The organism is Streptomyces sp. NPDC000941, from assembly GCF_053599555.1.
In genome coordinates this window covers 1-56382 of record NZ_JBSFMM010000033.1, presented here as the reverse complement: position 1 = coordinate 56382, position 56382 = coordinate 1, and the positions used below count along the sequence as shown (strand labels likewise).

Sequence of the window (56382 nt, the reverse complement as noted above, 5' to 3'; positions counted from 1 at the left end):
CGACGTACACCTTCTCGCGGCCGGGGAGCGAGACCCGGCCGCGCAGCACGGCGTCCGGGTCGCGGGCGATGCGCTCCAGGAGCCTGCGGTAGATGCCGGCCATGGCGGCCACGCAGGCGCCGCTGCGGCGGTCCAGCATCGGCAGCAGCTTGTAGCCCTCGGCGAACAGGGCCCTGGCCCGCCGGACCTCGAACTGCACCAGTCCGGTGAAGTCGGCGTCCGGCGGGGCGATCGAGGCGTGGATGCCCGTCGGGCAGCCGAACTTGGCGAGGTCGTCGGCGGGCAGATAGGTGCGGCCGCCGGAGGCGTCCTCACGGATGTCCCGAAGGATGTTGGTGAGCTGCAGGGCCAGGCCGAGCGTATCGGCGTACTCGGGGGCGCGCTCGATCTCGCGCGCGCTCATCCCGGGGGCGCGCACGGTCCCGAAGACGCCGAGGGAGAGCCGCCCGATGGCGCCCGCGACACAGCGGCAGTAGCCCCTGAGGTCGTCCCAGGTCTCATACGTCTGACCGGCCACATCCATCAGCACGCCGTCGATCAGCTCGTCGAGCCCGCCCAGCGGGATCGGGAAGCGGCGCGCGGCATGCGCGAGCGCGACGGCGACCGGGTCGGTGTCGTCCTCCTCGACCCCGCGGTCCCTGATGCGGTCGAGCACGGCGCGGGTCTCGGCCAGCCGCGCCCGCTTGGCGTCGGCGTCCAGGCGGCCGTCCCCGATGTCGTCGACACGGCGCGAGAAGGCGTAGAGCGCGGACATCGCCCGGCGCTTCTCGGTGGGCAGCAGCCTGATGCCGTACGCGAAGTTACGCGCCTGCTGTCCGGTCACGGCCTCGCAGTACCGGTACGCCGCGAGCACTGGTGCGGACGCGTGCGGAGCTCCGGTCACGGTCCGGCTCACCCCTCTCTTCGCAGTGTCGCCCCCACCTCGCGCAGCAGGCTGAGCTTGGTGGGTCTGGGCGGTCCAGGCAGTACGTCGTATCCCGCGGCCGCGACCGCCCTCAGAGCGGCCCGTCCCCCCGCCACGAACCCGGCGAGCAACCACTTGAGCCTGCCGTGGACGCTACCCACGAGGGGGGTCCCTTCATTCAGCAGGGTTTCGGCGCGGGCCGCCTCATGGGCGATCAGGGCACGCACCGGGGCACCGGCCGTGGGCGCGGCGAGATCGGCCTCCGTCACCCCGAAACTCTTCATGTCCTCGGCGGGCAGATAGACGCGGTCGCGGCGAAGGTCCTCGGCGACGTCCTGCAGATGTTCCACGATCTGGAGCGCGGTGCAGATCGCGTCGGAGCGGCGGACCCGCTCGGGGCTGGTGGTGCCGGTCACACCGAGCACCAGCCGGCCCACGGGGTTGGCGGACAGCTCGCAGTAGCCGAGCAGATCCTCATAGGTTTCGTACCGGCGCACCCGCTGGTCCTGCCGGTTCGCCTCGATCAGGCCGAGGAACGGCTCGGGCGGCAGCCGGTGGCGGCGGACCGTGGGGCGCAGCGCGCGCAGCAGCGGATGGCGGGGGTCCGGCGACACGCTGCTGGTGCCGCCCGTACTCCCCGGCTCGCCCTTACCGCCCGCACCGCCCGGCTCGCCGAAGACGCGCCACAGGTCCTTCTCGAACGCGTCGAGCATCGCGAGCGGGTCGTCGGCCCGGTCGCGGTCGAGGCCCAGCAGCTCCGCGTCGGAGCCGCCGGGGGGAAGGTCGCCGTCGCCGATGTCGTCGACCAGACGGGCGTAGCCGTAGATCGCCATGAGGTCGGCCCGCCAGGCGCGGGGAAGGAAGAAGGGGGCGACGGGGAAGTTCTCGTGCGCGGCCTTGTCGAGTACGGCCCGGGCGGCCTCCTGCCCGTCGAGGGGACCGCTGGACGTGCTATGGGACCCGCTGCGCTCGTCCTCCACGGTCACCGTGGACAGCCAGGCGTACGGGCAAGGACCAGGTCTCCGCCCGGGCCCGGGTGACCGGGCCCTGTGGGAGAGCTGGAGATGGGCCGGGTAGCCAATGCCGTCACATCCCCCGTTCTACACCGGTTGCCAGGGTCGACACGATGCGGACACGCCGCGCCCGCCGCGTCAAGGGCGCTCGACGCCGCACCCCACTCACAGGGGACAGCGACACAGGTTCGGCGTGCCCGGATGGGCACCGGTACAGCTTACGCCTCTCGGTGTACAAACGTGCCGCGATGTACCCCGAGGCGGCCCTAGGTGATCCCCTAGGTGATCGTCCATGGATCCCCTAGGCCCCCTGGGCCGTGTCGTCCTCGTAGAACTCCTCGATGTCCAGCATGAGGCAGAGGTTGCGCAGCTCGAACTCGAAGAAGGACTTCCCCTCCTGCAAGGCGAAGGACATATGGCCAAGGGCCTCCATCGAGATCACCCCGTACAGCCGCACCCAGCAGCGGAGCATCACGGCGAGCGCGCCCGGGGGCATCTCGACGCCCTGGTCCTCGCTGAGCTCGACCAGCGCCCGTACGAGCCCGGGGTCGAGCTCCTCCTCCTTGGGGGCGGGGAAGCCGCGCACCCGCCACAGGTCCGAGATCAGGTCGGAGAACACCGACCCGAAGACCCAGCCCATGTTCCGGTCGGGTTTGGTCTCCTCCCGGCCCAGGCCCGGGGCCCAGGGGCCGAGTATGAGCCCGAACTCATGGGGATGCTTGATGGCCCAGACGCGCAGCGCTCTCGCCCCGCCGATCAGCCCGCGGGCGGGCTCCGACTCGGGAAGCCGCCCGATCACACCGCGCATATAACGGGCCATCTCGGCGAAGATGTCCACGCGCAGCTGGAGGATCAGGGCGTCACGGCTGCTGAAGTAGCGGTAGACGGCGGGCGCGGTCATGCCCATCTCACGGGCGATGGCCCGGATCGTCACGTTCTCCGGGCCCTCCTGAACCAGGAGCGTCCGGGCGACATCCTTGATCTCGCGGATGGTCGCGATGCGCAGCCTCTCGCGCCGTGAGTACGGTGCGACGTGCGCTTCCCCTGGCGACACGCGTCCCCCTCCCTGATACTCCGCCGCTCGACAAGAAACCCGGCGTTCAGGCACACGATACAGCGCCTCCGTTTAGTGAACGCCGCCCGCGTCAGTTCCCCGCGTTCACTGGCGAGAAAGGAACACTTCTCCGTCCACTACGTGGACCGCGTAGGCCTCTACGGGGTCCACCGCGGGCATCTCCAGCGCCTCGCCCGTGCGGAGGCAGAAGCTGCTGAAGTGCCAGGGGCAGACCACGGTCTCCCCTTCCAACTCGCCCTCTGACAAGGGGGCTTCTTCGTGCGAGCAGCTGTCGCGCAGGGCGCGGACCGTACCCCCGACGTTCGCCAGGAGCACCTTGACGCCCTCCACTTCGACCGTCGTCATCTCGCCAGGCTGCACATCCTCCAGGCGCGCGACGCGGATCCCGCCCTGGATCCCGCCTTGGTTCCCGCCTCGCTCGTTCACGGTCTCGCTCATCGTGTGGCTCCCCTCTGTGGTGCCTGTGTGGCGGGCACGGTGACCCCGCTTCACAGATAGCGGAATGTCAGCTTCAGATACACCGGACGCATATTCGAAACAAAATCCGCACCGCAACCGGATCGACTATCGGACGCCGCGCCGGGGCGCGTACCCCGGCGCATCCATCGTAGACTGGCTACCCGCCAGTCAACATTTCCACAGCCCCCCGGAGACGGTTGACAGGCACAGTCAGCGCCGCTCTATAGTAAACACTCGTAGCTGAGGTGAATTTGAGTTTCGGTCACCTTGCGGCGGACCGGCGTAATAGGTGTCGATCGAACCTATTCAGCCGGGAGCCAAAAAAGAAAGTTCACGGGGGGATACGTGTACGCACGGTCATTGAACGATCTGGTGGACGGCTGTCTTGCCGGGGATCAGGACTGCTGGAATCAGATCGTAGAGCGGTATGCGCCGTTGATCTGGGCGATCGCCCGCTCACACCGGCTGAGCCCGGCCGACTGCGGCGATGTCAGCCAGGCGACCTGGCTGCGCGTCGTTCAGCACCTGGACAAGCTCCGGTCACCGGAGCGGCTGGCCCAGTGGATTTCCACCTCGGCCCGCCGGGAGAGCCTGAAGCACCTGGAGAAGTCGGGGCGCAGCGTGCCGGTCGGCGGCGCCGAGGCGTTCGACCGGCCGGAGGTGGCCGGGGAGCTGCCGGAGGATGTCGCGCTGGCCCGCGAGCGCGATGACGAGGTCCTGACGGCGTTCTGCGCGCTGTCGCCCAAGTGCCAGGCCCTTCTGGGGCTGCTGGTGACCGATCCGCCCATGTCGTACGACGAGATCAGCGAGACGCTCGGCATGCCGCGGGGCTCGCTGGGCCCGGTGCGTGCGCGCTGCCTGGCCCATCTGAAGAAGCTGTTACAGGATCAGGGTCGCGTCCATAAGAGCGACACCGTGCTCGCCTCCCGCATCAGGGCGGCCGGTCTGCGGGCCTTCGCCGTGAGCCGGCGGTCTACGCAGGAGAAGCATGGGCCGTCCGGTTCTCGTGGACCTGGTCCTTCCGGTCCACCGCCGCGTCTTCCGAATCCTCGTCGGCACCAGGAAGGCGAGACGCGTTTTCTCTGAAGACTGATCGCGCGTTTTCCAGCACGCTGTTGGGCACCGGACCGAGAGCATCGGACAGGCGTCCCAGCAATTCCGCTTGCTCATCGTCCATGGTTCCGGCTCCTTCTCCCCGCTCGGCGGGCGCGTCCTAAAGCCGCGCCCGTCGTGCACCTATAGATTCAGAGGTTCAATCTACAACAGGGGGTTCGGGTTCACCATTGCTCGTCATGGCATTTATGGCCCGGTCGAGTTGGCGTGCGTCACGCGTGGCGTACTGCGGAATCTCCGGCCGGGTCGCACGGGCGAAGCCGGTGAGCACTTTCCCCGGTCCGACTTCGACAAAGGCCGTGGCACCGTCCGCCGCCAGCCGCTCCAGAGTCTCGGTCCAGCGGACCGACCCGGCGAGCTGGCGGCGCAGCCCGTCCACCGCCCCGTCCGCGCCACGCACATATCCGGCGGTCACATTGGCCACGACCGGAATGCGCGGCTCGTGAAAGGTGACCGCCTCCAAGTCGGCCCGGAAGGCTGCCTCCACATCCCGCATCAGACTGCAGTGGAAAGGTGCGCCCACATCGAGGATCACCACCTTCTGCGCCCCGGCCTCCTTTGCCGCGGCCGCCGTCGCCCGGACGGCGGCGGCCGTGCCCGAGATCACCAGCTGTCCGGGCTCGTTGTAGTTGGCCACCTCGACCACCCCGCCCTCCTCGGCCCCCACCGAGGCGCACAGCTTCTCCACGGCCGGGGCACCGAGCCCGATCACCGCCGCCATGGCGCCCGGGGTCCGTTCGTTGACCGCGGCCATGAGCTCGCCGCGCCGCCGGACCAGCCGCAGCGCATCGCGCCAGTCGAGCACCCCCGCGCACACCAGGGCCGTGTACTCCCCCAGGCTGTGCCCGGCGACAAGCGCCGGTTCGATGCCGCGTGAGCGCAGCACATCCAGGGTGACAAGGCTGGTCAGAAAGACGGCGGGCTGGGTGATACGGGTGTCCCGCAGCTCTTCCAGAGGGCCTTCCCAGCACAGCCGGGAGAGCGGGAATCCCAGCAGTTCGTCGGCCGGCCGGTAGTAGCGGTCCAGCAGCTCCGGGTGGCGCGCGACAAGGTCATGTCCCATGCCGACGCGCTGGGAGCCCTGGCCGGGAAAGAGAAAGGCGATCGCGCTCATGAGAACTCCTCAATTGATGGGCGAGGTGTGATGCCGAGGCAAAGACACGGGGGCCGTGCGCGGTGTCCCGCACGGCCCCCGTGCTCTGTCAAGGAATGGTGAGAAAGCGCCCCTGATGAAAGGCGAGCGGGGGAATGTCCAGGAATTCCGGGCCCGCGTCGAGATCGAACACCTCGGCGATGAAGAGGGTGTGGTCCCCCGCGGCGACCGTCTTCCTGACCCGGCATTCGAGATGCGCGAGCGTGCCGGCGAGGACCGGAGCGCCGCTTGGGCCCAGATGATGCGGGATGCCGGCGAACGCCTCATGGCCCGAGGGACGGCCGGAGGCCGCGAACCGGGCGCCGAGCTCCGCCTGACCCCGGCTGAGGATGTTCACGGTGAACGCTCCGGCCGCCGCGACCACCGCGCCGGTGCGGGAGCCGGCCCGCAGACAGATCATGATCAGCGGCGGGTCGAGGGACAGCGAGGCGAATGAGTTGACGGTGGTGCCGTGCGGACCGTCCTCGGCCCGCGCCGTCACGATCGTGACACCGGTGAGGAACTGGCCCATGACCTGCCGGAATTGCTGCTGGGTGATGGATCGCCATCGTGGTGAAGCCGAGGTGGTGGCCGATGCGGTCTCCATGGGTGTCACGCCCCCTGTGTCGTCGGCTTGCGGTCTCAGGCCGGGGCCTCGGCTGTCCAGTCCACGACCGCGCCCGCGTAGATCCACTTGGTGCTCTCCACCCCGACCAGCATGATCCGGTCCCCAGGCTTGACCCGGCCCTTGCGCCATGCGTCGTCCAGGAAGAGCGGGACCGCGGCACAGCCGACCGCCCCCATGGTGGAGAGGCTGTCGATGATCTTGCCGTCGAGGGCCTTCCACTCGGTGGTGTCCAGGCCCGTCTCGCGCAGCGAGTCGAGCATCCAGCCGACATTGCCCTCCGGCACCAGGCACAGATCGACCGTGTCCACGGCCAGGCCGGCACGGGCCAGCGTGGCGCTGATCGCCTCGGTCACCATGACCGGGGTGAAGTCGCCCGCCCCCACGACATCGACCTTCAGGTCGACCAGCCGCTTGGCCTTCAGCTGCTCATGGATGGGGGCGTGGGTGCCGCCGCCGACGGAGTGGATGCCGGGCTTGCGTCCGCCGCCGATGCAGGCGGAGGCCGCGCCGCGCAGCCCACCGGGCCCTTCCTGCGCCCGCAGCACCATGGCCCCCGCCCCGTCGCCGAACATGTACAGCGGCATACGGTCGCGCATCCGGATGGCTTCCGGGTCCTTGCCGAGGAAGATCGGAGCGAGCACCGGCGAGATCGCCTCGCTGCCGATGACCAGCGCGGTGGTGTGCACCCCGGCGGCCAGATACATCCGCGCGATGTCCAGGGCCTGCACCACGCCCGCGCCGCCGGAGCGGATCTCCAAGGTCGCGCACCGCTCCAGCCCCAGACGGTCCTGGACGAAGTTGACCAGCGGCGGCAGCGGGTAGTCCGGGGTGCCGGTGGCCAGGATCATCAGGTCGATCTCGCCGGGCTCGACCCCGGCCGAGTCCAGGGCCCGCACGGCGGCCTTGTAGGCCATGTCCGAGTTGTTCTCCCGGTGCTCACCGGTCGCGGGGTCGATCATCCAGTAACGGCGCTCGATGGACAGGCCCTGGAGGACGTCCTCGGGCAGTGGGCCGGCGAGCCGGGCGATCTCACTGGTGGGTATGGGATCGCCCGGCTGGTAGCCGCCGGTACCGACGATATGGATCGCGGTCACCGTGGTCCCCTCACGCGGCCGCGGTGGCGGCAGAGGCCTCGACCTGGGTGACCACCAGATCGACCAGGTTGTCCACTGTGAACAGGCCCATGACCTGGGTGGCCTGGAGCCGGCCGGACAGCTCGGCCACATCGATCTGCGGCATCACCCGCTTGAGCTGGGCCAGCCCGCGCTCGGTGATGATCTCGTTCTCGTCGCCGAACTCGTCGTCCGGGATGCCGCCCTGGACATACTCGGCGAGCTGGGCGGCCTGGATCTTGACTCCGATCGAGCGCTCCAGGCGGAAGAGGATGTCGAGCAGGTCGATCGACTCGGCCCCGAGCTCGTCGAGCAGGGTGGCCTCTGGAACGACCTCCTCCGGCTCGGCGCCCACCGCCTCGACAACGGCCTTCTGGACGGCTTCGCTGATCTGGGTACGGTCCATGTGAGGGTCTCTCCTGTGGCAGTGACGATTAAGTACTGGGACGACTAAGTGCTGTTCCGGTTGAGTGCTGTGAGCCGGCGGGGGATCGGGGACGGTCGGGCGCCGTCTCGACGCGGCGCCCCCGCTCTCACACCCCTACAGATCCGCCGCGGTCCGGTCCGGATACACCTGGCCGGGAAGCGGCCTAGTTGGGGCGTCCGAGGCCCAGCGCGGTCATCGCCCCGCCGTCCACGGTGACCAGCGAGCCGGTCATATAGCTCGACTCGGGGCCCGCCAGAAAGCACACCACGTCGGCGATCTCTTCGACCGTTCCGAACCTGCGCTGCGGTATCTGGCGGCGGATCCCCTTGCCGGTGGCCCCCTCCGTGAGCCCCGCCACCAGCTCGGTGGGCGAGAAGCCGGGCAGCACGGCGTTCACCCGGATGCCGAAGCGGGCCGATTCCATGGCGCAGCAGCGGGTGAAGGCGTTGACCGCGCCTTTGGACGCGGCGTAGTTGGACTCCCCCACCCAGCCCCGCTCCCCCATCACCGAGGACACATTGACGATGACGCCCTCGCCCTTGGCCATGAAGTGCGGCAGAACCGCCTGGGTGCAGTTGAAGACGCCGCCGAAGTTGATCCGCATGACGTCCAGCCAGTCGTCCGGCGCCATGTTGTAGATGAGGGCGTCCTTGGCGACGCCGGCGTTGTTCACCAGCATGTGCAGATCGCCCAGTTCCTCGGTGACCCGCCGCACCACTGCCGCGGCCTCGGTGTGGTCGGACACATCGCCGTGGACCGCCAGGGCGGTGCCGCCGGCCTCCTCGATGGAGCGGACCACCTCCTTGGCCTCGCCCTCGGAGGAGCGGTAGTTGACGGCGACCGAGGCCCCTTCCGCCGCGAGGCGGCGGCAGATCGCCGCGCCGATGCCGCGGGAACCGCCGGTCACCAGGGCGATCTGTCCTGAGAGCTTCACTGGCTCACTCCTTCGTCGTTGTCCGGGCCACCGGGGTCACCGGTCCCGTGCGGGTCGCCGGCGGCGACTACCAGGGAGACATGACTGCCGCCGAGCGAGGAGCTGTTGACCACCGCGGGGACGGCGGGCCGGGTGTCCCCCGACCACAGGGACAGCGCGAGGCACAGCGCGCCGCCGACCCCCATCGGCTCGCCCAGCACGCTCTTGGGCGCATGGCCCGGCGGTGCGGCGTCGCTGCCGAACACCCGCTCCACGGCCGCGCTCTCGGTCCGGTCGGCCGCGGTCAGCCCCGCGGCCGACAGCCACACCCCGCCCACGTCCCGCGGTTCGAGACCGGCGTCGGCGAGCGCACGGCGCATCGCCAGCTCCACTCCGCGGCCGCGCGGGTCCCACAGCCGGGCCCGGCTGGCGTCGGAGGCCATGCCGTGGCCCAGGACCTCGCCGAGCACCGTGGCGCCGCGCGCCCGGGCCGCCGAAAGCCGCTCCATGACCAGGGCCACGCTGCCCTCGGCGAGGGTGAAGCGGCCGTCGGCCGGTGCGCCGGGCGGGCGGGTCGAGGCCGCGCCGGTGGCCGTATAGGCGCGGGCGACCTGCTCGGTGAGCGTGTCGGTGACCGTGCACACCAGCGCGTCCGCGTGTCCGGCGGCCAGCAGATCCGCGGTGTACGCGATGGCGGCCGCGCCAGTGGCATGGCCCACCGACAGGGTGGAGGTGGGGCCGCGCAGCCCGAGGTGGGTGGCCACCTGTCCGGCCGCCTGGTTGTAGACCGTGTTCGGGAAGACGCTCGGGTCGGCGGCCGCGGCCCCCTCCTCCAGCAGCGGGAGGACGAATTTCTCCATGGCCTCCATGGGGCCCGTGCCGGTGCCGAAGACCACCCCGACGCTCTCGTCGTCGGACAGCCCGGCGTCGGCCAGGGCCTTGGCGGTGGCCACGATGGAGAGCACGGCGAGCCGGTCCATCCGGCGGCGCTGGCGCCGGGTCAGATACGGGGCGATCTCCTCGTCGCCCAGCGCCACGCGGCCGAGCCGCAGCCCGCCCTCCAGGGAGCCGGCCTCCTGGCCGGCCCGCAGCGCGCGGCGCGCCGCCTGGATCCCGTCGCCGGCCGGCCCCAGCACCGACACTCCGGTGACCACCACGCGGTCCCAGTCGGGGACGGGTGGGGTGTGGGTGCCGGGGCGGGTGAGCACCAGGGCGGCGTTGGCCCCGGCGAAGGCGAAGTTGTTGGAGAGCGCGGCGTCGGTGTGCAGCGGTCGCGCCGCGCCGGGGACATAGTCGAGCGGGCACTCGGGGGCCGCCCGGGTGTATCCGGCGGTGGGCGGGGCGAGTTGCTCGTTCAGGGCGTGTGCGGTGACGATGGCCTCCACCGCCCCCGCCGCGCCGAGCAGATGCCCGATGACGGACTTGGTGCTGCTGACCGGGGTGCGCGCGGCGCTCTCACCGAGCGCCCGGGCGATGGCGGTGGACTCCGCCGGGTCGTTCTTGGGCGTGCCGGTGCCATGGCCGTTGACATAGCCGATGTCCTCGGGCGCGACACCGGACCGGCGCAGCGCCGAGTCGATCGCCCGGGCCGCTCCGGCGCCCTCGGGGTGTGGTGCGGTGACGTGATAGCCATCGGCGGACAGGCCGTAGCCGGCGACTTCGGCCAGCGGGCGCAGTCCGTGCGCCGCCGCGAATTCGGTGGACACCAGCAGCACCATGCCGCTGCCCTCGCCCAGCGAAAGGCCCTGCCGGTCGGCCGAGTACGGCGCGGCGGGCTCGGGCGACAGCGACTCCAGGGCGTTGAACCCGGCGAAGACGACATCCGAGAAGGCGTCGGTGCCCCCCGCCAGCACCGCGTCAGCCCGGCCCTGTCGCACCAGGTCCGCGCCGAGCCCGATGGCGTTCGCCCCGGAGGCGCAGGCGGTGTTGACCGCGAGCACCGGGCCGCGCAGTCCGTACGCGGCGGCCACCGACTCGGCCAGCGCCTGGGGCGTGGCCAGCAGCGGCAGTCTGGGGTCGGGGGCCGCGCCCCGGCGAGCCGCGTCCAGCCAGGCCCGTGCGGAGAGCAGCCCGGCGTTGCAGGTGCCCAGCACCAGCCCGAAGCGGGTCGGGGCCACCGTCCCCTCGGGCAGTTCCGCCAGGGCGGCAAGCGCCTCCTCGGCGGCGGCCAGGGCCAGGTCGAGCGCCCGCTCGCGGTGGCCCTTGGGCCTGCGATAGCCGCGCGGCGCGATCCGCGCCCCCTCCACCTCGCCGCCCAGCTTGGTGGCGAGCCCCCGCATATCGATGTGCTGGACGGGCCGGATGGCGACCCGGCCGGCCCGGGCGCCCTCCCACAGCGCCGTCGCTCCCGCCCCCTGGGAGGTCAGCGCCCCGGTGCCGACCACGGCCACCGTGGTGACGGTCCTCGTGGCACGTCCCCGTTTGTTCCGCCTGGCCATCGGCACCCCTCCTCTGTCTGCTGTGCTGCCGATGTCTGGTGTGCTGCCGACCCGGTCGTCGGCGCCGCGTGTCACCGGTCCCCCGGGGCGGTGAGTGCCAGGGCGACCTGCTGTCCTTCCAGGCCGCGCGCCAGCGCCAGCGCATGGCGCACCGGCAGCTCGCGGGCCTGTCCGGGAACCCAGTCCAGCCCCTGGCAGGCCGGGTCGGGCCGGTCGAGATTGAGCGTCGGGGGCACCGCGCCCCCGTCGATGGCCAATGCGCACACCGCGGCGTTCAGCGCGCCGGCGGCGGCGACCAGATGGCCGGTCGCGGGCTTGACGCTGCTGGCCACCGGCCGACGGTCCGGCGCGGTGAACGTCCGCCGCAGGGCGCGCGCCTCGCTGGCGTCGCCCAGCCGGGTGGCGCAGCCGTGCGTGGCGATGTAGTCCACGTCCTCGGGCGGTGTGCGCGCCTCCTCCAGGGCGTGGCTCATCGCCGCGGCGAGCGGCGCACCGTCCTCGGCGGGGGTGAGCAGCCGGGCGCTGTCCAGCGTGGAGCCGAAGCCGCGGATCTCGGCGTAGAGGTGGGCGCCGCGGCGGAGCGCCGCCTCGCGCTCCTCCAGCACCAGGAACGCCGCCCCCTCACCGAGCACGGAGCCGGACCGGTCCGCGTCGTACGGCCGGAAGGCCTGGGCGCCCAGGTCGTTGCGGGTGCTGAGGACTCCCAGGCCGTCCATCTTGGAGGTCACCCACCATGAGGCCGCGTCATCGCAGCCGCCGGCGAGCGCCACCTGTGACTCACCGCGCCGGATGGAGCGGTAGGCGCGCCCGATGGCGGTGGCGCCGGCGTCCGCCGTCCCGTGGAAGTAGGCGTTCGGCCCCTTGAGGCCGTAGGCGGCCGAGAGGTGGTACAGCGCGGCGGATTGGAGCCCTTCCACGTAGTACAGCGGGTAGAAGGCGGAAGAGGCCCGCTCGCCGAGCAGGGCGAGGTCGGCGCGGCCGTCGGGCCTGCGGGCTGCCAGGCTGCCGGTCAGCAGATGCTCGGGGTTGGAGATTTCCTTGTTGCCGCCGACGAAGGCCGCGGCCCGCTCGGGGTCGTACTCGGCGAAGTCCAGGCCCGCGTCCCGGACGGCGAGGGCCGCGCCGGCGATGGCGAGCCGGTCATTGCGGGTCGTGGTGCGCAGGGCGCGCCGGTGGGCGTATTCGGTGGGCTGGAAGTCCTCGATCTCCGCGGCCAGTCGGGTGCGGAAGGACGCCGGGTCGAAGCCCCGGATGGGCCCGATCGCGGTCCGTCCCTCCAGCAGGCTCCGCCAGGTCTCCCGGTGCCCCTTGCCGAGCGCGGTGAGCAGCCCGACGCCGGTGATCACAACACGCTTCACGCCGGTGCCCCCTCGCTCGCGGCCGGGGCGTCCTGCGGGGCGCGGCGCGCCATGCGCAGGACGCGCACGGTAGTGACCGAACGGCCGTCCACCCGCACGGTGCCGGTGCACAGCGCGGTGTCCCCGGTGACCTCGGCGATGTCCACAGTGGTCTCCATCCGGTCGCCGGGGGTGACGTAGTGGCGGAAGCGGATCCGCCGCGCCTCCGCGAGCCCCCATCGCTCCTGACCCTCGCCGGCCGCCCCGAGCGCCACGGCGGCGACCTGGGCGAGCGTGTCGAGGATCAGCACTCCGGGCAGCACGGGAAACCGTGGGAAGTGGGTGTCGAGGACCGGGAGGGTGTGCGGGACGTGGGTGAAAGCCGTGGCCCGCAGCCCCGGGAACACCTCGACGATCTCGTCGAGCGCGGTCATGCGGCTGTCCTGCCTTCCTGTTCGGACCGTGTGCCGTCGTGGGGCCGCGCGTCGCCGGGGCCGAGGACGAAGGAGGCGTTGGTGCCGCCGAAGGCGAAGGCGTTCACCAGCGCGGCCCGCACCGGGCGGCGGCGCGCCACGTTCGGCACATAGTCGAGGTCGAGCTTGGGGTCGGGGTGGTCGAGGTTGACCGTGGGCGGCACCACGCCCTCGCGCAGCGCGCCGAGCGCGGCGATGAGGTTCACCCCGGCCGCGGCGGAGGTGAGGTGTCCGGTCATGGACTTGGGCGAGCTGATGGACAGCTCCCGGGCGTGCGAGCCGAACACCTTCTTGATGGCGGTGGTCTCGCTGATGTCGTTCCCCGGTGTGCCCGTGCCGTGGGCGGCCACATAGTCGACGGCGGACGGGTCGAGGCGTGATTCGGTGAGCGCGTCCTGCATGGCGCCGATGGCCCCGCCGCCGTCGGGCGGTGAGTCGGTGATGCGGTAGGCGTTGAGCGTGGAGCCATAGCCGAGGAGTTCGGCGTGGATCCGGGCGCCTCGCGCCCGGGCGCTCTCCCAGTCCTCCAGGACGGCGATGACCGCGCCCTCGCCGAGGACGAAGCCGGAGCGCCGGGCGTCGAAGGGGCGGGAGGCCCGCCGCGGGTCATGGTTCCAGCGGTCGGTCACGGCGCCCAGGAGGGAGAAACCCACCACGTCCATCCAGGTGGTCAGCGCGTCGAAGCCGCCGGCGAGCATCATCCGGCACTCGCCTTCCTGGATCCGGCGGAAGGCCTCACCGACGGCGTGGGCCGACCCGGCACACGCGGTGCTCACGCTGATCAGCGGACCCTGGCAGCCGCCGGCCCGGGCGACGGCCACCGCGCCCACGTTCTGGTCGCGGAGCAGAACGTCGCCGGGCGCCTGGCGGTAGAACTCCCGCTGCCCGGTGGACTCCAGCAGATGGGACATGTCCACCAGCTCCTGGAGCTCGGGACGTCCCACCGTGCCGCCGACGGCCGCGCCGCGCCGGTAGGGGTCGGTGTCCTGCCAACCGTCACCCGCGTCGCGCAGCGCCTCGTGGGTCGCGGCGAGCGCGAACAGGGCGGCCCGGGACAGATGCCTGCGCTCGCGCGGGTCGGGCAGCGCCCGCTCCGGCACAAACCCCTTGACCTGACCGGCGATCCGGACCGGGAAGGTGCTCGCGTCAAAGGTCTCCAGGCGGCTCACGCCGCTGCGCCCGGCGGCGAGGGCGGACCAGGTGGCGCTCGCGTCCAGGCCGACGGGGGTGACCGCGCCGATGCCGGTGATCGCCACGCGCCTCATGCGACGGCCTCCTTGAGCGCGCCGCCGGTGATCCTCGCGCCACGCGTCAGCCGGTCGTACATCCGCCGTACGTCCTGCGGATCCTCCAGGTCTTCGGTGGGGATGAGGGCACACATGATGGCGTCGGCGCTCAGCACGGTGCGGCCGCCGACCGTGACCGTGCCGCTGAGCACGGCGGTGTCGTCCCCGAACGACTCCACCCGGCCGGACATGACCAGGACGTCTCCGGGGCGCACCGCCCCCTGGAAGGAGACGGAGTCGGCGGACAGCAGGGCGGCCCGGCGGCGCAGCCCGGTGGATCCCATGATCAGCCAGGTGCCGGCCTGGCACAGGGCCTCCAGGACGAGCGGGGCCGGCATCTCCGGGCCACGCCCCTCGTCGCGCCAGAACTCCTCCTGGCGGGAGGTCAGCTTGCGGGCGGAGACCGAGCGATGGGGATCGAGGACGTCGATGCGGTCGATCAGATGGAAGCGCATGGTGATCCTTCGTCAGTGGCCGTCCGGCGCATGGCCGGTTCGTCGGCGGCCGGCGGGAGCAGGAGAACCGCCTGCGCCATCGCGTAGTCACCGGTGTGGGTCAGGGAGAGCTCGGCCGACCAGCTGCCGGGCGCCCCGGCCGCCTGCGCGGCAGTGCCGTGCAGCCGCAGCCTGGGCCGGCCCAGGGGTTCGTTGACCACCTCGACGTCGGTCCACCGCATACCCGGGCCGAGGCCCGTGCCCAGCGCCTTCAACGCGGCCTCTTTGGCCGCGAACCTGGCCGCGAGGCGGGCGTACCGATTGCGCTTGCCCGCGCAGTAGCGGATCTCCCTGGTGGTGAAGAGCTCTGTCTCGGCCGCGGGATTGTCCTCCAGCAGCGACCGGACGCGGGCGACCTCGACCAGGTCGACACCGACGGCGATGCGCGGCCACCCGGCCCCTGGCGTCCTGTGTTCCTCCACGAATCCCGCTCCCCCTCCGCAGGTCGTGGCGGCCGTGTGCCGCCTTCCACCTCCACAGATCCGCGGGCGGGCCCGGCGGATACACCGCGACGGGGAAGAAGACCTGCGGAAGAGGGACGGCCGACGCGGGGCGGGGAAGCGGGGCCGTGAAAGAGGCGGAAACCGTCGGATGAAGGCGCGGGGCCGCTCAGGCGGTGGCGCTCCCGCCGGCCTGCCCGGTGCTGTGTCCGCCGTGGCCGACCGCCCGATCCTCGAGGCGAAGCGTTTCGGCAACCATGCGCCCCAGCCGCTCGGCCAGGCCGTCCGGACGGCGGCGCTGCAGATAGAGCGTGGCGAAGACCGGGCCGGCGAGCAGCGCGTGGACGAGGTCGACGTCCGGGGGCGCGCCGAGTTCACCGCGGGCCACCGCCCGGTCCATCAGCTGGGCGACGACCGCCCGCTGGCTGGTGACAAAGCTCGCGTGGAAGCGGTCGGCGAGAGCGGAGGGGGCCCCGAGGTCGGCGAGCAGGCCGAGGATGGCCGAGGAGGCGGCCGGGTTGCCGAGTGTGGCGACGATGTCCTCGACCAGACGGGTGAGGTCGCCGCGGAGGCTGCCCGTGTCGGGTGGCGGCGCCAGGTCGGAACGGTGCACCGCGGCGGCGAACACCATCTCCTGTTTGGTGGCGTAGCGGCGGTAGATGGCCGCCTTTCCGATGCCGGCGTGCTCGGCGACCGCGTCCACCGTCAGACCGGCGTATCCATGGCGCGCCAGCAGTTCGCGGGTCGCGGCCAGGATCGCCTCGTCCACCCGGGTATCCCTCGGTCTTCCCATGGGGTCATGTTATGGTACCGACAGTTCCGAAACTAAGAGTTTCGAAAGGGGCCGCCATGAGGACGCTCTGGGCGGGACGAAGCTTGGTCGTTCTGGGCATCGGACACCTGGTGGGAATGGGGGCGCAGAACACGGGGCACATGGACGACTGGTTCCGCGGGGACCTGTGGGGGCTGCCGCGTGAGCAGTTCGCCCACCCGAGCGGGGCCAACGGCGCGTTCTGGATCGTGCTCGCCAGCTTCGCCGTACCGCTGCTGCTGCTCGGCTTCCTGGTCTGTCATCTGGCCCGGCTCGGTGTCGTGGTGCCGCAGTCCATCGGCTGGGGGCTGGCCGCGTGGAGCGTGGTGGGCGCGGCCATCCTGGAGCCGACCCCGCTGCTGCTGGGGCTGGTCCCCGCCGTGCTGCTGATCCGGGAGGCCCGCCGGACTCCTGCCGCCCTGGCCGCCGGTGCGGAGACGGACGAGACGCCCGAGCGGGCAGCACGGCTCTGAGGCTCGTGCAGGCGTGAGGCGAATCTGAGGCGCAATACAGGCCGGCCGGGCCGGGCATGACCGACGTCAGGCCCGGCCCGGCCGTGTGTCAGGAACCGGCAGTCGCCGGCACATCGGGTTCCTTCGCCGCCGAGGGAGCCTGCGCCGGGTGGCCCTGGCCCGTCCTCTTCGGCGCCTCGCTGAGCCCGAACCTCCGGTGCACCCGGCGCAGCGGGCCCGGGGCCCACCAGTTGGCCGAGCCCGCGAGCCGCATAAAGGCGGGCAGCAGCAGGCCGCGGACGACCAGGGTGTCCACCACAAGGGCGACCGTCAGACCGAGGCCGAGCATCTTCTGGAAGGTGATCTGTGCGGTGAACAGGCTTACGACCATCACCATGCCCAGCAGCAGCGCCGCCGCCGTCACCAGCCGGCCGGTCAGCTCCAGGCCGCGGGCCACCGCGGCGGTGTTGTCCCCGGTGCGCTCGTACTCCTCCTTGATCCGGGAGAGCATGAACACCTCGTAGTCCATCGAGAGGCCGAACATCAGACAGAACATCAGGATGGGGGTGAGAGCGATCAAGGACCCGGTCACCGTGGCGTCCAGCGCCCCCGCCAGGTGTCCCTCCTGGAAGATCCACACCACGGCGCCGAAGGTCGCACTCAGACTCAACGCGTTCAGGACCAGTGCCTTGAGCGGCAACAACAGACTGCCGGTGAACAAGAAGAGCAGCACAAATGTGGACAGCACCATGAAACCCAGCACCATGGGCATCCGGTCGCCGAGCGCGTCCAAAGTGTCGACCAGTGCGGGGCCGCCGCCCGCCACCCTCACCGGCCAGGGGGAGTCGGCGCTGCGGATGTCATGGACCAGCCGCTCACCGGCGGCGGAGAACGGCTCGACGTCCGGGGAGACCCGCAGATAGGTGGCGGACTTCGCGGCCAGCGAAGCGGTGGCGGGGCCGGCCGGTGTCACCCGCGCACCGTGCGCGAACACACCGGCGGACGAGGCCACCGACTCCACGCCGTCGAGCTTCGAAATCCGCTCCGCGTACGCGCCGATCGCCGCGGACTGCTGCTCGGGGTCACCGATCCCGGTGGCCACGATCGCGATCACATCGGCCTCCCGGGAGACGAAATCCTCGCGGATGACGTCCCCGACCTGGCGGCTCTGCGCCGTCTTGGGCAGCTGACGGTCGTCCGGCAGGCTGTACTTGGCGCCCAGGAACGGAGCCCCGAGGAGCAGCAGAGCCGCGGTCGCGACCACGGCCACCGGAGCGGCAAAACGCATCACAAAGGTGGCCAGCCGATGCCACACGCCCCGCTCCAACTCGGCCCGCGGCCGGGGCGGGCGGCCGAGCAGACGCCGCACGCCCTTCCGCAGATCCAGGCTGTCGATTTTCGAGCCGAACAGCGCGAGCAGCATCGGCATCACGATGGTGGCCGCCAGCGCGGCGAACAGCATCACACCGATACCCGCCATGGCGATCGAGCGCAGGAACAGCAGCGGGAAGAGTGCGAGGGCGGCCATGGAGAGCATCACCGTGACGGCGGAGAACACCACGGTGCGCCCGGCCGTGCGCACCGCGGCCACGATCGCCTCGGACCGCACCTGCTTGTCCGTCAGATCGCCGCCGCGGTCCCTGATCTCCTCCCGGTACCGGGTCACGATGAACAGGCTGTAGTCGATGGCGATGCCCAGTCCGATGATGGTCGTTACATTCAGCGCGAAGACCGACATATCGGTGAACAGCGTGATGGTCCGGAGCATCAGCAGCGTGCCGAGCAGCAGCGGAAGAACCATCAGCAGGGGCAGCAGTGCCGAGACCAGACTGCCGAACACCAGCAGCAGGATGACGAAGAGCACCGGAAAGGCTATGGCCTCCATCCTCTGGAGGTCCTTTTGGACGGTGTGGTCGGTGTCGAAGCCCATGGCGGTGCTGCCGCCGAGCTTCACCTCCAAAGACCCCTGCCGGCCGGCGAACTCCTTGCGCAGCGCCTCGACACGGTCCGCCGCGGCGTTCTCCCCGCCGCCGATGTGTCCGATGACCATGGCATACCGGGAGTCCTCGCTGCGCAGCCGCTGGTCTCTGCCCTGGCTCCAGTACGAGCCGACCTGGGAGATCCCGGGCTCGGCCGCCAGCCGCCGGGTCAGGGCGGCGCCGTCCTCGGCTGCCGTGCCCGAGTCGACCGAGCCGGGCGCCCGGACCAGCAGCACCAGATTGGAGTCCTTCACCCCGAAGTGCCGGTCCAGGGCCTGCTTCGCCAGGCTGGACTCCGACTTCGGGTCCTCGAACCCGCCGTTGACGAGCTTGCCGACGACGGGCCCGCCCAACGGCCCGGCGATCAGCATGAAGCCGAGGACCGCGATGAGGAACGCCCTGGGGCGCCGGACGATGGCCCGGGCCAAGCGATCGAGCATGGACTTTCTCCTTACCGAGTCTTCGTCAGTGCGTAGTCGTGGATGTCGGCCCAGATGAGCACCGGGCGCGACATCGCTCCCCCGGCCCGCGGGCGCCTCGGCATCACCCGGCGGCGGGAGGCGTACGGGACACCGTCGGCATCCCGGTACTCGCTGGTGAGGTGGCAGGCGTGCGCCCAACCGCGCCCGAAGACCTCGGCGGTGTACTCGTGCTCGGTGACCAGCCCGGTGGCCGGGTCGAGCCGGAAACGCTGCTGCGGGCAGTGGGTGGCCAGATGCGCGGGGAAACGCGCCAGAAGGGCGTCGGGGCCGTCGGCGCGCCAGCTCATGTCCTCGCGGCGCAGCAGCGCGGGAAAGGCGAGGTAGTTCCACAGGGCGTAGCCCAGGAAATACATCATGTCCAACGAGTCCCAGCGCAGCAGGCGGCGGCCGCCGGGGAACGGGGCGCGGGCGTCCACGCGCCGCGCGACGACCGCGCCGTCCCGCTCGAGCCGCACCTCGTGGCCTTCCAGCACTCCGTCCAGGGGGCCGTCGAAGCCGTGGAACCGGATCCGCTGCCTCGCCACCTCCGCGGTGATGTGCATCCGCTCGAAGGTCCCGGCGCTGCCGCGCTTCCAGCGGAAGAGCAGGCCGCCGCAGGAGAGCTCCGCCTCGATCCGCTCGGCGGACGCCCAGCGGCCCGCGCCGCCGTAGGCCGCGAGGGTGCGGTCGAGGACCGCTGCGTCGGCTGTCTCACGGGCCCCGGTCATGCCCTCGCCCCCTTGCGTACGGCGGCGATCCGGCGCGGGGCGGTGGCCAGCGTGGCGGCGAGCCGGGCGAACCACAGCAGATAGCCGGCGGAGCCGGACCCGGGCCGGGGCACCACCCCGAAGCCCAGCATCAGCCCCAGTGCGTCGATCTCCTGCCAGCTCTCCACGATCTTGCCGTCCTCGATGCGGCAGATCACGATCTGACCGAGGGAGAACGGCCGGCCGGTGGGCGGCAGCCCGCGGTAGGGGCCCAGATGGGTGCCGGTCATCCGGACCCGGCAGGCGACCCGGTCGCCGACCGGGATCAGGTCCCCGATGGTCGCCTTGGCATCGGGGAACCCGGTCAGGATCCCGCGGATGAAGCGCTCGTAGCCCTTCGGGCCACGCAGCGGCTCGGGCTCGGCGTGCGGCGGGGAGTGGCCTCGGTAGCTCTCGTGGAAGATCTCCTGGCAGATGTGCACGGCCTGTTCGTTGACGCACTCCGCGATCCAGCGGCGCAGTGGCAGGGCATTGGCCTCCAGCAGCTCGGCGGAGGCCGGGGCGGTGCCCGACAGGGCGCCGCGGAAGGCGGGGGTGCCCTGTCGGTCGGTCCCCCGCCATGGCCACGGCTGGTCCTGCGGCACACGGTGATGGGCCCGGTGGTGCGCCGCCGCGATGGCCCAGCCCAGCGCGCGCGGCGCGCTCGTGGTGCCCAGCGGCGGCGCGGCGCCCAGGGTCATCAGGGTGCCGAGCGCGTCCGCCTGCTGCCAGATCTCGGCGATCCGGCCGCCTGGGCCGTCCTCGATACGGAAGATCAGCGTCTGCGAGAACTCCACCTCGCGTCCGGTGGCGGGGACGCCCAGCCAGGGCCCTCGGTGGGTCCCCCGGTGGGTGAGCCGGGCCACGACCCGGTCACCGGCGCCGAAAAAGTCCTCAACCTCGGTACGCAGGTCGGGGAACGCACGGTGCAGCAGGACGAGTTGGTCCCGGACGCCGGCCGCGCCGCGACCGTCCGGGCCGAGCCAGGGCGGATTGTGCAGCCGGGCCTCCCGGGTCACCAGTCGGTCGGCCAGCGCATGCTGCCGGGCGCCCCCGCACTCGTGGAGATAGGCCCATACGGTCTCAAGGCCCGCCCACAGGGCGGGTTCGGTGGCGAGCGTCATCGCGCTCCACCTCCGTGCGCCGGGCAGCCCGCGGCGGCAGCGGCGGCTGCGACGGACTCCGCGTCCGCGACCGCAAGGACGCGGGGCGCGGCGGGCGGGGCCTTCTCGCGCAGCGCGACGGTGGCGATCACGCCGTGTTCCTGTCCGAGGGTGATCCCAGGGCGGGGGATCACGGGGTGGCCGGGTGCGAGCCGGACCCGTACCCGCTGCGCCATCATGGCCAGCACCAGCTTCATCTCCTGGAGGCCGAAGACATCCCCGATGCACTTGCGGGGGCCGCCGGAGAACGGCCACCAGGCATAGCGGTGCGGACCCTGCTCGCCCAGCGGAATCCAGCGATCGGGGTCGAAGCCCTCGGGGTTGAGCCAGAAGTCCGGGTGCCGATGGGTCACAAAGGAGGAGAGCAGCACCATCGAGCCCTTGGGGATGTCATAGCCCTGTACGGTGTCGTCCTCCAGCGGGGTGCGCGAGATGAGCGACACCGGGGGGTAGAGCCGCAGCGACTCACGCACCACCCGGTCCACATAGGGCAGTCGGGGCAGATCCTCGACGCCGGGGAGGTGGCCGCCCAGCACCTCGTCCACCTCGGCCTCCAGCCGCGCGGCGACCTCGGGGTGGCGGGAGAGCAGATACAGCGCCCAAGTCAGCCCGGAGGCGACGGTCTCATGGCCGCCGAACATGAAGGTCATGACCTCGTTGCGGACCTGCTCGACGGTCATGCCCGAGCCGTCGTCCTCGGTGGCGGTCATCAGCGCCTCGAGCAGATCGTCGGGGTGCGGCCCCCGGTCGGCCCGCCGGTCCTCGATGACGCGGTAGATGATCCGGTCGAGCTGCTTCCTGGCCCTGGCGAACCTCAGATTGGCGGGGGTGGGCAGGCCCTCCGGCAGGCTGACGAACTTCCCGAACTTCTTGTACGCCTCACCGATGGCCACTTCGACGGCGTGCGCCATGACCTCGGAGTCCTGCCGCCAGTTCGCGCCGAACAGGGCGCCGCCCAGAACACTCAGCGCCAGCCGGGTCATCTCGAGGGTGACATCCACCTCGCGGTGCGCGCGCGCCGCGGCCTCCCAGCGGTCCAGCAGCTCGGCGGTGACCTCGGTCATCCCGGTGGCGAAGCTGGTGATCAGGCGGCGGTGGAAGGCGGGCTGGCAGAGCCTGCGCTGGCGCCTCCACAGCTCGCCTTCGCTGCAGATGAGGCCGTCGCCCACCAGAGCCCGCCAGCGGTCGCTGACAAAGGGCGTCTTGGGGAAGTTGCGGTGCTTGTCCTGCAGGATCTCCTTGATCCCGTCGGGGTGGCCGACGAAGAACACCGGGAAGAGCGGCCCGATGCCCTCGAACCGCACGACGTCGCCGTACTCCCGGCGCCCCCGCTGCAGGGCCCGCAGGATGTCGGCCTGAAAGGCCCGTGCGTTGCCGAGGACCGGCTCACCCTTGGGGCCTGGCGCTTGACGGGTCATCGGGAACCCTCCTCAACAGGGCGGAGCCACATCCACATGGGGTCCCGGGGGCGCAGCGAGATCGCCGGCTCCGGGAAGACCCGCTGGCCCTCCACCAGGTCCAGCCGGAACCGCTGCGCGACCATGGCGACCACCAGGGGCATCTGCAGCATCGCGAACGAGTCGCCGATGCATTTGCGCGGTCCCGCGCCGAACGGGAGATACGCCATCCGGTGGCGGCCCTCGCTGTTCTCCGGGGTGAACCGCTCGGGTTCGAAGCCCTCCGGGTTGTCCCAGAACTCGGGGTGACGGTGCGTCACATAGGGGCAGACCACCACCCAGCGCCCGGCGGGCACGTGATAGCCGCCGATCTCGTCGTCCCGCGCGGCACAGCGCATATAGACGAAGATCGGCGGATACAGCCGCATGGCCTCCTGGAGCACCATGGTCGTGTAGGCGAGCTTCGGCAGGTCGTCCACGGTCGGGACGCGCCCGGACAGTGTCCGGTCCACCTCGTCCTGGACCCGGCGCCTGCTCTCGGGGTTGAGCGAGAGCAGATACCAGGTCCAGGTGAGCGCGGTGGAGACCGTCTCATGGCCGGCCACGAAGAAGCCGCTCACCTCGTCCCTGATCTGCTCGTCGGTGAACGCCTCGCCGGAGCCGGGGTCCTTGGCGCCGATGAGCATGCTGACCAGGTCGTCCTCGCCGCCCTCCCGGCGACGGGCGACGATCATCGGATAGAGCACCGAATTGATCGTCCCGAGCGCGTCCCGGAAGCGCCCCCGGGCCTTCGAAGGGATCCGCAGCGGGTCCACGGGAGAGGTCATCCGCCGGTGGGTGAAGCTCAGCGCTCCCTGGACGGCGGGCTCGATCCGGGCGATGGCGTCGGTGAGATCCGACTTGAACAGCGCTCTGGCCAGATTGGCCAGGCTCAGATGCATCATCTCCGACTTGATGTCCAGCGGCCGGCCCTGGCCACTGCGCCGCTCCCAGTCGTCCAGCATCTCGGAGGTGGTGCGGGTGAAGGTCTCCCCGAAGCGGCGGAGGATGTCGCGGTGGAAGGCGGGCTGAGTGAGCCGCCGGGACCGGAGCCAGGAGCCGCCCTCGGCGGCCACCAGCCCGTCCCCGACGATCGTGCTCAGACAGCCCTGCACCTTGCGCGGCCGCGGATAGTGCTTGTGCTGGTCGCGCAGCACATGCTGGACATGGTCCGGGTGGGCCAGCAGATTGATCCTCAGCGGGCCGCGGAAGTTGACGATGTCGCCGTGGTGCCGGAATGCGTGCATGAACGCCGACACGTTGTCCCGCTGGATCTCACGGATGCTGCCGAGCACGGGGTGGCCCCGGGGCCCGGGCGGCACGAATACGGTGGTCATGGGGGGCTGCCTTTCACCTGTCCAGCGCCAACTGCGGCACGTCGTCGGGTTTGAAGGTGGGCACGTCCAGACCGGTGCCGAGGTGGCCGAGCACTTCACGGGCCGTGTTCATGCCGGAGAGGACCACCCGGAAGGACGCCGGGCCCTCCTCGGTCCAGTGGCCGGAGAGGAACAGACCGGGCACCGGCGTCTGGTGGGCGAGCCGCTTCCCGCCGATCTGGTGGGGGCTCAGCGCCCAGCCGTAGGTGGCGCCCTCGTGATTGCGCGTATAGCGCTCGATGGTCACGGGCGTGCCCGCCTGCAGAAACGTCAGATGGTCCCGCAGGCCGGGGATCACGGACTCGAACTCGGCGAGCATGGAGTCCGCGAACTGGTCCTTGTGCTGCTGCCACGGCTTGTCGCCGGGCAGCCGGTACGGCGCCACCGCGGTGCCGATCAGCAGATGCTCGCCCGGCGGAGCGAGCTCGGGATCGAGCATCGTCATCACGGACAGCGACATCCCGCCCGGTCGGCCGCCCATCAGGTCCCGCCAGGTCCCCTCGTGGTCCCAGTGGTTGTACTTGAAGGTCTCGTGCGCGACGCCGAGGGCGGGCACGTCCTGTGTGGTCGCCGCGTAGACGACGCAGGCGGACATCGACGGCCGAAGCCGCCGCAGCCGCCGGGCGTAGGGCCCCGGCAGATGCTCGGCGCCGACCAGGTCCTCGAAGGTCTGGCGGGCGTCCGCGTTCGAAACGACCACCGGGGCGGTGCACACGTCCCCCTCCGCCGTGCGCACCCCCACGACCCGGCCGTCCTGCAGCAGGATCCGCTCCACGGGGGTGCCGGTGAGAACCTGGCCCCCGTTTCGCTCGACCGCGGTGACGAACGCGTCCACCAGATTCTGGAAGCTGCCCTTGCAGTAGTACGGGCCGTCGATGAGCACCCCGATGAACTGGGCGTAGGCGAAGAACGAGAGCTGAGAGGGCGGCGCCCCCATATACGGCCACAGGGCGGAGCACATGGCCTTCAGCCGCGGGTCGCGCAGATATTCGTCCATGACCTGCGCGAGCGTCGCCGTCCGGTATTTCATCAGCGTCGGCAGCAGCTCCTCCAACTGCCCGAGAGCCGACGGGTCGGTCACCCGCATGGGCGCCTGCGCCGTCTCCCAGAACATCTGGCGGCGCAGCTGGAAGAAGGCACGGATGCCCTCCGCCTCATCCGGGAAGAGCCGGATATGGGCCTCCATGAACTCCTCCAGGCCGGTGGGCGCGAAGACGCTCATCCCCGGGAACTCCGCCTGGTAGAGATGGTCGATGACCGTCAGCTCGCACCGGTCCTGAACGCCCAGCCACTCCAGCAGCCCGAGCACCATCTCTCCCTCGGCCAGCACCCGGATCGCCGAGTCGAAGGTCCGCCCGTCCCGGGTGAAGGCGTGCGCGAGCCCGCCCAGACCTTCGCCCTGCTCACAGACGAGAACCCTCAGCCCCGAACGCGCCAGGACGGCCGCGGCCGAGACGCCTCCGAGCCCGCTTCCGACGACGATGGCGTCCCACTCCGCGCTTTTCCTGGTGACGGGCTGGCTCATCTCACCCTTCCTCCGCTCGGTATCCGCACTGCCCAAACAGATCCGGCGCCGCGCCACGCGGATACATCCTTCGCGGGTGTATCCGCGGGCCGCCGGCCGGGATCTGTAAGAAGAGGAAGGCTGTGCCCAGGACAGTCAGAACAGCAGAACAGCAGAACAGGAAAGGGAGCCGATCGCATGGGAAACCCGCACGACCGCGAGCGGGACAAGGGAAGCGAAGCCGCCGCCGCGGCGGCCGTCTACTCCCGGCCCCTGCTCGCCCTGTACGACACGCTCATCCTGGGCGCGGTGTGCCGTGCGGTGTGGCGCTGCCCGCCCGAGGAGATGCTGGCCCTCTACTACCGGCATGTCTCGGACCGCCATCTCGACATCGGTCCGGGCACCGGCTACTTCCTCGACCGGTGCCGCTTTCCCACCCGCCTGCCGCAGATCACCCTGGTCGACCTCAACCCGACGGTGCTGGCGACCGCGCAGCGCCGGATCGCGCGCTACGGCCCCACGGCGCTGTGCCGCGATGTGCTGCGCCCGATGGAGCTGGAGGGGCGGCGGTTCACCTCAGCCGCGTTGAACTTCGTACTGCACTGCCTGCCTTCGGGGGCGCCGGCGAAGTTCGCCGTCTTCGACCATCTGCTGCCCCATCTCGAGCCCGGGGCCCAGGTGTTCGGCAGCACCGTGCTGGCGCACGGCGTGCGCCATACGGCGGTCTCCCGGCTCCATCTGCGCGAATGTGTGAGACGCGGGGTGCTCAACAACTCCGAGGACTCGCTGGAGCTGCTGGACAAAGCACTCGGGTCCCGGTTCGAGCGCCATCACATCCGGGTGCGCGGCACGGTCGCGCTCTTCGACGCGACCATATGACGCAGGCCCCGCCGGACGGGTGTCCGGCGGGGCCTGCGGATACGCGGAAGTCGGCTACTTGCCGGTCTCCTTCTCGTACGCCTTGATGACCTCGTCGGTCGGGCCGTCCATCAGCAGCTCGCCCTTCTCCAGCCACAGCACCCGGTCACAGGTGTCCCGGATCGACTTGTTGTTGTGGCTGACCAGGAAGACCGTGCCGGCGTCCTTCCGCAGCTCGCGGATACGGGCCTCCGAGCGCTTCTGGAACTTCCGGTCGCCGGTGGCCAGCGCCTCGTCGATCATCAGCACATCGTGGTCCTTGGCGGCGGCGATCGAGAACCGCAGGCGGGCCGCCATACCGGAGGAGTAGGTGCGCATCGGCAGCGTGATGAAGTCGCCCTTCTCGTTGATTCCCGAGAAGTCGACGATTCCCTCGTAGCGCTCGCGGATCTGCTCCCGCGACATCCCCATGGCCAGCCCGCCGAGGATGACGTTCCGCTCGCCCGTCAGGTCGTTCATCAGCGCCGCGTTGACGCCGAGCAGCGACGGCTGGCCGTCGGTGTAGACCTTGCCGCGCTCGGTGGGCAGCAGCCCCGCGACGGCCTTGAGGAGCGTCGACTTACCGGAGCCGTTGGAGCCGATCAGGCCGATCGACTCGCCGCGGTAGGCCATGAAGGTGACCCCGCGCACGGCGTGCACCTCGCGCATGCCCGGGGCGTTCTTGCGGCGGAGGATGCGGCTGAGGGCCGCGGTGGCGCTGCCGCGGCCACGGGGGCCGCCGTTGACGCGGTAGACGATGTGCACATCGTCGGCGATGACGGTCGGGATCCGCCCCGCGGCCGGGGCCGCCTGAGCAGCCGGCGCCGCCTGGGAGGTCTGGGAAGCCTGAGAGGTCTCGTCAAGGGTCTGCTCAGCCACGGCCGTACTGCTCCTCTGCCTTCCAGAAGTACACGAAGCCGCCGGCGCCGAAGAGCACCGCCCAGCCCAGGGCCAGCGCCCACACATGGGGAGGCAGGTACGCCTGACCGTAGTCATCGATCAGCGCATACCGCATCAGATCCATGTAGACGGCGGCCGGGTTGCCCAGCATCGCGTCGGAGATCCAGCCGCTCGCCCCCGCCCGCTCGAGCGTGGTCGCCAGCGGGTACATCACGCCGGACGCGTACATCCACGTCCGCAGGATGAACGGAAGCAGCTGGGCGAGGTCCGGGGTCTTGGCCCCGAGCCGGGCCATGATCAGCGAGAGACCGGTGTTGAACACGAACTGCAGTGCGAGCACCGGGAGGATCAGCAGCCAGGCCAGGGACGGGTAGTGCCCGAAGCCCACCAGCACGATGACCAGCACGATCATCGAGAACAGCAGCTGCTGGAGCTGCTGGAGCGAGAAGGAGATGGGAAGCGAGGCGCGTGGGAAGTGCAGGGCCCGCACCAGACCCAGATTCCCGGAGATCGCGCGCACACCCGCCATCGCGGAGTTCTGGGTGAACGTGAAGACGAAGACACCCGTCACCAGGAACGGGATGTACATATCGTGCGCCATGTTCCTGTTGCTCTTCAGGAGCAGGCCGAAGATGAAGAAGTACACCGCCGCGTTCAGCAGCGGTGTCGCCACCTGCCACAGCTGGCCGAGCTTGGCCTGGCTGTACTGGGCGGTGAGCTTGGCCTGCGAAAAAGCCAGAATGAAATGGCGCCTGCCCCACATCTGCTTGATGTAGTCGACAAGGCCCACCCGGGCGCCGCTCACCGACAGCCCGTATTTCGCCGCCAGCTCTGCCGGAGCCAAGCCGTCATCCGGCGACGGCGGGGCGCTGGCGACCGCACTGCTGTGCGTAGTCTCGCTCACAGTTGACACTTTCGTCCTCATCAGGGGTGCGCTGACGGGGGCCGCGCCCCGGGTCGCGCCCGATGCTCTCAGATACGAGCTTGTCAGATGACAGGCGGTCGGCCCAGTCGGGTCAGGCGCCATACCGTACGCCACTTCATGGGGCGGCGTGCACCACACGGTGTCTTCCAGCCTTCCCGGAACCCGCCCAACCAGGCACGGAGGGCGACTTTCGAGGGGCGCCTGGCCAAGGTGAGCAGCAGCCAGACGCCCAGATAGACAGGGATGAGCGGGATGGGGAGATTACGCCGCGCCAGCCAGACCCGGTTGCGGGCGACCATGCGGTGATAGACGGCGTGCCTGCTCGGCGCGGTGGCCGGGTGGTGCAGCACCATGTCCGACCGGTAATCGATCATCCAGCCCGCGTTCAGGGCGCGCCAGGCGAGGTCGGTCTCCTCATGGGCGTAGAAGAAGTCGTCCGGCAACCCGCCGACCTGGGCGAAGACCTTCGTACGGACCGCGTTGGCACCGCCGAGGAAGGTGGTCACCCGCGAGGACCGCATGGGGTCGGCGGCGCGCAGCCGGGGCACATGGCGGCGCTGTGTGGTGCCGGTCTCGGGGTCGGCGATACGGAAGGAGATGATGCCGAGCTCGGGGTCGGCGGCGAAGGCCTGGCGGCACAGCTCGGCGGTGTCCGTATGGGGCAGCAGACCGTCGTCGTCGAGGAAGAGCAGCACGTCGACCTCGGTACCGCCGGGGCCGAACGCCTCGATGCCGACATTGCGGCCCGCCGGGATGCCCACGTTCTCCGGGAGCTCGACGGTGCGCACCCCGTCCGGGAGCTCGGGCAGCGGTGAGCCGTTGCCCACGACGACCACCTCGATCCGGTCGCCGTCCTGCTTGGCGACCGAATCGAGCAGCGCACGCAGCTCGTCGGGGCGGTTGCCCATCGTCAGGACGACCGCGCCGACCGTGAGTGGTGTGTCCGTCATCACTTCAGCCTGCTCGACGCGAGGATGGACACCAGGTGAAGCAGAGTTTGCAGCAGGGCGATGCCCGCGAGTACGGCGACGCCCAGCCGCGAGAAGAACAGGTCGCCCCGGATCGAGTCCAGCACCGCCAGGAACAGGATCAGCAGCGACGCCTCGATCCCGAGCACCAGCCGGTGGAACTTGAGCGCCGCGGCGGCCTTGCGGGCCAACGCCATACCGGAGGAGCGTGGCTCGGACGCCGCCTCCTTGACCGGCGGCAGCCCTCCCTGGTGGCGGGCGACGCCGACGAGGTCGGTCTCGGCCTTGATCAGGATCGCGCCGAGGGCGGCCAGGGTGCCGAGGAAGGCCCAGAGCCAGTCGATCCGCCCGCTGCCCCACAGATCGGCGGCGCGCAGGCCGAAGCCGACGAGCACCGCGGCGTCGGTCAGATAGGCGCCGACCCGGTCCAGGTAGACCCCGCCGAGGGAGAACTGCTGCCTCCAGCGCGCGATCTCGCCGTCGACGCAGTCCAGCAGCAGATAGAGCTGAACCGCGATCACACCGAGAACGGCGCCCGGGATCCCCGGCACCAGGAGTGCCGGGGCCGCGAGCACGCCGCAGACGGTCATCAGGTATGTGAGCTGGTTGGGCGTGACCCTGGTGTTGACCAGATGGCGGTCGACCCGCAGGGAGACCTCGCGCATGTAGAGGCGTCCCATCCAGTGCTCACCGCTCCGCCGGTCCTTCACCCCCGCGGGGTGGACGACCGGGCGGAGTTCAGCCACCGATGGTTTGACTGACTGCTTTGGCATAGTCGGCGTATGCGTCCCTGATCGCGTCGGAGGAGAGGTCAAGGTGCTCGAGGATCGTGTAGCGCCCGGGGCGGGTCTGCGGCGCGTACTCCACCGCCTTGACGAACTCGTCCTCGCTGAATCCGATTTCGTTCGGCAGGACGGGCAGACCGTGGCGCCGCAGTACGTCGACCATCAGCGCGGATTCCTCGGGCGCGCCCCGCAGATGCATCGCGAAGGCGGCGCCGAGGCCGACCTGCTCGCCGTGGAGCGCGGAGCGCTTGGGGTAGAGCAGGTCGAAGGCGTGGCTGATCTCATGGCAGGCGCCGGAGGACGGCCGGGTGTGACCGGCGATCGACATGGCGATACCGGACAGCACCAGGCCCTCGGACAGCACGGTCAGGAAGTCGTCGTCGCCGCAGCCGCCCGGGTGGCGGAGCACCGACTCACCCGCCGTACGGGCCATGGCCGCCGCGAGGCCGTCGATCGGCTCGCCGGTCTCGCGGTGCGACAGCTCCCAGTCCGCGATCGCGGAGATGTTGGAGATGGCGTCGCCGATGCCGGAGCGGACGAAGCGCACCGGGGCGTCGCGGATCACGTCGAGGTCGATGACCAGCGCGATCGGGGTCGGCACACCGTATGAGCCACGGCCGGCGTCGTTGTCCAGGATCGACACCGGCGAGCAGATGCCGTCGTGCGACAGGTTGGTCGCGACGGCGACCATCGGCAGGCCGATACGCGCGGCGGCGTACTTGGCGGCGTCGATGATCTTCCCGCCGCCCAGGCCGACCACCGCGTCGTAGTGCCCGGACTTCATGGCGTCGGCAAGCTGGACGGCGCCGTCGATGGTGCCGTCGGTCAGCTCGAACCAGTCTGCGCCCGGCAGCACCGGGGCCAGCCGGTCGCGCAGGGCGGCGCCGGAGCCGCCGCTGATCGCGACCGCCAGCTTGCCGGAGGCCGAGATGCGCTGGTCGGCCAGCAGGCCCGCCAAGTCGTCCAGGGCTCCGGCGTTGATATCGACGGAGACGGGAGACGGGATGAGGCGGGTCAGTACTGGCATGCGATCTCACGGCCCTTCGCGAGGTCGTCGTGGTTGTCGATCTCGACCCACTTGATGTCGCCGATCGGGGCCACGTCGACCTTGAAGCCGCGGTTGACCAGCTCCTGGTAGCCGTCCTCGTAGTAGAGGTCGGGGTCGCGCTCGAAGGTGGTCTTGAGCGCGTCCGCCAGCTCAGCGGCGGCCTCGCCCTCGATGAGGGTGACGCCGATGTACTCGCCGGTCGCCTCGGCCGGGTCCATGAGCTTGGTGATCTTCTGGACGCCCTTCTCGGGGTCCACGATGACCTTCATCTCCTCGTCGGCGAGCTTCTTGACCGTGTCGAGGGCGAGGATGATCTTCTGGCCGTTGCCCCGGGCGGCGAGCAGGGTCTTCTCGACGGAGACCGGGTGCACGGTGTCGCCGTTGGCGAGGATCACGGTGTGCTGGATCGCATCACGGGCGCACCACAGGGAGTAGGCGTTGTTCCACTCCTCGGCCTTGTCGTTGTCGATGAGGGTGAGCTTGAGGCCGTACTTCGCCTCCAGCGCCTCCTTGCGCTCGTACACGGCCTCCTTGCGGTAACCGACGACGATCGCGACCTCGGTGAGGCCCACCTCCGCGAAGTTGCCGAGGGTCAGGTCGAGGACGGTGGTATCGCCGTCGACAGGCACCAGGGCCTTGGGAAGGGTGTCGGTGTAAGGGCGCAGACGCCGTCCGGCGCCGGCCGCCAGCACGAGGCCGATCATGCGGGTTCTCCTGTTTCGTCGTGTACAGCGGGTGCTCCGGAGGACACCCAGAAGCGGATGCTCTCGCTGAGCACGGCCAGCGCGAGGGCCGCCGCGAGGGCGGTCAGCGCGATGGTGAAGCCTTGGTTCTGCTCGTACAGCAGGGCGGCGGCGACCGTGACCGCCAGGGTCCGCCCCTCGTGCCCGCCGATCGCCCGCACCAGCCAGTGCGGGGGCGCGCCGGTACCGCCTCTGATGCGGTACACCGTGTCGTAGTGATGGTAGGCGACCGCCGACACCAGCCCGAAAGCGGCGGGCAATGCTCCGTTCACCCCCGAGTCAGCTGCCAGGACCAGGATGGTGCCGTATTCCGCGGCGCGGAAGACCGGCGGCACAAGCCAGTCGAGCGGACCCCCCAGCGGACGCGCCACAGCCAGTCCCGAGGTGAGCGCGTAGCCCGCGGCGGCGACGACCGCCCAGGGGCTGCCGAAGGACGTGAACGCCGCCACGGCGACCACGGCGGCCGCCCCGAACAGGGCGAGAGCGGGGGCGGCGAAGGCCGGGAGCCGGCGCGCCACCCCGCGGAAGGCCGCGGCGAAGCCCTGGGCGAGTGGGCCCGAGTCGGCGAGGTCCGCGAGGGCGAGCGCCGCGCGGTCCGTACGCCGCGCCTTGCGGGTCAGCGACCGCAGCACCCGGCCGGCGGTGGTGTAGCAGGCGGCCAGCGCGCAGCCGATGAGCAGCACATAGAAGGTGATACGGGGCGTGGTGCACGCGGTGAGCACCGCGATCAGCGCCCAGCGCTCGCCGATCGGCAGCACGATCATCCGGCGCAGCCAGACCGTCCAGCCGACGCTGTCGAGGCGGTTGGAGAGGGCGGCGGTGGGGCTGCTGTTGCCGGTGGCGTCGTGATTCGCCTCATTGAAGGAGAAGTCGACGACGTGGCGGCAGGTCTGCAGCACCATCGCGCCGAGCGCGAGCGCCCATACGTCATCCCCCCCGCCACGCGCGGCGCCCAGCGCGAGCCCCGCGTAGTACGCGTACTCCTTGGCCCGGTCGAACGTCGCGTCCAGCCAGGCGCCCAGCGTGGAGTACTGGAGGGAGTAGCGGGCGAGCTGGCCGTCGGTGCAGTCCAGGACGAAGGAGCCGATCAGCAGCAGTCCGGCCGCGATGAACCCGGGCCGGGTGCCGGTGGCCGCGCAGCCCGCCGCGATCAGGGCGGTCAGCAGGGAGGCGGTGGTGACCTGGTTGGGGGTGAGCCCGCGGCGGGCGCACCAGCGGGCGATGTAGCGCGAGTAGGGGCTGATGCAGAAGGTGGTGAAGAAGCCGTCGCGCGCCTTGACGGCGCTGCGCAGCCGCACCTGCTCGTCGTCCACCGCCCGGGTACGGGCCTGCGCCTCCGCACGCCCCGCCGCGTCCTCGGGTACGTCGGCGACGAGCACCCCCAGCTCGGGCCGGTGCACGGCGATGTCCTCGGCGCCCAGGGCGTCGGCGAGGGCGTCGGGCAGCACGGCGGAGCCGTCCGGGGCCGGAAGGTGGACCTCCGGCCCGGGAGCCGCGGTGGCGCCGGCCACGGCGAGGGCGCCGCGCTCGGGCGCCGCCGCCCCCGGCGCGTACGCCGTCAGCGCGCGGGTGAGCGCCGCGCGGGCGTCCGGCTGGGCGGTGAGGGCGCCGTGGACCGCGGCGGCCGGGAAGCGCGGATCGGTCAGGGCCAGGCGCAGTGCGTGGACGTGGCCGACGAAGCGCGGGTCGACCAGCGCCACCCGCTCACGCGCCGGGGCGGCCGCGAGCTCCCTCGCGACCCCGGCGGCGTCGGCTGCCGTGCGCACGTCGAACCCCAGCGACCGCAGGTCGTCCTCAAGGGACGAGCCCGCGACGGCGGGACCGGTGAGAATGGCGGTCGACAGACGAACTCACTCCTTGGCAGCTGGCACGGTGGCCGCGCCGGACAGGGATACCGGCCCAGGGCCGCCGTCCGGACAGCGGGCGTCGCACACCCCGGGCCCCGCATGGGGCAGGCGGCACGTCGGCAGAGGCTATCGGATAGAAGGAAGCGTCCGTTCACCGCACATTCATCACCCGCTCGGGGGAACGACGGCTTCCGCTGCCGCGATCATCATGGTGGATGGCAGCGCTCCGGGACAAACCGCGCCCGCGCCGGCTGTGGATAGGGTGCCGTCATGACGTGGCTGATCACAGGTGGTGCCGGATATATCGGGGCGCATGTCGTACGGGTCATGGCGGAGGCCGGGGAGCGGGTCGCCGTGCTCGACGACCTGTCCAGCGGTGTCGCCGACCGGCTGCCGCAGGGCGTCCCTCTGGTACAGGGCTCCTCGCTCGACCGTGACCTGCTGGACCGCGCCTTCGCCGACCTGGGCGTGACCGGGGTGGTGCATCTGGCCGCGAAGAAGCAGGTCGGGGAGTCCGTCGAGCAGCCGCTGCGCTACTACCGCGAAAATGTGCACGGTCTGACGGTGCTGCTGGAGGCGGTGGTCGCGGCCGGGATCGGCAGCTTCCTCTTCTCCTCCTCCGCCGCCGTCTACGGGATGCCGGATGTGGAACTCGTCACCGAGGACACCCCCTGCCGGCCGATGAACCCGTACGGAGAGACCAAGCTGGCCGGAGAGTGGCTGGTCAGAGCCACGGGCGCGGCTCATTCGATCTCCACGGCCTGTCTGCGCTACTTCAATGTGGCGGGCGCCGCACGCCCCGAGCTGGCCGACACCGGAGTGTCCAACATCATCCCGATGATGTTCGAGCGGATCACCCGGGGCGAGGCACCCCGGATCTTCGGCGACGACTATCCGACGCCCGACGGCTCCTGCATCCGTGACTACATTCACGTCGAGGACCTGGCCTCCGCCCATCTCGCCGCGGCGCGCCGGCTGGCGGAGCGGCCGGGCGGGGGCGATCTGACGGTGAACATCGGCACCGGTCAGGGCGTCTCGGTACGCGAGATGGCACAGCTGATCAGCGAGGTCACCGGCCGCCCGGAGCTCACCCCGGTGGTCGAGGCGCGCCGCGCGGGCGATCCGGCCCGGGTCGTCGGGGCGACCGAGCTGATCGCCAAGGAACTGGGCTGGAGCGCCCGGCACGGGGTGGCGGCCATGGTGCGCTCGGCCTGGGAGGGCTGGTGTCTGCACCACCCGGAGGCCGTACGGCCGTAGCACCACGCCGAGGCCGTACGGCCGTAGGGAGCGCGACGCCGCGCAGGCCCTAGGACGGCCACAGACCCGGCGCGGCTGACCGCGGCTCGGGGCGCCGCCGTAGTTCACTGGGCCGTAAGGCAGCTGGCGCGCCCGGGCAGTGGCGGCGCGCGGGAGGAGGCCGTACATGGGCGCGGGCCACGACCACGGCGGCGGACTCGGCACGGCGGGCGCCGCACACCAGTGGCGGCTGCGCGCCGCCCTCGGCATCACGCTCACGGTGACGGCCGTGGAGGTGGTCGGCGGGGTGCTCGCCGGTTCGCTCGCGCTGCTCGCGGACGCAGGCCACATGATGACGGACGCCCTCGGGCTCGCCATGGCGCTGCTGGCGATCCACTTCGCGAACCGCCCGCCGAGCCCGCGCCGCACCTACGGCTACGCACGGGCCGAGATCCTGGCCGCGCTGGCGAACTGTCTGCTGCTGCTCGGCGTCGGCGGCTACATCCTGTACGAGGCGGTGGCCCGGTTCATCACCCCGCCCACCAGCCACGGCGGGCTGACGATCCTGTTCGGCGCCATCGGCCTGGCCGCGAACGTGGTGTCACTGGCGCTGCTCAGGGGCGGGCAGCGGGAGAGCCTGAACGTCCGCGGGGCGTTCCTGGAGGTGCTGGCGGACGCGCTTGGCTCGGTCGCGGTCCTCGTATCGGCCGGGATCATCGTGACCACCGGCTGGCAGACGGCGGATCCGATCGCCTCCCTGCTGATCGGCCTCATGATCGTGCCGCGGACGTTCCGGCTGCTGCGGGACACGCTGAACGTCCTGCTGGAGGCCGCGCCGCGGGATGTGGACATGGATCAGGTACGGGCCCACATTCTCGCCCTCCGCGGCGTCGAGGGACTGCATGATCTGCATGTATGGACCATCACCTCGGGCATGCCGGTACTCTCCGCACACGTAGTGGTCAGCAGGCGGGCGCTGGACGCGGTCGGCCATGAGCGGATGCTGCACGACCTGCAGGGCTGTCTGGGGGAGCACTTCGACGTGGCCCACTGCACTTTCCAGCTGGAGCCAGGCGGACATGCTGAGCACGAAGCCAAACTTTGCCACTGACTCATGGCACTGGTGCGGCAGACTTGAGGGTTCCGACGGACGATGAGGATGGTCAATGCCAATTACACCTGCCAACGGCCGCACCACCGACTCCGCCAGGCCCTCCGCACCGGGCGCGCCGACGGGTTCGACGGAGCCGATCATGCTGGAGCTGGTCGACGAGGACGGCAGGACCATCGGCACCGCGGAGAAACTCTCCGCCCATCTCGCCCCCGGCCGGCTGCATCGGGCCTTCTCCGTCTTTCTCTTCGACGATGAGGGGCGGCTGCTGCTCCAGCGCCGGGCCCTGGGCAAGTACCACTCCCCCGGCGTCTGGTCGAACACCTGCTGCGGCCACCCCTACCCCGGCGAACCGCCCTTCGTGGCCGCGGCCCGGCGTACGGGTGAGGAGCTGGGGGTGGCGCCCGCGCTGCTGCGCGAGGCGGGCACGGTGCGCTACAACCACCCGGATCCGGTGTCGGGCCTGGTGGAGCAGGAGTACAACCACCTGTTCGCGGGGCTGGTGCGAACCGAGCCGCACCCGGATCCGCAGGAGATCGACGAGACCGCCTTCGTCACCCCCGAGGAGCTGACCCGGCTGCTCGCGCACAACCCCTTCTCGGCCTGGTTCATGACCGTGCTGGACGCGGCCCGGCCGGCGATCCGGGAGGTCACCGGAGCGGCGGCAGGCTGGTAACGGTCAGTCCGGCCCGGGCGGCCGCGAGCGGCAGTGCGGCCCAGACCACCTTGCCGCCGCTCGCCGTGTGCTGCACGTCGTAGATCCCGCCCTCCTCCTCGGCGATCGTCTGCACCAGTAACAGTCCCCGCCCGCCCGTCCGGCCCTGGTCGGCCATCAGCGCCTTGGGCCGGTAGGGGTGGTTGTCCTCGACCGCGACCCGCACCCAGTCCGGGCCGATGGACACCTCGACGGCGATCTCCGGGGAGAGCAGCGCCGCATGCCGCACGGCGTTGGTGACCAGCTCGGAGACGATCAGCAGCAGGTTCTGTACGAGGTCGTCAGGGGCGGGCACCCGCTGGTGGGCCAGCAGATCGCGCACCGCGTGCCGGGCCTGTGGGACGGAGGTGTCGAGCGCGGGGGCGGTGAAGCGCCAGACGCCCTCGTAGGCGAACGGCCCGCGGGGCATGGCCGCCCCCGGTTCAGGAGGGATGCTCCCGACGATCTCCATGTCCGATCCCCACCCATCGCCACAGCCCGAACAGTCGTCATCGAGTGTTGGGAACGTGTTGGTACGGACCGGCTAACTGAGCGCAAGTCGCTCTCTATCGACGGCTTTTGACCGCGTGCGTATGCCAGCGTCACTCGCTCGACTGTTCCTGCCCGGCTTGCTTACGGCGATGCCGACAGTCGCTTGAGGGTGCCGGATAGCATCCGCGACATGGAGCCCTGCCTGCAGCACACCGTCGCCGACGGCATAGCGACCGTCGTGATCCACCACCCCGCCAAGCGCAACGCACTTACCCCTGGCATGTGGCGCGCGCTGCCCCCGCTGCTGGAGCGGCTGGCCGCGGACCCGGCCGTACGGGCGCTGGTGCTCACCGGAGCGGGCGACACCTTCAGCGCGGGCGCGGACATCGGCTCGCTCGGCACGACGTACGAGGAGACGACGGCGCTGGCGCTGCCCGCCGAGGAGGCCCTGGCCGGCTTCCCCAAGCCGACGCTCGCCGCGGTGCGCGGCTCCTGTGTGGGCGGCGGCTGCCAGCTGGCCGTCGCCTGCGATCTGCGGTTCGCGGAGCAGGGCTCTCGCTTCGGGATCACCGCGGCCCGGCTGGGGGTGGTCTACGCGCCCTCGTCCACCCGGCGTCTTGTGGACCTGGTCGGCCCGGCGACCGCCAAGTATCTGCTGCTCTCCGGCGAGCTGATCGGCACCGAGCGGGCGCTGCGGACGGGGCTTGTGGACGAGGTGCTGCCGCCGGGCGGGCTGGACGAGCGGGTGGCGGAGTTCACCCGGGTGCTGCTGTCCCGGTCCGCGCTCAGCCAGGCGGCGGTCAAGGAGTTCACCGCCGGGCCGGTCGATCCTGCGCGCCTGGAGTACTGGCGGGACCAGCTGAGCGTCAGCGGCGAACTCGGCGAGGGCGTCACCGCCTTCCTCGAACGGCGCGCACCCCGCTTCGCCTGGACGCCCCCGGAGCGCTCGGACCACCGTCCCGCCGTCGCGAACCCCCAGGGCGCGGCCGAGTACAGCCGCTGAAAGCCCGGAACGCAGACCGCCGGCCAAACTTCTGACGCAACCTCTGAATCTCAACGAAGGGCACGTATCACTCACACATTGCACAGAAATTCACCTGCGTCTTCACACTTCATCCACATGCGGAGTCTAGGTTCTCCATGATTCATTCGACGCACACGGGGAGGGAGTCACATTGCCCGGCATTGACGAGTGCCTGCTGGAGGCCATGAAACTTCCCGGCGCCCGGGGCGCCGCCGTGGTCGACTGGACCAGCGGTCTGGCTCTGGGCACGGTCGGGGAGTCGCCGGGCGGCGACCACGAGACCACGGCGGCCGAGACGGCGGAGCTCGCCCGGATGACGGCGGAATACCGGTCGTTCGCCCCCGCCGACGGCTCCGGGTCCGACTGGTCCGACGGCGAAACCCCCATAGACGATCTGATCGTCAGCAACCGCGACAGCTACCACGTCCTCCAGTTCGTCCGCACCACCTTCGACAGCAGTGTCTTTCTGCATCTGTGGCTCGGCCGTACGGAGGGCAACCTCGCGCTGGCCCGCATCCGGCTGAGCGAGATGGCGCGCCAACTGGTGCTGGGGTGACCGGTTTGCAGAAACCTTTCTCCAACCCGGCCCGGCGGAGTCCCACGGCCCTCACCGGCACCGCTCAGGTCGGCTCGCCCATGCTGGACCGGCTCGCCGCCGAGAAGGCCACCGGCTCCTTCATGCGGGAGAGAGGCACGCTGCATCTCTCCGACGGACAGGTGATCTACGCGAACAGCCCGGACACGCCCGATCTTGAGGCGCTGCTCACCGTGGGTGGCGCACTGTCACCCGAGAAGTGGCGCGAGGCCCTTGACGAGGCCGGGCCCGAACAGCGGGTGGGGCGGTTCCTGGTGGACAGCGGCCGCCTCCCGAAGGGCGCGCTGGAGCTGTGCCATTTGGGGGCGCTGTACGACGCGGCGTTCTTCGTACTCGGCCCGGGCGGCGGCCCGGCCCGCTTCCGGTACGGGGTCGCGCACTGGATGGGCGCGGTGCGCCCGGTGCCGGTCGACGCGGTGCAGCGCGAGACGCTGCGCCGACGGGAGTTGCTGCACGAGATCTGGCCGGGGGCGGAGACGGACAGCGAACCGCTGGTCAGGACCCGGCTGCCGCTCGAAACGGGCCTGCCGCGGCGTCAGCGCGCGATTCTCGAGCAGGTCGACGGCGTGCGCACGGCGGCCGACATCTCCCGCCTCCTGGGCCGTCCCGCCTTCCACGCCCTTGTCGACATCCGCCGTCTCGCCGCCGCCGGCATCGTCACGGCGACGGCGGCGAGACGGCGGACTCCGCGACCGGCCCCCGCGCCCACCCGGCTTCCGGGAACATCGGCCGGCCCCGACGTCGCCCTGCTTCGCCGGCTCAGAAACGCATTGGAGGCCCTGTGATCCGCGCGCTCAGACAGCGTGCCGAGAGGAGACAGCTCATGGCGGCCGAGGCCGAAGTCCTCGACGAACTCCACCGGCTCCGAGCCCGCCTGCCGCAGCTGAGCGGCGCCCTCGCGGCCAGCGTCGACGGCCTCGTGCTGGCGCAGGACACCCGGGGCGTGGAGCCGGAGGGGGTGGCCGCCCTCACCGCGGCCGCCCTGAGCATCGCCGTACGACTCGCCGACGCCACCGGACAGGGCGACTTCCGCGAACTCCTCGTCCGCGGCGCCCACGGCTATGTGGCCAGCTATGCCGCCGGCCCGTCCGCCGTGCTGACCTTGCTGGCCGAAGGACAGGTGAACGTCGGCCGACTGCACCTGGAGGGACGCCGCTCCAGCAGCCGCATCGGCGAGCTGGTGCAGGCCGCCATTCACGTGCCCGACGGCACCCGCAGACAGCCACCCCCCACCACCGAGGCCGGCCTGCCCGTACGGCCCGCCTCCCCACCGGTCGGCGGCAACGCCGTCCGGCCCCCGCGCCCGGCCACCGGGGAGGCCGCGACGGAGTAGACCGCACGCCACACCGCACAACAGTTCAACACCGGTCCGACATCGCGATGGGGCCGGCAGCAAGTCCGAAAGGAACGACCCGTCATGGCGAACACCGAAACCTCATTGAAGGAAGCGCTCGCGTCGATCGAGGGCGCGACGGGAGCCGCGCTCGTCGACTACACCAGCGGGATGGCACTGGGCACGATCGGGGGCAGCAACAGCTTCGACCTGAACGTGGCGGCCGCCGGCAACACCGACGTCATCCGCGCCAAGCTGCGCACCATGGAACACCTCGGCCTCAAGGACGAGATCGAGGACATCCTCATCACCCTGGGCAGCCAGTACCACCTGATCCGGCTGCTCAAGAAGCAGAACGGTCTCTTCCTGTACCTCGTCCTGGACTCCGGACGCGCCAACCTCGCCATGGCCCGCCACCAGCTGAGGAAGATCGAGGCCGAACTCGAGGTCTGAGCCCGGTCGGCACCACGATGCATACCCGCCTTCCCGCCCCTTCCCGGGGCGGGATCGGGTCTGCACACCCCCGCATACCCGAAAGTAACATGCGGGCATGACCTCACTTCCCGAGCGTGCCGGGCGGCGCTGCCACACCGTCGTCAACCCCTTCCACTCGACCGTCTACTTCCAGCCCGACTACGGGCGGGAGCTCGAGCGGCTGGGGGTCGAGGACCGGGGCGCCGACTACTTCGTCAGCCGGGCGGCGGCGTTCGGCCGCGTCGGCGCCGGAACCGTCACCGCGACCTTCTTCAACTTCAAGTACGACCTGGTCGCCCGTTATCTGCCCGCCGCCTGGGACGTGATCTCCCCCGAGGACGCGCTGGCGGCCCGGCTGCGCGCCGCCGACAGCGTGCTGCGGCGGCTGCTCGGCGACGACGCGGTGTCCTCGAAGGAGATGGCCGAGGCCGCGGAGCTGGCGCTGCGCGCGACGGAGGCGTGTTCCCGCGCCGCCCGCCCCCTGTACGCCGCGCACGCCGACCTCCCCCTCCCCGACGCCCCGCATCTGGCCTACTGGCACGCCGCCACGCTGCTGCGCGAGCACCGCGGCGACGGCCATCTGATGACGATCCTGGGCGCCGGGCTCGACCCCGTGGAGGCGCTGGCCAGCCATACGGCGAGCGGCAGGGGCATGTCCCCGAAGTGGATCCTGCGGTCGCGGGGCTGGTCGGCTGAGGAGTGGGCGGCCGCGCAGGAGCGGCTTCGGGAGCGCGGACTGCTGGCCGCCGACGGGGAGTTGACGCCGGCGGGCACGGAGCTGCGCAAGGCCCTGGAGGACGAGACGGACCGGCTGGACCGGGCCCCGTACGAGCACCTGGGGGCGGCGGGCGTGGCGCGGCTGACGGAGCTGGCGGAGTCCTTCACGGGCGCCGTGATCGCGGCGGGCGGGTTCCCCGCGGACCTCATAGGCAAGCGCTGAGCGGCATCGGCAGGCGCTGAGCGGCGGCGGCGGGGTTTGCCGGTGGCGCCGGTGGGATACCCGCGTCTACGAGCACGATCCGCCGCCTCCCGACGGCGCCCGAACCGCACGCCGAGCACGCCGGCGACCGCCCGTGCCCCGCGTCGCGTACGGCGCCCGGCGACGACTTCCGGTCGGTCGCGCCCACCTCTGTCAGTGCCACCTGCCACAATGCAGATCGCAGCGCAGACAGGAAAGCGGAGCGTGATCGTGACGACGTCCATCGAAGGCAGGATCGCCGAGGAGCTCGGCGTACGGGAGCGGCAGGTGAGGGCCGCCGTCGAGCTGCTCGACGGCGGCTCGACCGTGCCCTTCATCGCGCGCTACCGCAAGGAAGCGACCGAAATGCTCGACGATGCGCAGCTGCGCACCCTCGAGGAGCGGCTGCGCTATCTGCGGGAGCTGGAGGAGCGGCGGGCCGCGATCCTGGAATCGGTCAAGTCCCAGGGCAAGCTGGACGAGGCCCTGGAGGCCCAGATCCTGGCCGCGGACTCCAAGGCCCGGCTGGAGGACATCTACCTCCCCTTCAAGCCCAAGCGCCGTACGAAGGCGCAGATCGCGCGAGAGGCCGGGCTCGAGCCGCTGGCCGAGGGGCTGCTCGACGACCCGTCCGTGGAGCCGCCGGCCGCCGCGGCCGCCTTCGTCGACGCGGAGAAGGGGGTCGCGGACCCCGCCGCCGCACTGGAGGGCGCGCGGGCCATCCTCACCGAGCGGTTCAGCGAGGACGCGGACCTCATCGGCGAGCTGCGCGAGCGGATGTGGACGCGCGGGCGGGTGGCCACCAAGGTGCGGGAGGGCAAGGAGGAGGCGGGCGCCAAGTTCGCCGACTACTTCGACTTCGCCGAGCCGTTCACGGAGCTGCCCTCCCACCGGGTGCTGGCGATGTTCCGCGGCGAGAAGGAGGAGATCCTCGAGCTCGCCCTGGAGCCGGAGGAGCCCTCCGAGGAGGCGGGCCCCACCTCGTACGAGCGCAGCATCGCGCACCGCTTCGGCGTCGCCGACCGGGGCCGCCCGGCCGACAAGTGGCTGGCCGACACGGTGCGCTGGGCCTGGCGCACCCGGGTCCTGGTGCACCTCGGCATCGATCTGCGGCTGCGGCTGCGGCAGGCTGCCGAGGACGAGGCGGTGCGCGTCTTCGCCGCCAATCTGCGCGACCTCCTCCTGGCCGCCCCGGCCGGCACCCGCGCCACGATGGGCCTGGACCCCGGCTTCCGTACGGGGGTGAAGGTGGCCGTGGTCGACGCGACCGGCAAGGTGGCCGCGACCGACACGATCTATCCGCACGTCCCGCAGAACAAGTGGGACGAGTCGCTGGCCAAGCTGGCGCGGCTGGCGCGCGAGCACGACGTCGAGCTGATCGCGATCGGCAACGGCACGGCGTCCCGCGAGACCGACAAGCTCGCGGGCGAGCTGTGCGGCAAGCACCCCGAGCTGAAGCTCACCAAGGTGATGGTCTCCGAGGCGGGCGCCTCGGTGTACTCCGCCTCGGCCTTCGCCTCCCAGGAGCTGCCGGACATGGACGTCTCGCTGCGCGGCGCGGTGTCCATCGCGCGGCGGTTGCAGGACCCGCTCGCCGAGCTGGTCAAGATCGACCCCAAGTCGATCGGCGTCGGCCAGTACCAGCACGACCTGTCCGAGGTGAAGCTCTCCCGCTCGCTCGACACGGTCGTCGAGGACTGTGTGAACGGCGTCGGGGTCGATGTCAACACCGCCTCCGCCCCGCTGCTCAGCCGGGTCTCGGGCATCGGCGGCGGGCTCGCGGAGAACATCGTGGCCCACCGCGATGCTCACGGCCCCTTCCGCAGCCGCAAGGCGCTCAAGGACGTGGCCCGGCTCGGCCCCAAGGCGTACGAGCAGTGCGCGGGCTTCCTGCGCATCCGCGGCGGCGACGACCCGCTGGACGCCTCCAGCGTGCACCCGGAGGCGTATCCGGTGGTGCGGTCCATGGCCTCCTCGGCGGGCGACGACGTGGCCTCGCTGGTCGGCAACACGGCCGTGCTGCGCAAGCTCAGGCCGGAGCAGTTCGTGGACGACACCTTCGGTCTCCCCACGGTCACCGACATCCTCAAGGAGCTGGAGAAGCCCGGCCGCGACCCGCGGCCCGCGTTCAAGACCGCGACCTTCAAGGAGGGCGTCGAGAAGATCGGCGACCTGGCCGCCGGGATGATCCTGGAGGGCGTCGTCACCAATGTGGCCGCGTTCGGCGCGTTCGTCGACATCGGTGTGCACCAGGACGGCCTGGTGCACGTCTCCGCGATGTCCAAGACGTTCGTCAAGGATCCGCGCGATGTGGTCAAGCCCGGGGACATCGTGCGGGTGAAGGTCCTGGACGTGGACATCCCGCGCAAGCGGATCTCGCTGACGCTGCGGCTGGACGACGAGGCGGGCGCGGGGTCGGGCGGCGGCCGTGACCGCAACCGGGACCGGGACCGCTCCGCCCAGGACAACCGCGGCCGCCGCGGCGCCCCTCAGCAGCGTCAGGGCGGCGGCGGCCGGGGGCAGCGTGGCGGAGGATCCGGCGGCCGCGACGCGGCCCCGGTCAACGGGGCGATGGCGGACGCGCTGCGGCGTGCGGGGCTGCTGGACCCCAAGAAGAAGCGGTAGCGCCTCCCGGAGGAGGTTCGCGATGACGGCCCTGTGCCGTCGCGCCCTGGGCGCGGCGGCACAGGGCCGGTCCGTCAGAGTTCGGTGACGCGGCCGCCTTCGACCTGGAGGCGGCGGGTGGTGTGCACCGCGTCGAGCATCCGGCGGTCGTGGGTAACCAGCAGGAGCGTGCCGGTGTAGGAGGCCAGCGCGGACTCCAGTTGCTCGATGGCCGGCAGGTCCAGGTGGTTGGTGGGCTCGTCCAGGACGAGCAGGTTGACGCCGCGGGCCTGGAGCAGGGCGAGCGCCGCGCGGGTTCGTTCACCCGGGGACAGGGTGGCCGCGGACCGCAGCACATGGTCCGCTTTGAGGCCGAACTTGGCCAGCAGCGTACGTACCTCCGCCGCCGGCAGCTCCGGCACCGCCGCGCCGAAGGCGTCCAGCAGCGATTCACCGCCGAAGAACAGGGCGCGCGCCTGGTCGATCTCGCCGACCACCACGCCAGGACCGAGCGCCGCCGCGCCCGCGTCCAGCGGAAGGCGGCCGAGGAGCGCGGCCAACAGCGTGGACTTGCCCGAGCCGTTCGCTCCGGTGACCGCGACCCGGTCCGCCCAGTCGATCTGAAGGTCGACGGGGCCGAAGTGGAACTCGCCGCGCCGCACCTGGGCGCCGCGCAGGGTTGCCACCACCGCGCCCGAGCGCGGCGCGGCGGCGATCTCCATCCGCAGCTCCCACTCCTTGCGCGGCTCCTCGACCACGTCGAGACGCTCGATCATCCGGTCGGTCTGGCGCGCCTTGGCGGCCTGCTTCTCGGTGGACTCGACCCGGGCGCTCCGCCCGAGCTTGTCGCCGTCGGTGGCCTTGCGGCGGGCGTTCTTAACGCCCTTCTCCATCCAGGCGCGCTGGGTGCGGCCCCGGGCCTCCAGACCGGCGCGGGTGTCCGCGTACTCCTCGTAGCGCTCGCGGGCGTGGCGGCGGGCGGTCTCGCGCTCCTCCAGATAGGAGGCGTAGCCACCGCCGTAGAGGTTCACCTGCTGCTGGGCGAGGTCGAGTTCGAGGACCTTGTCGACCGTACGGGCAAGGAACTCGCGGTCGTGGCTGACCAGCACCGTGCCGGCGCGCAGCCCCTGGACGAAGCTCTCCAGACGGCGCAGCCCGTCCAGGTCCAGGTCGTTGGTCGGCTCGTCCAGCAGGAACACGTCATAGCGGCTGAGCAGCAGCGAGGCGAGCCCGGCGCGCGCCGCCTGGCCGCCCGACAGGGCGGTCATCGGCCGGTCCAGGGAGATGTCGAGCCCCAGCGAGGCAGCGACCTCGTCGGCGCGCTCGTCCAGGTCTGCGGCGCCGAGCCCGAGCCAGCGCTCCAGGGCGGTGTTGTAGGTGTCGTCGGCGCCCGGCGCGCCGTCGACCAGCGCCTGGGTGGCGTCGTCCAGCGCGGCCTGGGCGGCGGCCACGCCCGTACGCCGGGCCAGGAAGTCCCGTACGGTCTCGGCCGGGCGTCGCTCGGGCTCCTGCGGCAGATGGCCCACGGTGGCATGCGGCGGGCTGAGCCGCACGGCCCCGTGCTCGGGGTCGGCCAGCCCGGCCAGCAGCCGCAGGAGAGTCGACTTCCCGGCGCCGTTGGCGCCGACGAGACCGATCACCTCGCCGGGCGCCACGACCAGATCGAGACCGGAGAACAGCGTGCGGTCGCCGTGGCCCGCGGCGAGGTCCTTGGCGACAAGAGTGGCAGTCATCAGAGCGCCGATCCTAACCGGAGCGATGCGCTCGGCCATCGCACTGTTTTCCGGGAAGCCAGTCAGCGGCCCACCGGGGCCACCAGGACGGTGCTGGAGGTGCGGGCGACCACGAAGGCGTCCCCCCGTACCACCCGCGCGTCCAGCGGGATGCGATGGACGCCCGGCTCCAGCCGGCCGTCGAACAGATCGTGGGTGCGGAGGCGGCCGAACCGGTCGAGGCGGTGGGCGACGAGCCGCACCCGGCACCGGGCGACGACCTCCAGCACCGCCTCGCCGCCCTCGGCCCTGAGCCCGGCCAGCCGCCGCTGCTCCTGGGGGGAGCGGTCCAGGGCCTGTTCGATCCGGGCGACGAGGAGGGGGACGATCGGGGCCGACTCGGCCACGAAGACCACGCCTGCGCCCGCCGCCGCGAACGCGTCGCGCACGGCGGCGCGCTCCTCGGGGCCGACCGTCCGGCCGAACGCCACAACGCCGTATCCGCGCAGCTCGTCGGCGTGGGCGGCCGCCGCGTCCCGGGAGATCTCGGCGCCGATGCCGATGGTGCGCAGCGCCGCGGCGAGCTTGGCGAGGAAGGCGGCGCGCTGCCCCACGAGCAGCACCCGGCGCCCCGCCGGGGCCTCCAGGGCCAGCAGCCGCTCCAGCTCGGCGCGGTACTGCCCGCCGTGGAAGCGGTACGGGCCGAGGTCGGGGTAGATGTCCGGGGTGTCGTCGGTCTGCCAGGCGAAGTCGCGCCAGACGACGTCCGGTCCGTCGCGCTCGATGACCGCCGTGACCACACCGCACTCCAGGCCGACGCATTCGGGGCAGCCGTAGAGGACGCGGCGGCCGGCGGGCAGCGGCGCCTCGGTCTCCAGCAGCAGACCGCGCACCTGGGCGGTGAAGATGGTGGGGCCGAGGTCGGCGGCGAGCGGTGAGACCGCGTCGAGGTCGGCGAGGCGCGACAGCAGCGGTCTGCCGTCGACGATGAAGTCCAGGAAATCGCGGTGTATCTGGTACGCGCCCTTGGACAGCACGCCGCCGGCGCGCATCGCCGGCGCGAGGCCGAAAGTCGCGTACTCGGAGGTCATGGCCCAAGTATTCCCATATCGGGGCACTGTCACCGCGCAGCACGCTCCGGCGACAGCGCACCCCAGGGCGTAACACCCCGGGGCGTAGCCTCCGGGCATGACGAGCGATGCGATAGTCGTCGGCGCCGGGGTCATCGGCCTGACAAGTGCCATCGTCCTGGCCGAGAGCGGCCGGCGGGTAGCGGTGTGGAGCCGGGACCCGATCGGGGACACCACCTCGGCGGTGGCGGGCGGGCTGTGGTGGCCGTACCGCGTCGAGCCGGAGGAGAAGGTGGGCGCCTGGTCCCTGCGCACCCTCGGCGTACTCGCCGAACTGGCCGCCCGACCCGGGGAGACCGGGGTCCGGATGGTCGACGGGACGCTGGCGGACACCGGCCTCGGGGACCTCGGCCCCTGGGCCGCCGAGGTGCCGGGGCTGCGCCCGGCGCGCCGCGAGGAGCTGCCGGAGGGCTGGGGCCACGGTCTACGGGCGCGGGTGCCGGTGGTCGACATGCCGACGTATCTCGGGTATCTGCGGCGGCGTCTCGAGGCGGCGGGCGGCACCGTCGAGCAGCGCGCCGTGGCCATGTTGGCCGAGGCCGCGCGGGAGGCGCCGCTCGTCGTCAACTGCACCGGCCTCGGCGCCCGCGATCTGGTGCCGGACGCCGAGGTGCGCCCGGTGCAGGGTCAGTTGGTGCTGGTGGAGAACCCGGGCGTCGACGAGTGGTTCGTTGCCGCCGACCCCGGCTCGGCGGACACCCTGTACGTACTGCCCCAGCCGTACGGGGTGATCCTCGGCGGCACCGCCCGGGAGGACGTCTGGGATCCGACGCCCGACCCGGCGACGGCCGAGGCCATCGTGGCCCGCTGCGCGCGCGTCCATCCCCGGCTGGCGGACGCGCGCGTCATCGGGCACCGGGTGGGGCTGCGCCCGGCCCGGTCGCGGGTGCGGCTTGAGGCGGACACCGCGGTGGGCGGCGTTCGCCTCGTCCACAACTACGGACACGGCGGGGCGGGCATCACCGTCGCCTGGGGCTGTGCGGAGGAAGCGGCCGAACTGGTCAGCAGTCGTTGACCGGCTGTCCCTCGGTCAGGTGGTAGGTGGCGCGGCCGTCGAGGAGCAGCGGCACGAGCGCGCGCAGCGACTGGCGCAGCGGTACGAAGGCGCCGTCCGCGCCGCCGTGCCGGGGGCGCACCGTGACGCCGTGCAGCGCGAGCTCGTCCTTTACCTGCGCGTACTGTCCGGCGTCGAGCAGATAGCCGCACGGCGGGTCGGCGAGGGTTTCCTCCGGGCCCGCCGGGTCGTTGTCGCCGCCGCCGAGGTAGACGGGGCCGCGGTCGGCGTAGCCGGTCAGCCGGGCGCGGGTGGTGGCGGCCTCGATACGCCCGCGCCGCTCGCCGGTGAAGGCGAAGGCGCCGTCGAGCGCGGCGAGTTGGGAGCCCACCCGGCGCCGGTTGTTGACCGCGGGGTCGGCCTTCTCGGCGTCGGTGAGCGGGTCGACGCGCGTCTCGACGAGCAGGCCGACGGAGTGCTTGACCCCGGCGGTGTTGCGCAGGATCCGCTCCTGGCCGTCGCCCGCGACCTGTTTGACGGGATCGCCGGTTTCCGGGTCGGTCCAGATGCCGTAGACGCCGGTGCCGAAGCCCGCCTGCTCGGCGTGCGGCCGGACGTAGGAGTCGGAGAGCGTACGCGCCTCCTGGTGCACGGGGTCCGCGGTGTTGAGGTTCCGCGGCCACAGCGCCAGCAGGTCCTTCATGTAGTACGGGACGGTGGCCCCGTACTCGTGGAGGTCGTAGACGGTGTCGGGCCGCCAGTCGCGCAGGACGGCGGCCGTCGCGCGGGACTCCGCGGTCTTGAGGGCGATGTGGTCGCGGTTGATGTCGACGCCCTCGGAGTTCTCACGGGTGTCGGCGGCGCGGCCGTCGGGGTTGGCGGTCGGGATGACGAGGACGTTGCTGCGCTCCAGGAAGCGCTTGGTCCGGGCGTCCTTGGCGTAGGCGAGGTCGCGGACGGTGGACAGGCAGGCCTCGCGGCCGGACGGCTCGTCGCCGTGCTGTGAGCAGATGAGCAGCAGCGTGTTGGCGTTCGCGGCACGGGCCGGGGCGGCGGGCGCGCCGATCCGCACCAGGCGCAGCGGGCGGCCCTGCGCGGTGGTGCCGATGCGGTCGACGGCGACGCGCGCGCTCGCGGCGTCGACCGCGGCGAGGAAGCGCGCCTCCTCCGGCTCGGTGGTCCAGCGCGCGCCGTCGCTGGTCTCGAAGCCCGTGCGGGGCTTCGAGGTTCCGGCGTGGGCGGGCGCGGCGAGGAACGACGTGGTCAGCAGCGCGACAGCGCCGGCCGCCGCGGCGCGGAGCAGGGGGATGCGGGAGATCGCGGATGACACGGAGTGAGGTCTCCTTGGGTGAGGGGGCCGGAGTCTGTTACTGGGGCAGCCGGGACTGGTGGCGCGGCTCGGGTACGCCCTTCAACGGGGCGGCGTCGGGCGAGGCGGTGGCGGCGTCGGCCGGGGTGCCCGCGGTGGCCCGGGCGAGCGCCGGGGCGCCGCCGGTCAGGGGCAGCCGGGCCTGGGTACGGGCCAGGTCGAGCGTGACCGTGGGCTTGGTGTCCGCCGGTTCGATCAGGCCCGCGTCCGTACCGGCGACGATGAGGGCCAGTCGGTGGCCCGCGGGGACGATGTGGTCCGTGGCGGCGAGGTCGAGGGTGATGGTGTAGGGCTTGCCGGGGGTCAGCGGCTGGCCCTTCCCGTCGTCCGCCCAGTGGCCGAGGTCGGCCCAGCCGCGGCTGAGGACGGTGTAGCCGACGCTCGCCGTGTCCGCCTCGGTCCGCTTGAAGCAGCCGCTGTCGCCCGCCGTACCGCTGCCCCAGCAGGTCCGGTCGGCGAGGGTGCGGATGCCTTCGGCGTCGCCGGTGTAGTTGCGGATGGTGTCCGGGCCGAGGTCCACCACGACCGCGGACAGATGCGCGGAGGAGGTGGAGGGGGTCGTGGTGACCGTGACCGTGCCGGAGCCCGCGAGCCGCAGGTCCTTCGTCAGCGGCGCGGTGGCGAATCCGGCCTTGGCGGCCGTCGGCTGGTCGATCCGGGCGGCCCAGTCGGCCTCGCTCAGCCTCGGGTCGTCGGTGAACGCCTCGGTGGCGCCGGGCTCGGCCGGTTCGGTGCCGAGGACGCCGACGCCCGGGGTCTGTCCGGAGCGCGGCCGCAGCGTGGTCGGGCGGGTGCCGGCGGGCGGCCAGGAGCGGTCGGTGGCCCAGCGGTCGGGGGCGCGTTCGACATCGGCCATGGGCTCGCGCTCGATGCCGTTGTCGATGCCGAGCAGATAGTGGTCGAACCAGCGGTGCAGGGTGCTCACCCACTCCGCGCGGCGGAAGTCGAAGGGGTCGACGTGGCCGGTCTGCGAGAGCCAGATCTTCCGCTCCACGCCGGCGTCGGCGAGCGCGTTCCACCACTGACCGAGATGTTTGGTACGGACGTTGAGGTCCTGCATCCCGTGGACGGCGAAGACGCTGGCGCGCACCTTGTCGGCGCCGGGGACGTAGTCGCGCCCGGTCCACAGGTCGGTCCAGTCGCCGTTGCGCGGGGCGCCGTCGACGAGTTCCCGCTGTACGGCGGCGCAGCGGGCGTGCGCGTCGTCGCTTTCGACGCCGTCCGAGAGGCCGTCGGGGCCGCTGTCGAAGAGCGGGGCGCCCTTGGCGAAGTAGTAGTCGTACCAGGAGGAGATGGCGCTGATCGGCACGATGGTCTTCAGGCCCTTGACGCCGGTGGCCGCGACGCCGTTGGCGACGGTCCCGTCGTAGCTCTTTCCGATCATGCCGGTGGCGCCGTTGGACCAGTCGGCCGCGACGGTCGCGGTGCCGGTGCGGGTGGTGTAGCCGGTGGCCCGGCCGTTCAGCCAGTCGACGACGGCCTTGGCGGACTGGATGTCGGAGCGGCCGCCGACGTCCACACAGCCGTCGGAGCGGTTGGTCCCGGCGAGGTCGACCAGGACGGTGGCGTAGCCGCGCGGTACGAAGTAGTTGTCGTAGAAGAGCGGGAAGAGGACCGGCTTGCCGGCCGCGTCATAGGTCTTCCGCTGGCTCTCGTTGCCGCGTCCGCAGCAGGAGTAGTACGGGCTCGCATCCATGATCACGGGGATCCGGCGGCCCTGCTGGGCGGGTTCGCCGGGGCGCACTATATCGACGGCGACCCGGTCGGTCCTGCCGTCCGAGTCGCCGTCAAGTCCGGTGTCCACCCATACGGATTCGCGGATCGCCTTGTCGTATGAGTAGACCGGTCTGCTTTCCCGCTCGGCGGCCTGGGCCGCCGGTGTGCCGAGGGGAGGTATGAATGTCGCTGCGAGGGCCGCCAGGGCGGCGGCCGCCAGTGGTCGGAGCACGGTCCGTTTCCTTGCGTGGCGGGGCTTCCGCATGGAGAGCAGCACGGGCGGACCGTAGCGCGAGTCAACTCCCGTACAGAAGAGGGCACTCCGATCTCTGTGGGGCCGAGGTGGCCGCTGATGTCGACCGGATGTCGATCGTGTGTCGCCCGGGGTGATGGACAGGAGGGGGCCTCGGCGAGTACCTAGGGTCTGCAGTGATCGTTCTCCCCGACGAGTTGGAGGACCCGTGCGTCACAGACTCACCGTCCCGAGCGCGGCCGCCGCGTGCCTGCTGCTGGCGATCCCGGCCTCGGCTGCCGAAGCCACCCCGGGCGCGCCCGGTATCGGGGACTCGTACTACCCCGACTACGGCAACGGCGGGTACGACGTCTCCCACTACGACCTGCGGCTGACCTACCAGCCCACCACCGACCGGCTGGAAGGCACGGCGACGGTCGTGGCCACCGCCACCCAGGACCTCTCCCGCTTCAACCTCGACTTCGCGCTCGAGGTGCGCGAGGTGCTGGTGGGCGGCAAGAAGGCGGCGTTCGCGACGAGCGGCGACCATGAACTGGAGATCACCCCGGCCGCCCCGCTCGACTCCGACCGCCCCTTCACCGTCGTCGTGCGCTACCGCGGCACACCCTCCAAGGTGCAGGTCAAGGGGTATACGGCCTGGCTGCGCACCCCGGACGGCGGGGTCGCGGCGAACGAGCCGGAGGCGGCGTGGTGGTGGTTCCCGAGCAATGACCACCCGCTCGACAAGGCCACCTACGACGTATCGGTCGCGGTGCCCGACGGGACCCAGGCGATCAGCAACGGCACGCTCCAGTCGACCACTTCACGGCTGGGCTGGACCCGCTACAGCTGGCGCTCCAACCGGCCCCAGGCCACCTATCTCGCCACCCTCGCCGTCGGCAAGTTCGACATCACCACCGACACCACCGCGAACGGCCTGCCGGTCATCAACGCGTACAGCAAGGACCTGGGCGACAACGCGGGCGCGGCGCGCGCGAGCGTCGAGCGGACGGCCGAGGTCGCGGACTGGCTCAGCGGGGTCTTCGGCCCCTATCCCTTCAACGCGCTGGGCGGCTATGTGCCCAACGTGGCGACGAGCTACGCGCTGGAGACCCAGACCCGCCCGTTCTACAGCCCCCGGCAGTTCGCGACCGGCTCGAACGTCTCGGTGGTGGTCCATGAGCTGGCCCACCAGTGGTACGGCGACAGCGTCTCGGTGAAGGACTGGCGCGACATCTGGGTCAACGAGGGCTTCGCGCGGTACGCGCAGTGGCTGTGGTCGGAGAAGGAGGGCGAGGGCACGGCGCAGGAGCTCGCGGACTATGTGTACACGCAGCATCCGGCCGAGGACGCGTTCTGGACGGTCAAGCCGGGCGACCCGGGGCCGGACAACCAGTTCCACGCGGCGGTGTACGACCGCGGGGCCATCGCGCTGCAGGCGCTCCGCAACGAGGTCGGTGACGAGGACTTCTTCGCCATCCTCAAGGGGTGGCCCACGGAGCGGCGCTACGGGAACGGGTCGGTGCGCGACTTCGAGGCGTACGCCGAGAAGGTCTCGGGCCGCCCGCTCGGGGGCCTCTTCGACACCTGGCTGTTCACCGGGTCCAAGCCGAGCGCGCCGGCCGCGCGGGCGAACGGTATCGGGGCGGGCACGGACGCGGGCGCGGCGGCGCGGCCGAAGTCATGGCGGGCGATCCACGCGACGGACACCGTCCACGCGAGCCGCTGACGTCCGCCGGGCGAGGCCCCTGCCGGGCCTCGCCCTTCGCTCAGTGCTACGGCTACGGCTACGGCTACGGCTACGGCTACGGCTACGGCTACGGGGACACGGTGCCGCGGTACACGTAGTGGGCGCCCTCGGCGGGGCTGAGCTCCACCAGGGCCATGGGTTTGCCCTTCGGGTTCCCCCGCTCGTCGAAGGCGATCAGCCCGCTGAGGCCGGGCAGCTCGGACCGCTTCCCGATCTGCAGCAGCATGTTCCGCACGCCCGCCGCATCCACCGCTTCCTTCCCCTGCGGAGCCTCCGCCAGGCGGGCGGCCTTGCCCAGGCAGAGCACCGCGTCGTGCCCCATCATCGCCTGGCCGTTCTGCAACTCCTGGTCGCCGCCGAATCCGGCGTCGTGGTACGCCTTCCGGAAGGCGGGGTAGGGGTTCTCGCCGCGGCGCGGATAGATCTTCGCCACGGCGTCGGGGTGGGCGTAGGCGGTGTAGAGAACCTTGATGCGGCTGTGCTTCCAGCGGGTGAGCACGTCACCGGCGACCGCGAGCCCGTCCTTCGCCGTGGGGTCGAAGAAGACCCCTATCGTGCTGGAGCCGGAGAGCACCGTGAGATCGCACCGCCTGCCGGGCGCAGTCAGGGCCTGGAGGAAGTACTTCAGCTCCCGTCCGCGGCCGGCGAAGTAGACGGCCTTGATCGACCGTTCCGGGAGGCAGATGGTCTCGGCGATCGAGGCGAGGGCGGTTTCGGTCGAGGTGCTGCCGGAGACGAAGGAGTGCCCCTCCCCGGTCACCAGCTTCACCCCCTCGGCGCGCCGCGCCCGGTCGAAGTCCTGGTCAAGGGTCTCGTTGTACGAGTCGTCGTGCTTGATGTCCTTGACGACCTCGACCCGGAAGCGAGGGTCGTCGTCCTGCCGGCCCTTCAGGTATTTGGCGGCGATGGCGGTCTGGTCCCGGTTGGGCGAGGACACCCGGAAGAACACCGGCTTATCGGTGGACAGCCCGTCGGCCGCGACCGTCGCGCCGACCATCGGGATCTCCGCCTTGCGCAGCGCGTCCACGGCGGACTTCGTGGTCTCCAGGCTCTGCCCGAAGCCCGCGACCCCCACCAGTTTCTCGTCCTTCGACATTCCGATCAGCTGGTCCACGAGCGGCCGCCACTGCTCGCCGCCCTGTCCGCTGTTGGCGAGCAGCAGCTTGAGCTGCGGGGTACGGCCGTGGCCACTTTCGGCGTCGTTGAGCTCGCGCTGCGCCAGATACGCCCCCTCGATGGCCTCCCGGACCACCTCCGGCCCGCGGTCGTTCGCGCGCGGCCCGCCCTTTCTGCTCGTCATGGACTCGGTGTAGGCGATCGTGACCCAGGGGTCGCCCGACTCCTCCACCCTGCGGTTCTCGGCGCGGATCTTCCCGCTGACCTCCTTGAGCTCGGGGCTGAAGACGTACGAGCCGTCGCTCACCCCGACGCACTCCCCGCCCGGCCCCCGCTTCCAGACCCCCTCGGCACAGCGCGCGGGCCCGGAGTCGCGGAGCCACCACACTCCCGCCGGCACGAGGCAGATGACGGCGGCCAGGGCCACCACGGCCCACAGACCCCGCCGGGACGGGGGTCTCGGTGGCACGTACACTCTGCCGCTCACCACGGTTTCCCTTCGTACTGCGCCGCCTTCGCCAGCAGCGTGCGGTCCCAGCTCACGCTCTCGGTGTGCGCCGCCAGCGTCCTGAAGCGGGCGGCGATCTCCCCGTACAGCTCGGCGTACAGATCGCCGAGCGGATCGCGGTACGGGTCCCCGACCCGGTCGGTGGCCGGGGCCGGCCGGGGCTCGGGGCTGATCCAGCTCGCCGCCAGCAGCCGGGTGACGGTGCGCAGCCGGCTCTCTATCTCGCCCTCGTTCAGGAAGTCGACCAGCGCCTCGTAGCGCTCCCAGGGCGGCCGGTGGGGGGCGTCGGGGCGGAGCGGGCGCAGCGGCGCCCGGCGCAGCCGGCACAGCTCGGCGCACCAGTCCTCGGCGGCGATCAGGCCGAAGCGCTCGTTCAAGTAGCCCGCCGCGGCGGGCAGATCGCCCAGGGCGAGCGCGTGGTAGGCGGCCAGGCCGGGCTTCCCCGCCTCCTGGGCCTGGGCGCGCAGCGCGGTGTGGGTGGCGTCCCAGCCGTCCGGGCCGGACGCGCCCCGGGTGGGGTCCAGCGCGGCCAGTTTGCGCAGCAGTAACAGGCGCAGCACCGGGTGCAGGGTCTCGGTCCGCCCGTCGGCGGCCCGGTCGCCGGTGTCGATGTGCATCGTGCAGAGCACATCCGCGCAGAAGTCGTCGAACTCCTTCTGCACCGCCGCGTTGGCCTCGCCCCACAGCTGTCCGGCGGCGCCCGCGTGGGCCAGGTCGACCGACGCGGCCGCGCGGGTGAGCGCCCGGACCAGCTCTCTGCTCGCGTCAATGGGCAGCAGTCGGTTCACGAGGCCGTCCACCAGCTCCCCGGACGGATCGAGGACCCGCCGCAGCCGCTCGTCCCAGTCCGTGGTGGGGCCGGCGCCGAGCAGCGCCTCCAGCACCGCGGCGGTGGCGGCGGGCTGCCCCCGGGTCAGCTCGTACGCCGCCCAGCCGAGCCATTTGACGCCGCTGTCGACCCGCGGCGCCCGTACGTCACGCCCTGCCGCCCGCAGCACCTCCTTCGCCTGCCGCTCGACTTCGAGCCGGCGCAGATCGCGCAGCTGGCCGATGCCCAGCCCCCTGACGACCTGGGTCGGCCGGAACTCCTCGCCGCTGTCCCAGCGCCCCGGATACGCGCCAGGCTGCGGCGCACCGCCCCACGCGTGGTCCTCGAACACCCGCGGGTAGCTGCCCGCGGCGGCCACGACCACCAGCGGGTCGGGGTCGTCGGCCTCCCGGCGCGCCTCCAGCAGGTGCTCGAGGAAGTCGCTGCCGAGGGTGGAGTCGACGTTGTCGAGCAGCACCAGACAGCGCGAGGTGCGCCGCCGGTCGCCGCCGCGGGTCCGGTAGGCCCGGCGCAGATCGTCCAGGAAGGCCGCGAAGAGCACCGCCTCGGCCCGTTTGCGCTCCTCGTCCTCGCCGGCGCCGTAGCGCTGGTTGAGTTCGAGGAGGAAGGTGTCGTGGGACTGCTGCGGCGCGGTGCGGCGGATCCGGCGGAGCCGCCGGCGGGTGCGCAGCCGACCCCAGCCGCGCTGCCAGTCGGGCAGCAGCGGCAGGGCGGCGCCGACCAGCCCGGGCGCGCCGACTGCGGTGGCCACGGCGTCCGCGAGCCGCCCCAGCACCTCCAGGCGGCGGCTCTCCGAACCGGCCAGCGCGTCCGCCATGTCCCGTACGGCGGTGTCCCGGTCGATCCCGTCCACCTCGGCGGCCACGGCCATGACGAGCAGGCCGAACGAGGGAAAGTCCAGCTTGGGGAAGTCGGCCTTGCGCGCGTTGAGCCGGAAGACCAGGCCGGTGAGCGCGTCGAGCGGCTTGCCGCCCTTCTGGCCGAGGTCGGCCAGGTCGAGCCGGGCGACGGGCGCGCGCTCGGCCCATCGCTCCAGGTGGCGCAGCAGGGTGGTCTTGCCGCTGCCGCGCGGGCCGAGCAGCAGCGTGGCGTCGAGCTGCGGCCCGGGTGCGCGGGGCCGGGCCGGGGCCGGCCCCCCCCCCCCCGCCCACGCGCCTTTAATCAGATTGGAATAGCACAACAAGGAAAAACAATCACCAAAGAAATAAACTGTGGTTTGG

The 56382-nt window shown here is 71.6% G+C and carries 51 protein-coding genes (1 of these 51 only partly in view); 15 read left to right on the top strand and 36 right to left on the bottom strand.

The annotated features are described in order from the left end of the window. The 4 genes from hpnD to ACWDSL_RS13645 all read right to left on the bottom strand — a co-directional run. A protein-coding gene (hpnD, locus tag ACWDSL_RS13660) for a presqualene diphosphate synthase HpnD (protein WP_450484900.1) crosses the window boundary here: on the bottom strand, window positions 1–895 show its 5' portion. The gene continues 68 nt to the left of window position 1, outside the view; the window shows 895 of its 963 coding nt (coding positions 1–895); it begins with the start codon at window positions 893–895; the stop codon falls past the left edge of the window. After that, complete coding sequence (gene hpnC, locus ACWDSL_RS13655; RefSeq protein ID WP_450484918.1) at window positions 892–1884, bottom strand: squalene synthase HpnC; 993 nt, start codon at window positions 1882–1884, stop codon at window positions 892–894. The genes hpnD and hpnC overlap by 4 nt, the downstream gene beginning before the upstream one ends. 334 nt (window positions 1885–2218) lie before the next feature. Next, window positions 2219–2971: a TetR/AcrR family transcriptional regulator gene (locus ACWDSL_RS13650; RefSeq protein ID WP_450484898.1), complete on the bottom strand. Its 753-nt coding sequence runs from the start codon at window positions 2969–2971 to the stop codon at window positions 2219–2221. Between the two features lie 105 nt (window positions 2972–3076). Next, on the bottom strand, window positions 3077–3430 hold the full coding sequence (locus tag ACWDSL_RS13645; protein WP_450484896.1) for a Rieske (2Fe-2S) protein: 354 nt from the start codon (window positions 3428–3430) through the stop codon (window positions 3077–3079). A gap of 381 nt (window positions 3431–3811) precedes the next feature. Here ACWDSL_RS13645 and ACWDSL_RS13640 point away from each other — a divergent pair, with 381 nt between their 5' ends. Next, window positions 3812–4537, top strand: a complete 726-nt coding sequence (locus ACWDSL_RS13640) for an RNA polymerase sigma factor (RefSeq protein ID WP_358640012.1) — start codon at window positions 3812–3814, stop codon at window positions 4535–4537. A 166-nt stretch (window positions 4538–4703) separates the two neighbouring features. On the opposite strand, the gene fabD is transcribed toward ACWDSL_RS13640, so the two are convergent. The 12 genes from fabD to ACWDSL_RS13580 all read right to left on the bottom strand — a co-directional run bounded on the left by fabD (window position 4704) and on the right by ACWDSL_RS13580 (window position 16037). Continuing rightward, window positions 4704–5678, bottom strand: a complete 975-nt coding sequence (gene fabD, locus ACWDSL_RS13635) for an ACP S-malonyltransferase (RefSeq protein ID WP_450484894.1) — start codon at window positions 5676–5678, stop codon at window positions 4704–4706. A gap of 88 nt (window positions 5679–5766) precedes the next feature. Next, window positions 5767–6303 (bottom strand): flavin reductase family protein, encoded by a 537-nt coding sequence (locus tag ACWDSL_RS13630; protein ID WP_450484892.1) that lies wholly within the window; start codon window positions 6301–6303, stop codon window positions 5767–5769. Between the two features lie 35 nt (window positions 6304–6338). Next, window positions 6339–7418: a 3-oxoacyl-ACP synthase III family protein gene (locus ACWDSL_RS13625; protein WP_450484890.1), complete on the bottom strand. Its 1080-nt coding sequence runs from the start codon at window positions 7416–7418 to the stop codon at window positions 6339–6341. A gap of 10 nt (window positions 7419–7428) precedes the next feature. Beyond that, the gene (locus tag ACWDSL_RS13620) at window positions 7429–7842 is read right to left on the bottom strand and encodes an acyl carrier protein (RefSeq protein ID WP_450484888.1); all 414 of its coding nucleotides are present in this window, start codon (window positions 7840–7842) and stop codon (window positions 7429–7431) included. Window positions 7843–8026: 184 nt separating this feature from the next. After that, window positions 8027–8797, bottom strand: coding sequence for an SDR family NAD(P)-dependent oxidoreductase (locus ACWDSL_RS13615; RefSeq protein ID WP_450484886.1), 771 nt, complete (start codon window positions 8795–8797; stop codon window positions 8027–8029). Beyond that, window positions 8794–11214, bottom strand: coding sequence for a beta-ketoacyl synthase N-terminal-like domain-containing protein (locus ACWDSL_RS13610; RefSeq protein ID WP_450484884.1), 2421 nt, complete (start codon window positions 11212–11214; stop codon window positions 8794–8796). The genes ACWDSL_RS13615 and ACWDSL_RS13610 overlap by 4 nt, the downstream gene beginning before the upstream one ends. Window positions 11215–11285: 71 nt before the next feature. Next, window positions 11286–12572: a beta-ketoacyl-[acyl-carrier-protein] synthase family protein gene (locus tag ACWDSL_RS13605; RefSeq protein ID WP_450484882.1), complete on the bottom strand. Its 1287-nt coding sequence runs from the start codon at window positions 12570–12572 to the stop codon at window positions 11286–11288. Then, a complete protein-coding gene (locus ACWDSL_RS13600; protein WP_450484880.1) occupies window positions 12569–12985 on the bottom strand; it encodes a 3-hydroxyacyl-ACP dehydratase FabZ family protein in 417 nt (138 codons plus the stop codon). The genes ACWDSL_RS13605 and ACWDSL_RS13600 overlap by 4 nt, the downstream gene beginning before the upstream one ends. Then, the gene (locus tag ACWDSL_RS13595; protein ID WP_450484878.1) at window positions 12982–14289 is read right to left on the bottom strand and encodes a beta-ketoacyl-[acyl-carrier-protein] synthase family protein; all 1308 of its coding nucleotides are present in this window, start codon (window positions 14287–14289) and stop codon (window positions 12982–12984) included. The genes ACWDSL_RS13600 and ACWDSL_RS13595 overlap by 4 nt, the downstream gene beginning before the upstream one ends. Continuing rightward, entirely contained in the window at window positions 14286–14765 is a 480-nt protein-coding gene (locus ACWDSL_RS13590) for a hotdog domain-containing protein (RefSeq protein ID WP_450484876.1), read from the bottom strand. Before ACWDSL_RS13590 ends, ACWDSL_RS13595 begins: the two co-directional genes overlap by 4 nt. Next, window positions 14750–15226 (bottom strand): holo-ACP synthase, encoded by a 477-nt coding sequence (acpS, locus tag ACWDSL_RS13585; RefSeq protein ID WP_450484874.1) that lies wholly within the window; start codon window positions 15224–15226, stop codon window positions 14750–14752. Before acpS ends, ACWDSL_RS13590 begins: the two co-directional genes overlap by 16 nt. A 187-nt stretch (window positions 15227–15413) precedes the next feature. Beyond that, complete coding sequence (locus ACWDSL_RS13580) at window positions 15414–16037, bottom strand: TetR/AcrR family transcriptional regulator (protein WP_450484872.1); 624 nt, start codon at window positions 16035–16037, stop codon at window positions 15414–15416. A gap of 56 nt (window positions 16038–16093) precedes the next feature. Here ACWDSL_RS13580 and ACWDSL_RS13575 point away from each other — a divergent pair, with 56 nt between their 5' ends. Next, window positions 16094–16528 (top strand): DUF6463 family protein, encoded by a 435-nt coding sequence (locus ACWDSL_RS13575; RefSeq protein WP_450484870.1) that lies wholly within the window; start codon window positions 16094–16096, stop codon window positions 16526–16528. An 88-nt stretch (window positions 16529–16616) separates the two neighbouring features. Here ACWDSL_RS13575 and ACWDSL_RS13570 read toward each other — a convergent pair whose 3' ends face one another. Genes ACWDSL_RS13570 through ACWDSL_RS13545 form a run of 6 tightly spaced genes read right to left on the bottom strand, consistent with a single transcriptional unit; the run spans window position 16617 to window position 25193 of the window. Continuing rightward, window positions 16617–18926 carry an MMPL family transporter gene (locus ACWDSL_RS13570; RefSeq protein ID WP_450484868.1) on the bottom strand — a complete coding sequence of 770 codons (2310 nt, stop codon included), beginning with the start codon at window positions 18924–18926 and terminating at the stop codon, window positions 16617–16619. Window positions 18927–18937: 11 nt separating this feature from the next. After that, window positions 18938–19675 (bottom strand): hypothetical protein, encoded by a 738-nt coding sequence (locus ACWDSL_RS13565; protein WP_450484865.1) that lies wholly within the window; start codon window positions 19673–19675, stop codon window positions 18938–18940. Then, entirely contained in the window at window positions 19672–20817 is a 1146-nt protein-coding gene (locus ACWDSL_RS13560; protein ID WP_450484863.1) for an ester cyclase, read from the bottom strand. Before ACWDSL_RS13560 ends, ACWDSL_RS13565 begins: the two co-directional genes overlap by 4 nt. Beyond that, complete coding sequence (locus tag ACWDSL_RS13555; protein WP_450484861.1) at window positions 20814–22274, bottom strand: cytochrome P450; 1461 nt, start codon at window positions 22272–22274, stop codon at window positions 20814–20816. The genes ACWDSL_RS13560 and ACWDSL_RS13555 overlap by 4 nt, the downstream gene beginning before the upstream one ends. Further along, on the bottom strand, window positions 22271–23629 hold the full coding sequence (locus ACWDSL_RS13550; RefSeq protein ID WP_450484859.1) for a cytochrome P450: 1359 nt from the start codon (window positions 23627–23629) through the stop codon (window positions 22271–22273). Before ACWDSL_RS13550 ends, ACWDSL_RS13555 begins: the two co-directional genes overlap by 4 nt. Before the next feature lie 13 nt (window positions 23630–23642). Next, on the bottom strand, window positions 23643–25193 hold the full coding sequence (locus tag ACWDSL_RS13545) for a phytoene desaturase family protein (protein ID WP_450484857.1): 1551 nt from the start codon (window positions 25191–25193) through the stop codon (window positions 23643–23645). 177 nt (window positions 25194–25370) lie between these two features. On the opposite strand from ACWDSL_RS13545, the gene ACWDSL_RS13540 reads away from it, so the two are divergent. Further along, window positions 25371–26051 (top strand): class I SAM-dependent methyltransferase, encoded by a 681-nt coding sequence (locus ACWDSL_RS13540; RefSeq protein ID WP_450484855.1) that lies wholly within the window; start codon window positions 25371–25373, stop codon window positions 26049–26051. 54 nt (window positions 26052–26105) lie between these two features. Here ACWDSL_RS13540 and ACWDSL_RS13535 read toward each other — a convergent pair whose 3' ends face one another. From ACWDSL_RS13535 to ACWDSL_RS13505, 7 genes are all read right to left on the bottom strand, one after another. Beyond that, the gene (locus tag ACWDSL_RS13535; RefSeq protein WP_450484853.1) at window positions 26106–26948 is read right to left on the bottom strand and encodes an ABC transporter ATP-binding protein; all 843 of its coding nucleotides are present in this window, start codon (window positions 26946–26948) and stop codon (window positions 26106–26108) included. Beyond that, complete coding sequence (locus tag ACWDSL_RS13530; protein ID WP_450484851.1) at window positions 26941–27873, bottom strand: ABC transporter permease; 933 nt, start codon at window positions 27871–27873, stop codon at window positions 26941–26943. The genes ACWDSL_RS13535 and ACWDSL_RS13530 overlap by 8 nt, the downstream gene beginning before the upstream one ends. Before the next feature lie 83 nt (window positions 27874–27956). Beyond that, the gene (locus ACWDSL_RS13525; RefSeq protein WP_450484849.1) at window positions 27957–28844 is read right to left on the bottom strand and encodes a glycosyltransferase family 2 protein; all 888 of its coding nucleotides are present in this window, start codon (window positions 28842–28844) and stop codon (window positions 27957–27959) included. Further along, window positions 28844–29635: a CDP-alcohol phosphatidyltransferase family protein gene (locus ACWDSL_RS13520; RefSeq protein WP_450484847.1), complete on the bottom strand. Its 792-nt coding sequence runs from the start codon at window positions 29633–29635 to the stop codon at window positions 28844–28846. The genes ACWDSL_RS13525 and ACWDSL_RS13520 overlap by 1 nt, the downstream gene beginning before the upstream one ends. Next, window positions 29601–30674: an iron-containing alcohol dehydrogenase family protein gene (locus ACWDSL_RS13515; protein WP_450484845.1), complete on the bottom strand. Its 1074-nt coding sequence runs from the start codon at window positions 30672–30674 to the stop codon at window positions 29601–29603. Before ACWDSL_RS13515 ends, ACWDSL_RS13520 begins: the two co-directional genes overlap by 35 nt. Next, window positions 30662–31399, bottom strand: coding sequence for a phosphocholine cytidylyltransferase family protein (locus ACWDSL_RS13510; protein ID WP_014175217.1), 738 nt, complete (start codon window positions 31397–31399; stop codon window positions 30662–30664). Before ACWDSL_RS13510 ends, ACWDSL_RS13515 begins: the two co-directional genes overlap by 13 nt. Then, window positions 31396–33282 (bottom strand): DUF5941 domain-containing protein, encoded by a 1887-nt coding sequence (locus ACWDSL_RS13505; protein WP_450484916.1) that lies wholly within the window; start codon window positions 33280–33282, stop codon window positions 31396–31398. The genes ACWDSL_RS13510 and ACWDSL_RS13505 overlap by 4 nt, the downstream gene beginning before the upstream one ends. A gap of 273 nt (window positions 33283–33555) precedes the next feature. Here ACWDSL_RS13505 and galE point away from each other — a divergent pair, with 273 nt between their 5' ends. From galE to idi, 3 genes are all read left to right on the top strand, one after another. Beyond that, complete coding sequence (gene galE / locus ACWDSL_RS13500) at window positions 33556–34542, top strand: UDP-glucose 4-epimerase GalE (RefSeq protein WP_450484842.1); 987 nt, start codon at window positions 33556–33558, stop codon at window positions 34540–34542. A gap of 166 nt (window positions 34543–34708) precedes the next feature. Continuing rightward, a complete protein-coding gene (locus tag ACWDSL_RS13495; protein ID WP_450484840.1) occupies window positions 34709–35632 on the top strand; it encodes a cation diffusion facilitator family transporter in 924 nt (307 codons plus the stop codon). A 55-nt stretch (window positions 35633–35687) separates the two neighbouring features. Further along, the gene (gene idi / locus ACWDSL_RS13490) at window positions 35688–36308 is read left to right on the top strand and encodes an isopentenyl-diphosphate Delta-isomerase (RefSeq protein ID WP_450484838.1); all 621 of its coding nucleotides are present in this window, start codon (window positions 35688–35690) and stop codon (window positions 36306–36308) included. Here idi and ACWDSL_RS13485 read toward each other — a convergent pair. Next, complete coding sequence (locus ACWDSL_RS13485; protein WP_450484837.1) at window positions 36283–36798, bottom strand: ATP-binding protein; 516 nt, start codon at window positions 36796–36798, stop codon at window positions 36283–36285. The genes idi and ACWDSL_RS13485 overlap by 26 nt on opposite strands. A 210-nt stretch (window positions 36799–37008) precedes the next feature. On the opposite strand from ACWDSL_RS13485, the gene ACWDSL_RS13480 reads away from it, so the two are divergent. The 7 genes from ACWDSL_RS13480 (at window position 37009) to ACWDSL_RS13450 (ending at window position 43827) form a co-directional block, all read left to right on the top strand. After that, window positions 37009–37821, top strand: coding sequence for an enoyl-CoA hydratase/isomerase family protein (locus ACWDSL_RS13480; RefSeq protein ID WP_450484835.1), 813 nt, complete (start codon window positions 37009–37011; stop codon window positions 37819–37821). Between the two features lie 172 nt (window positions 37822–37993). Beyond that, window positions 37994–38398 carry a hypothetical protein gene (locus ACWDSL_RS13475; protein WP_450484833.1) on the top strand — a complete coding sequence of 135 codons (405 nt, stop codon included), beginning with the start codon at window positions 37994–37996 and terminating at the stop codon, window positions 38396–38398. 80 nt (window positions 38399–38478) lie between these two features. Further along, window positions 38479–39222 (top strand): transcriptional regulator, encoded by a 744-nt coding sequence (locus tag ACWDSL_RS13470; protein ID WP_450484914.1) that lies wholly within the window; start codon window positions 38479–38481, stop codon window positions 39220–39222. Window positions 39223–39260: 38 nt separating this feature from the next. Continuing rightward, window positions 39261–39770 carry a roadblock/LC7 domain-containing protein gene (locus tag ACWDSL_RS13465; RefSeq protein WP_450484831.1) on the top strand — a complete coding sequence of 170 codons (510 nt, stop codon included), beginning with the start codon at window positions 39261–39263 and terminating at the stop codon, window positions 39768–39770. An 84-nt stretch (window positions 39771–39854) separates the two neighbouring features. Further along, window positions 39855–40223, top strand: coding sequence for a hypothetical protein (locus ACWDSL_RS13460; protein ID WP_450484829.1), 369 nt, complete (start codon window positions 39855–39857; stop codon window positions 40221–40223). 97 nt (window positions 40224–40320) lie between these two features. After that, entirely contained in the window at window positions 40321–41184 is an 864-nt protein-coding gene (locus ACWDSL_RS13455) for an SCO6745 family protein (protein ID WP_450484827.1), read from the top strand. Between the two features lie 249 nt (window positions 41185–41433). Beyond that, on the top strand, window positions 41434–43827 hold the full coding sequence (locus tag ACWDSL_RS13450; protein ID WP_450484825.1) for a Tex family protein: 2394 nt from the start codon (window positions 41434–41436) through the stop codon (window positions 43825–43827). A gap of 74 nt (window positions 43828–43901) precedes the next feature. On the opposite strand, the gene ACWDSL_RS13445 is transcribed toward ACWDSL_RS13450, so the two are convergent. Continuing rightward, a complete protein-coding gene (locus tag ACWDSL_RS13445; RefSeq protein ID WP_450484823.1) occupies window positions 43902–45539 on the bottom strand; it encodes an ABC-F family ATP-binding cassette domain-containing protein in 1638 nt (545 codons plus the stop codon). A 62-nt stretch (window positions 45540–45601) separates the two neighbouring features. After that, a complete protein-coding gene (locus tag ACWDSL_RS13440) occupies window positions 45602–46609 on the bottom strand; it encodes an oxidoreductase (RefSeq protein WP_450484821.1) in 1008 nt (335 codons plus the stop codon). 97 nt (window positions 46610–46706) lie between these two features. On the opposite strand from ACWDSL_RS13440, the gene ACWDSL_RS13435 reads away from it, so the two are divergent. Next, window positions 46707–47663, top strand: a complete 957-nt coding sequence (locus ACWDSL_RS13435) for an FAD-dependent oxidoreductase (protein WP_450484819.1) — start codon at window positions 46707–46709, stop codon at window positions 47661–47663. Here the strand turns inward: ACWDSL_RS13435 and ACWDSL_RS13430 are convergent. Together ACWDSL_RS13430 and ACWDSL_RS13425 are read right to left on the bottom strand one after the other, a co-directional pair. Beyond that, window positions 47650–48972: a M14 family metallopeptidase gene (locus ACWDSL_RS13430; protein WP_450484817.1), complete on the bottom strand. Its 1323-nt coding sequence runs from the start codon at window positions 48970–48972 to the stop codon at window positions 47650–47652. The genes ACWDSL_RS13435 and ACWDSL_RS13430 overlap by 14 nt on opposite strands. A gap of 37 nt (window positions 48973–49009) precedes the next feature. After that, window positions 49010–50992 carry a Xaa-Pro dipeptidyl-peptidase gene (locus ACWDSL_RS13425; protein WP_450484912.1) on the bottom strand — a complete coding sequence of 661 codons (1983 nt, stop codon included), beginning with the start codon at window positions 50990–50992 and terminating at the stop codon, window positions 49010–49012. A gap of 196 nt (window positions 50993–51188) precedes the next feature. Here ACWDSL_RS13425 and ACWDSL_RS13420 point away from each other — a divergent pair, with 196 nt between their 5' ends. After that, window positions 51189–52688 (top strand): M1 family metallopeptidase, encoded by a 1500-nt coding sequence (locus tag ACWDSL_RS13420; protein ID WP_450484816.1) that lies wholly within the window; start codon window positions 51189–51191, stop codon window positions 52686–52688. 88 nt (window positions 52689–52776) lie between these two features. Here ACWDSL_RS13420 and ACWDSL_RS13415 read toward each other — a convergent pair whose 3' ends face one another. Further along, window positions 52777–54294 (bottom strand): ABC transporter substrate-binding protein, encoded by a 1518-nt coding sequence (locus ACWDSL_RS13415; RefSeq protein ID WP_450484814.1) that lies wholly within the window; start codon window positions 54292–54294, stop codon window positions 52777–52779. Window positions 54295–54308: 14 nt separating this feature from the next. Then, window positions 54309–56345 (bottom strand): ATP-binding protein, encoded by a 2037-nt coding sequence (locus ACWDSL_RS13410; RefSeq protein ID WP_450484812.1) that lies wholly within the window; start codon window positions 56343–56345, stop codon window positions 54309–54311. Between the last annotated feature and the right edge of the window lie 37 nt (window positions 56346–56382).

Bases quoted from the DNA above. Each gene is read 5' to 3' on its own strand.
- idi (WP_450484838.1), top strand. From the start codon at position 35,688: ATGCCAATTACACCTGCCAACGGCCGCACCACCGACTCCGCCAGGCCC.
- ACWDSL_RS13445 (WP_450484823.1), bottom strand. From the start codon at position 45,539: ATGACTGCCACTCTTGTCGCCAAGGACCTCGCCGCGGGCCACGGCGAC.
- ACWDSL_RS13590 (WP_450484876.1), bottom strand. From the start codon at position 14,765: ATGCGCTTCCATCTGATCGACCGCATCGACGTCCTCGATCCCCATCGC.
- ACWDSL_RS13555 (WP_450484861.1), bottom strand. From the start codon at position 22,274: ATGACCCGTCAAGCGCCAGGCCCCAAGGGTGAGCCGGTCCTCGGCAAC.
- ACWDSL_RS13495 (WP_450484840.1), top strand. From the start codon at position 34,709: ATGGGCGCGGGCCACGACCACGGCGGCGGACTCGGCACGGCGGGCGCC.
- ACWDSL_RS13620 (WP_450484888.1), bottom strand. From the start codon at position 7,842: ATGGACCGTACCCAGATCAGCGAAGCCGTCCAGAAGGCCGTTGTCGAG.
- ACWDSL_RS13545 (WP_450484857.1), bottom strand. From the start codon at position 25,193: ATGAGCCAGCCCGTCACCAGGAAAAGCGCGGAGTGGGACGCCATCGTC.
- ACWDSL_RS13435 (WP_450484819.1), top strand. From the start codon at position 46,707: ATGACGAGCGATGCGATAGTCGTCGGCGCCGGGGTCATCGGCCTGACA.
- ACWDSL_RS13600 (WP_450484880.1), bottom strand. From the start codon at position 12,985: ATGACCGCGCTCGACGAGATCGTCGAGGTGTTCCCGGGGCTGCGGGCC.
- ACWDSL_RS13425 (WP_450484912.1), bottom strand. From the start codon at position 50,992: ATGCGGAAGCCCCGCCACGCAAGGAAACGGACCGTGCTCCGACCACTG.
- ACWDSL_RS13595 (WP_450484878.1), bottom strand. From the start codon at position 14,289: ATGAGGCGCGTGGCGATCACCGGCATCGGCGCGGTCACCCCCGTCGGC.
- ACWDSL_RS13480 (WP_450484835.1), top strand. From the start codon at position 37,009: ATGGAGCCCTGCCTGCAGCACACCGTCGCCGACGGCATAGCGACCGTC.
- ACWDSL_RS13610 (WP_450484884.1), bottom strand. From the start codon at position 11,214: ATGGCCAGGCGGAACAAACGGGGACGTGCCACGAGGACCGTCACCACG.
- ACWDSL_RS13645 (WP_450484896.1), bottom strand. From the start codon at position 3,430: ATGAGCGAGACCGTGAACGAGCGAGGCGGGAACCAAGGCGGGATCCAG.
- ACWDSL_RS13560 (WP_450484863.1), bottom strand. From the start codon at position 20,817: ATGACGCTCGCCACCGAACCCGCCCTGTGGGCGGGCCTTGAGACCGTA.
- ACWDSL_RS13580 (WP_450484872.1), bottom strand. From the start codon at position 16,037: ATGGGAAGACCGAGGGATACCCGGGTGGACGAGGCGATCCTGGCCGCG.
- ACWDSL_RS13465 (WP_450484831.1), top strand. From the start codon at position 39,261: ATGGCGGCCGAGGCCGAAGTCCTCGACGAACTCCACCGGCTCCGAGCC.
- fabD (WP_450484894.1), bottom strand. From the start codon at position 5,678: ATGAGCGCGATCGCCTTTCTCTTTCCCGGCCAGGGCTCCCAGCGCGTC.
- ACWDSL_RS13460 (WP_450484829.1), top strand. From the start codon at position 39,855: ATGGCGAACACCGAAACCTCATTGAAGGAAGCGCTCGCGTCGATCGAG.
- galE (WP_450484842.1), top strand. From the start codon at position 33,556: ATGACGTGGCTGATCACAGGTGGTGCCGGATATATCGGGGCGCATGTC.
- ACWDSL_RS13630 (WP_450484892.1), bottom strand. From the start codon at position 6,303: ATGGAGACCGCATCGGCCACCACCTCGGCTTCACCACGATGGCGATCC.
- ACWDSL_RS13515 (WP_450484845.1), bottom strand. From the start codon at position 30,674: ATGCCAGTACTGACCCGCCTCATCCCGTCTCCCGTCTCCGTCGATATC.
- ACWDSL_RS13440 (WP_450484821.1), bottom strand. From the start codon at position 46,609: ATGACCTCCGAGTACGCGACTTTCGGCCTCGCGCCGGCGATGCGCGCC.
- ACWDSL_RS13570 (WP_450484868.1), bottom strand. From the start codon at position 18,926: ATGCTCGATCGCTTGGCCCGGGCCATCGTCCGGCGCCCCAGGGCGTTC.
- ACWDSL_RS13565 (WP_450484865.1), bottom strand. From the start codon at position 19,675: ATGACCGGGGCCCGTGAGACAGCCGACGCAGCGGTCCTCGACCGCACC.
- ACWDSL_RS13540 (WP_450484855.1), top strand. From the start codon at position 25,371: ATGGGAAACCCGCACGACCGCGAGCGGGACAAGGGAAGCGAAGCCGCC.
- ACWDSL_RS13550 (WP_450484859.1), bottom strand. From the start codon at position 23,629: ATGACCACCGTATTCGTGCCGCCCGGGCCCCGGGGCCACCCCGTGCTC.
- ACWDSL_RS13520 (WP_450484847.1), bottom strand. From the start codon at position 29,635: ATGCCAAAGCAGTCAGTCAAACCATCGGTGGCTGAACTCCGCCCGGTC.
- ACWDSL_RS13470 (WP_450484914.1), top strand. From the start codon at position 38,479: ATGCTGGACCGGCTCGCCGCCGAGAAGGCCACCGGCTCCTTCATGCGG.
- ACWDSL_RS13455 (WP_450484827.1), top strand. From the start codon at position 40,321: ATGACCTCACTTCCCGAGCGTGCCGGGCGGCGCTGCCACACCGTCGTC.
- ACWDSL_RS13510 (WP_014175217.1), bottom strand. From the start codon at position 31,399: ATGATCGGCCTCGTGCTGGCGGCCGGCGCCGGACGGCGTCTGCGCCCT.
- ACWDSL_RS13575 (WP_450484870.1), top strand. From the start codon at position 16,094: ATGAGGACGCTCTGGGCGGGACGAAGCTTGGTCGTTCTGGGCATCGGA.
- ACWDSL_RS13525 (WP_450484849.1), bottom strand. From the start codon at position 28,844: ATGACGGACACACCACTCACGGTCGGCGCGGTCGTCCTGACGATGGGC.
- ACWDSL_RS13485 (WP_450484837.1), bottom strand. From the start codon at position 36,798: ATGGAGATCGTCGGGAGCATCCCTCCTGAACCGGGGGCGGCCATGCCC.